Origin of the sequence: Microvirga arabica (genome assembly GCF_016811235.1) — a bacterium.
Lineage (GTDB): Bacteria > Pseudomonadota > Alphaproteobacteria > Rhizobiales > Beijerinckiaceae > Microvirga > Microvirga arabica.
The window spans coordinates 1-46,983 of sequence record NZ_JAFBID010000048.1 but is presented as its reverse complement, the minus strand read 5'-3'; the positions used below and the strand labels follow the sequence as shown (position 1 = coordinate 46,983).

Annotated in this window: 51 protein-coding genes, 1 tRNA gene, 1 pseudogene and 1 riboswitch; of the genes and pseudogenes, 24 read left to right on the top strand and 29 right to left on the bottom strand. The window is 64.2% G+C overall.

The window, feature by feature from the left end; genetic code table 11:
• Both JQC81_RS20830 and rnd read left to right on the top strand, forming a co-directional pair.
• The coding region (locus tag JQC81_RS20830) for an ATP-binding cassette domain-containing protein (RefSeq protein ID WP_203273677.1) at nt 1-405 on the top strand (405 nt) is incomplete at its 5' end.
• 345 nt (nt 406-750) lie between these two features.
• On the top strand, nt 751-1,911 hold the full coding sequence (gene rnd, locus JQC81_RS20825; protein ID WP_203273676.1) for a ribonuclease D: 1,161 nt from the start codon (nt 751-753) through the stop codon (nt 1,909-1,911).
• 83 nt (nt 1,912-1,994) lie between these two features.
• On the opposite strand, the gene JQC81_RS20820 is transcribed toward rnd, so the two are convergent.
• The 7 genes from JQC81_RS20820 to JQC81_RS20790 all read right to left on the bottom strand — a co-directional run bounded on the left by JQC81_RS20820 (nt 1,995) and on the right by JQC81_RS20790 (nt 10,829).
• Complete coding sequence (locus tag JQC81_RS20820) at nt 1,995-3,689, bottom strand: calcium-binding protein (protein WP_203273675.1); 1,695 nt, start codon at nt 3,687-3,689, stop codon at nt 1,995-1,997.
• Between the two features lie 406 nt (nt 3,690-4,095).
• A complete protein-coding gene (locus tag JQC81_RS20815; RefSeq protein ID WP_203273674.1) occupies nt 4,096-4,635 on the bottom strand; it encodes an NUDIX domain-containing protein in 540 nt (179 codons plus the stop codon).
• A gap of 4 nt (nt 4,636-4,639) precedes the next feature.
• Nucleotides 4,640-6,160 carry an exopolyphosphatase gene (gene ppx / locus JQC81_RS20810; RefSeq protein WP_203273673.1) on the bottom strand — a complete coding sequence of 507 codons (1,521 nt, stop codon included), beginning with the start codon at nt 6,158-6,160 and terminating at the stop codon, nt 4,640-4,642.
• A gap of 1 nt (nt 6,161) precedes the next feature.
• The gene (locus tag JQC81_RS20805; protein ID WP_376772427.1) at nt 6,162-8,354 is read right to left on the bottom strand and encodes an RNA degradosome polyphosphate kinase; all 2,193 of its coding nucleotides are present in this window, start codon (nt 8,352-8,354) and stop codon (nt 6,162-6,164) included.
• Nucleotides 8,355-8,476: 122 nt separating this feature from the next.
• On the bottom strand, nt 8,477-9,169 hold the full coding sequence (locus JQC81_RS20800) for a P-loop NTPase family protein (RefSeq protein WP_203273671.1): 693 nt from the start codon (nt 9,167-9,169) through the stop codon (nt 8,477-8,479).
• Nucleotides 9,162-10,277, bottom strand: a complete 1,116-nt coding sequence (locus JQC81_RS20795) for an AI-2E family transporter (protein WP_203273670.1) — start codon at nt 10,275-10,277, stop codon at nt 9,162-9,164. The genes JQC81_RS20800 and JQC81_RS20795 overlap by 8 nt, the downstream gene beginning before the upstream one ends.
• Before the next feature lie 15 nt (nt 10,278-10,292).
• Nucleotides 10,293-10,829, bottom strand: a complete 537-nt coding sequence (locus JQC81_RS20790) for a CDP-alcohol phosphatidyltransferase family protein (RefSeq protein ID WP_203273669.1) — start codon at nt 10,827-10,829, stop codon at nt 10,293-10,295.
• Between the two features lie 293 nt (nt 10,830-11,122).
• Between JQC81_RS20790 and purM the strand changes: the two genes are divergently transcribed.
• Entirely contained in the window at nt 11,123-12,193 is a 1,071-nt protein-coding gene (gene purM, locus JQC81_RS20785) for a phosphoribosylformylglycinamidine cyclo-ligase (protein ID WP_203273668.1), read from the top strand.
• A complete protein-coding gene (purN, locus tag JQC81_RS20780) occupies nt 12,193-12,837 on the top strand; it encodes a phosphoribosylglycinamide formyltransferase (RefSeq protein ID WP_203273667.1) in 645 nt (214 codons plus the stop codon). The genes purM and purN overlap by 1 nt, the downstream gene beginning before the upstream one ends.
• Before the next feature lie 109 nt (nt 12,838-12,946).
• On the opposite strand, the gene JQC81_RS20775 is transcribed toward purN, so the two are convergent.
• The 3 genes from JQC81_RS20775 to ndk all read right to left on the bottom strand — a co-directional run bounded on the left by JQC81_RS20775 (nt 12,947) and on the right by ndk (nt 16,208).
• Nucleotides 12,947-13,312, bottom strand: a complete 366-nt coding sequence (locus JQC81_RS20775; RefSeq protein WP_203273666.1) for a hypothetical protein — start codon at nt 13,310-13,312, stop codon at nt 12,947-12,949.
• Nucleotides 13,313-13,548: 236 nt separating this feature from the next.
• Nucleotides 13,549-15,702 carry a molybdopterin-containing oxidoreductase family protein gene (locus JQC81_RS20770; RefSeq protein ID WP_203273665.1) on the bottom strand — a complete coding sequence of 718 codons (2,154 nt, stop codon included), beginning with the start codon at nt 15,700-15,702 and terminating at the stop codon, nt 13,549-13,551.
• Between the two features lie 83 nt (nt 15,703-15,785).
• The gene (gene ndk / locus JQC81_RS20765; RefSeq protein WP_203273664.1) at nt 15,786-16,208 is read right to left on the bottom strand and encodes a nucleoside-diphosphate kinase; all 423 of its coding nucleotides are present in this window, start codon (nt 16,206-16,208) and stop codon (nt 15,786-15,788) included.
• Between the two features lie 167 nt (nt 16,209-16,375).
• Here ndk and JQC81_RS20760 point away from each other — a divergent pair, with 167 nt between their 5' ends.
• The gene (locus JQC81_RS20760; protein ID WP_203273663.1) at nt 16,376-16,780 is read left to right on the top strand and encodes a DUF2147 domain-containing protein; all 405 of its coding nucleotides are present in this window, start codon (nt 16,376-16,378) and stop codon (nt 16,778-16,780) included.
• 246 nt (nt 16,781-17,026) lie between these two features.
• Here JQC81_RS20760 and JQC81_RS20755 read toward each other — a convergent pair whose 3' ends face one another.
• Entirely contained in the window at nt 17,027-17,734 is a 708-nt protein-coding gene (locus JQC81_RS20755) for a glutathione S-transferase N-terminal domain-containing protein (protein WP_203273662.1), read from the bottom strand.
• Between the two features lie 189 nt (nt 17,735-17,923).
• On the opposite strand from JQC81_RS20755, the gene JQC81_RS20750 reads away from it, so the two are divergent.
• Entirely contained in the window at nt 17,924-18,175 is a 252-nt protein-coding gene (locus tag JQC81_RS20750; protein ID WP_203273661.1) for a hypothetical protein, read from the top strand.
• Nucleotides 18,176-18,272: 97 nt separating this feature from the next.
• A complete protein-coding gene (locus JQC81_RS20745) occupies nt 18,273-18,635 on the top strand; it encodes a hypothetical protein (RefSeq protein WP_203273660.1) in 363 nt (120 codons plus the stop codon).
• Nucleotides 18,636-18,641: 6 nt separating this feature from the next.
• Here the strand turns inward: JQC81_RS20745 and JQC81_RS20740 are convergent, their stop codons facing one another.
• On the bottom strand, nt 18,642-19,100 hold the full coding sequence (locus tag JQC81_RS20740) for a GNAT family N-acetyltransferase (protein ID WP_203273659.1): 459 nt from the start codon (nt 19,098-19,100) through the stop codon (nt 18,642-18,644).
• Nucleotides 19,097-19,738 carry a glutathione S-transferase family protein gene (locus JQC81_RS20735; protein WP_203273658.1) on the bottom strand — a complete coding sequence of 214 codons (642 nt, stop codon included), beginning with the start codon at nt 19,736-19,738 and terminating at the stop codon, nt 19,097-19,099. Before JQC81_RS20735 ends, JQC81_RS20740 begins: the two co-directional genes overlap by 4 nt.
• A 104-nt stretch (nt 19,739-19,842) precedes the next feature.
• Here JQC81_RS20735 and JQC81_RS20730 point away from each other — a divergent pair, with 104 nt between their 5' ends.
• Nucleotides 19,843-20,253: a DUF4345 domain-containing protein gene (locus JQC81_RS20730; RefSeq protein ID WP_203273680.1), complete on the top strand. Its 411-nt coding sequence runs from the start codon at nt 19,843-19,845 to the stop codon at nt 20,251-20,253.
• Nucleotides 20,254-20,358: 105 nt separating this feature from the next.
• Here JQC81_RS20730 and JQC81_RS20725 read toward each other — a convergent pair whose 3' ends face one another.
• The 5 genes from JQC81_RS20725 to gatB form a co-directional block, all read right to left on the bottom strand.
• Complete coding sequence (locus JQC81_RS20725) at nt 20,359-20,544, bottom strand: hypothetical protein (protein ID WP_203273657.1); 186 nt, start codon at nt 20,542-20,544, stop codon at nt 20,359-20,361.
• 157 nt (nt 20,545-20,701) lie between these two features.
• On the bottom strand, nt 20,702-21,334 hold the full coding sequence (locus tag JQC81_RS20720) for a LysE family translocator (protein WP_203273656.1): 633 nt from the start codon (nt 21,332-21,334) through the stop codon (nt 20,702-20,704).
• A 37-nt stretch (nt 21,335-21,371) separates the two neighbouring features.
• Nucleotides 21,372-21,896: a GNAT family N-acetyltransferase gene (locus JQC81_RS20715; protein ID WP_210347230.1), complete on the bottom strand. Its 525-nt coding sequence runs from the start codon at nt 21,894-21,896 to the stop codon at nt 21,372-21,374.
• Nucleotides 21,896-22,531, bottom strand: a complete 636-nt coding sequence (locus JQC81_RS20710) for an SGNH/GDSL hydrolase family protein (RefSeq protein WP_203273654.1) — start codon at nt 22,529-22,531, stop codon at nt 21,896-21,898. The genes JQC81_RS20715 and JQC81_RS20710 overlap by 1 nt, the downstream gene beginning before the upstream one ends.
• A 64-nt stretch (nt 22,532-22,595) precedes the next feature.
• On the bottom strand, nt 22,596-24,071 hold the full coding sequence (gatB, locus tag JQC81_RS20705; RefSeq protein WP_203273653.1) for an Asp-tRNA(Asn)/Glu-tRNA(Gln) amidotransferase subunit GatB: 1,476 nt from the start codon (nt 24,069-24,071) through the stop codon (nt 22,596-22,598).
• A gap of 221 nt (nt 24,072-24,292) precedes the next feature.
• Here gatB and JQC81_RS20700 point away from each other — a divergent pair, with 221 nt between their 5' ends.
• On the top strand, nt 24,293-24,613 hold the full coding sequence (locus tag JQC81_RS20700) for an LPXTG cell wall anchor domain-containing protein (protein ID WP_203273652.1): 321 nt from the start codon (nt 24,293-24,295) through the stop codon (nt 24,611-24,613).
• Between the two features lie 148 nt (nt 24,614-24,761).
• Nucleotides 24,762-25,289 carry a hypothetical protein gene (locus JQC81_RS20695; RefSeq protein WP_203273651.1) on the top strand — a complete coding sequence of 176 codons (528 nt, stop codon included), beginning with the start codon at nt 24,762-24,764 and terminating at the stop codon, nt 25,287-25,289.
• A 10-nt stretch (nt 25,290-25,299) separates the two neighbouring features.
• Here JQC81_RS20695 and JQC81_RS20690 read toward each other — a convergent pair whose 3' ends face one another.
• From JQC81_RS20690 to gatC, 3 genes are all read right to left on the bottom strand, one after another.
• Nucleotides 25,300-25,599, bottom strand: a complete 300-nt coding sequence (locus JQC81_RS20690; protein WP_376772426.1) for a hypothetical protein — start codon at nt 25,597-25,599, stop codon at nt 25,300-25,302.
• 5 nt (nt 25,600-25,604) lie between these two features.
• Entirely contained in the window at nt 25,605-27,119 is a 1,515-nt protein-coding gene (gene gatA, locus JQC81_RS20685; RefSeq protein ID WP_203273650.1) for an Asp-tRNA(Asn)/Glu-tRNA(Gln) amidotransferase subunit GatA, read from the bottom strand.
• A gap of 115 nt (nt 27,120-27,234) precedes the next feature.
• Nucleotides 27,235-27,522 (bottom strand): Asp-tRNA(Asn)/Glu-tRNA(Gln) amidotransferase subunit GatC, encoded by a 288-nt coding sequence (gene gatC, locus JQC81_RS20680; protein WP_036351845.1) that lies wholly within the window; start codon nt 27,520-27,522, stop codon nt 27,235-27,237.
• Between the two features lie 392 nt (nt 27,523-27,914).
• Here gatC and JQC81_RS20675 point away from each other — a divergent pair, with 392 nt between their 5' ends.
• Nucleotides 27,915-28,484: a hypothetical protein gene (locus tag JQC81_RS20675; RefSeq protein WP_203273649.1), complete on the top strand. Its 570-nt coding sequence runs from the start codon at nt 27,915-27,917 to the stop codon at nt 28,482-28,484.
• Nucleotides 28,485-28,508: 24 nt separating this feature from the next.
• Here JQC81_RS20675 and JQC81_RS20670 read toward each other — a convergent pair whose 3' ends face one another.
• Nucleotides 28,509-29,210 carry a metal-dependent hydrolase gene (locus JQC81_RS20670; protein ID WP_203273648.1) on the bottom strand — a complete coding sequence of 234 codons (702 nt, stop codon included), beginning with the start codon at nt 29,208-29,210 and terminating at the stop codon, nt 28,509-28,511.
• A 130-nt stretch (nt 29,211-29,340) separates the two neighbouring features.
• On the opposite strand from JQC81_RS20670, the gene JQC81_RS20665 reads away from it, so the two are divergent.
• The 5 genes from JQC81_RS20665 to ruvX all read left to right on the top strand — a co-directional run bounded on the left by JQC81_RS20665 (nt 29,341) and on the right by ruvX (nt 34,283).
• A complete protein-coding gene (locus tag JQC81_RS20665) occupies nt 29,341-30,606 on the top strand; it encodes an ABC transporter substrate-binding protein (RefSeq protein ID WP_203273647.1) in 1,266 nt (421 codons plus the stop codon).
• Between the two features lie 2 nt (nt 30,607-30,608).
• Complete coding sequence (locus JQC81_RS20660; protein WP_203273646.1) at nt 30,609-31,580, top strand: carbohydrate ABC transporter permease; 972 nt, start codon at nt 30,609-30,611, stop codon at nt 31,578-31,580.
• Nucleotides 31,577-32,401: a carbohydrate ABC transporter permease gene (locus tag JQC81_RS20655; protein WP_203273645.1), complete on the top strand. Its 825-nt coding sequence runs from the start codon at nt 31,577-31,579 to the stop codon at nt 32,399-32,401. The genes JQC81_RS20660 and JQC81_RS20655 overlap by 4 nt, the downstream gene beginning before the upstream one ends.
• A gap of 18 nt (nt 32,402-32,419) precedes the next feature.
• Nucleotides 32,420-33,547 (top strand): ABC transporter ATP-binding protein, encoded by a 1,128-nt coding sequence (locus JQC81_RS20650; RefSeq protein ID WP_203273644.1) that lies wholly within the window; start codon nt 32,420-32,422, stop codon nt 33,545-33,547.
• 178 nt (nt 33,548-33,725) lie between these two features.
• On the top strand, nt 33,726-34,283 hold the full coding sequence (gene ruvX / locus JQC81_RS20645; RefSeq protein WP_203273643.1) for a Holliday junction resolvase RuvX: 558 nt from the start codon (nt 33,726-33,728) through the stop codon (nt 34,281-34,283).
• Between the two features lie 48 nt (nt 34,284-34,331).
• On the opposite strand, the gene JQC81_RS20640 is transcribed toward ruvX, so the two are convergent.
• Complete coding sequence (locus JQC81_RS20640) at nt 34,332-34,886, bottom strand: calcium-binding protein (RefSeq protein ID WP_203273642.1); 555 nt, start codon at nt 34,884-34,886, stop codon at nt 34,332-34,334.
• 374 nt (nt 34,887-35,260) lie between these two features.
• On the opposite strand from JQC81_RS20640, the gene JQC81_RS20635 reads away from it, so the two are divergent.
• Nucleotides 35,261-35,334, top strand: a tRNA-Gln gene (locus JQC81_RS20635).
• Nucleotides 35,335-35,482: 148 nt separating this feature from the next.
• On the opposite strand, the gene JQC81_RS20630 is transcribed toward JQC81_RS20635, so the two are convergent.
• Entirely contained in the window at nt 35,483-35,857 is a 375-nt protein-coding gene (locus JQC81_RS20630) for a hypothetical protein (RefSeq protein ID WP_203273641.1), read from the bottom strand.
• A 280-nt stretch (nt 35,858-36,137) separates the two neighbouring features.
• Between JQC81_RS20630 and JQC81_RS20625 the strand changes: the two genes are divergently transcribed.
• Nucleotides 36,138-37,376: an adenylate/guanylate cyclase domain-containing protein gene (locus JQC81_RS20625; protein WP_203273640.1), complete on the top strand. Its 1,239-nt coding sequence runs from the start codon at nt 36,138-36,140 to the stop codon at nt 37,374-37,376.
• 796 nt (nt 37,377-38,172) lie between these two features.
• Here JQC81_RS20625 and JQC81_RS20620 read toward each other — a convergent pair.
• Nucleotides 38,173-38,415 carry a DUF6894 family protein gene (locus JQC81_RS20620; protein WP_203273639.1) on the bottom strand — a complete coding sequence of 81 codons (243 nt, stop codon included), beginning with the start codon at nt 38,413-38,415 and terminating at the stop codon, nt 38,173-38,175.
• A 223-nt stretch (nt 38,416-38,638) separates the two neighbouring features.
• On the opposite strand from JQC81_RS20620, the gene JQC81_RS20615 reads away from it, so the two are divergent.
• Complete coding sequence (locus tag JQC81_RS20615) at nt 38,639-38,893, top strand: hypothetical protein (RefSeq protein WP_203273638.1); 255 nt, start codon at nt 38,639-38,641, stop codon at nt 38,891-38,893.
• A gap of 36 nt (nt 38,894-38,929) precedes the next feature.
• Here the strand turns inward: JQC81_RS20615 and JQC81_RS20610 are convergent, their stop codons facing one another.
• Together JQC81_RS20610 and cobD are read right to left on the bottom strand one after the other, a co-directional pair.
• On the bottom strand, nt 38,930-39,100 hold the full coding sequence (locus tag JQC81_RS20610) for a hypothetical protein (RefSeq protein WP_203273637.1): 171 nt from the start codon (nt 39,098-39,100) through the stop codon (nt 38,930-38,932).
• A 598-nt stretch (nt 39,101-39,698) separates the two neighbouring features.
• Nucleotides 39,699-40,694 (bottom strand): threonine-phosphate decarboxylase CobD, encoded by a 996-nt coding sequence (gene cobD / locus JQC81_RS20605; RefSeq protein WP_312887561.1) that lies wholly within the window; start codon nt 40,692-40,694, stop codon nt 39,699-39,701.
• Nucleotides 40,695-40,714: 20 nt separating this feature from the next.
• Between cobD and cbiB the strand changes: the two genes are divergently transcribed.
• Entirely contained in the window at nt 40,715-41,701 is a 987-nt protein-coding gene (cbiB, locus tag JQC81_RS20600; RefSeq protein WP_203273635.1) for an adenosylcobinamide-phosphate synthase CbiB, read from the top strand.
• On the opposite strand, the gene JQC81_RS20595 is transcribed toward cbiB, so the two are convergent.
• Together JQC81_RS20595 and cobO are read right to left on the bottom strand one after the other, a co-directional pair.
• The gene (locus JQC81_RS20595; protein WP_203273678.1) at nt 41,688-43,133 is read right to left on the bottom strand and encodes a cobyric acid synthase; all 1,446 of its coding nucleotides are present in this window, start codon (nt 43,131-43,133) and stop codon (nt 41,688-41,690) included. The two genes, cbiB and JQC81_RS20595, sit on opposite strands and share 14 nt — an antisense overlap.
• 12 nt (nt 43,134-43,145) lie before the next feature.
• Nucleotides 43,146-43,751 (bottom strand): cob(I)yrinic acid a,c-diamide adenosyltransferase, encoded by a 606-nt coding sequence (gene cobO / locus JQC81_RS20590; RefSeq protein WP_203273634.1) that lies wholly within the window; start codon nt 43,749-43,751, stop codon nt 43,146-43,148.
• Between the two features lie 104 nt (nt 43,752-43,855).
• Nucleotides 43,856-44,044, top strand: a riboswitch (cobalamin riboswitch).
• A 121-nt stretch (nt 44,045-44,165) separates the two neighbouring features.
• Here cobO and JQC81_RS20585 point away from each other — a divergent pair.
• From JQC81_RS20585 to JQC81_RS20570, 4 genes and pseudogenes are all read left to right on the top strand, one after another.
• Nucleotides 44,166-44,789, top strand: a complete 624-nt coding sequence (locus tag JQC81_RS20585) for a HupE/UreJ family protein (RefSeq protein WP_203273633.1) — start codon at nt 44,166-44,168, stop codon at nt 44,787-44,789.
• 19 nt (nt 44,790-44,808) lie between these two features.
• Nucleotides 44,809-45,192, top strand: coding sequence for a DUF1636 family protein (locus JQC81_RS20580; protein WP_203273632.1), 384 nt, complete (start codon nt 44,809-44,811; stop codon nt 45,190-45,192).
• Nucleotides 45,193-45,231: 39 nt separating this feature from the next.
• Nucleotides 45,232-46,269 (top strand): cobalamin biosynthesis protein CobW, encoded by a 1,038-nt coding sequence (gene cobW / locus JQC81_RS20575; RefSeq protein ID WP_203273631.1) that lies wholly within the window; start codon nt 45,232-45,234, stop codon nt 46,267-46,269.
• Between the two features lies 1 nt (nt 46,270).
• Nucleotides 46,271-46,983, top strand: a pseudogene (locus tag JQC81_RS20570) (hypothetical protein); the annotation flags it as partial.

Sequence of the window (46,983 nt, the reverse complement as noted above, 5' to 3'; positions counted from 1 at the left end):
GACCGACCAAAGCTTCTCCGCAATGATCTATCTCGCCGCCGCCGTCATCAATTCACGATGAATCCCCACAAGCCTTACAACACGCTCATCGGCGACATGGGCACCACCCTGTCGGGCGGCCAGCGCCAGCGGGTGCTGCTCGCCCGCGCGCTCTACCGCCGTCCGCGCATGCTGTTCATGGACGAGGGCACGTCGAGCCTCGATCTCGACAGGGAGCGCGAGGTGAACCGGGCGCTAGCGGAGCTGAAGATCACCCGCATCGTCATCGCCCACCGGCCGGAGACGATCCGCGCCGCCGACCGCATCGTGGTGCTGCGCGAGGGCCGGGTCTCCCCGCCCATGGATGGTGACGCGCTGGCTTTCACGGAAGCGGCGCGGCTCTCCCCCGGGCTCGGGCGGGCATGAAAAAGGGCGCAGCCTTGAGAGCTGCGCCCCGCCCCTGAACCGGCCAAGCCGGAAGGGACTTAGTAGAGGATGATCCGGCGTCCGCCGCCAACCTCGGCGAGTTCCTTCTCGCTGAGCTCGACCGGAGCTTCATCCTTGTTCAGTTCAATGATGGTCTTCATGAAGACCTCCCCCCTGTTGCTTGAATGCCGTACCGGCACCCTCCTGGCCACAGAGCCAGTGATACATCATAACAATTATTTAAGAAGCCGAGTCAACCTGCCCGGTCATGGGGGGTTTGGAGCAAGCGGTGGATCGCTGGCGGACGGACTCGCGAGCCTTTCCAGGATGCGTTATGAACGCTTCATGGACCTGATCACCTCCACCGACGCGCTTTCCGCCGCCTGCAGCCGCCTCAGCCAGCATCCGTTCGTCACCGTCGACACGGAGTTCCTGCGCGAGACCACCTATTACCCCAAGCTCTGCCTGATCCAGATGGCGGGTCCCGATCCCGCAGACGCGGTCCTGATCGACCCGCTCGCCGAGGGCATGAGCCTCGAGCCGTTCATGGCGCTCATGGCGAACCGGGACGTGGTGAAGGTCTTCCACTCGGCCCGGCAGGACCTGGAGATCATCTGGAATCTCGGCGGCATCGTGCCCGAGCCGCTGTTCGACACGCAGGTGGCCGCCATGGTGTGCGGCTACGGGGACTCGGTCTCCTACGAGCAGCTGGCCAACGATCTGGCCAAGGCGAAGATCGACAAGTCCTCCCGCTTCACCGACTGGTCGCGCCGCCCGCTCTCGGACGCGCAGCTCACCTACGCTCTCTCCGACGTCACCCATCTGGTGAAGGTCTACGAGGCTCTCGTGAGCCAGCTGCAGGCGAACGGCCGGCTCGAATGGCTCGGCGAGGAGATGTCGATCCTCACCTCGCCCGAGACCTACCAGGCCAATCCCGACAATGCCTGGCGCCGCCTCGCCGGACGCCTGCGCAAGTCGAAGGAGGTTGCGATCCTCATGGAGGTCACGGCCTGGCGCGAGCGCGAGGCGCAGAGCCGCGACGTGCCCCGCGGGCGCATCCTCAAGGACGACGCGGTGATCGACATCGCGACTTCGGCGCCGCGCAGCGTCGAGGCCCTCGGGCGCCTGCGCACCATCCCCAACGGCTTCGAGCGCTCCCGCACCGGCGGCGAAATCCTCGAAGCCGTTGAGCGGGCCCTCGCCCGCGATCCGGCCACGATCCCCATGCCGGAGCGCAGCCGCGGCCGCAACAACACCGGCTCCGTGGTCGACCTGCTGAAGGTCCTGCTCAAGGCCGTGGCCGAGCAGGAAGGTGTTGCGCCCAAGATCATCGCCACCGTCGAGGAGCTGGAGGCCATCGCCGACAGCGACGACGCGGACGTGCCGTCGCTGCACGGCTGGCGCCGCAAGCTCTTCGGCGAGAAGGCGCTGGCGCTCAAGAACGGTCAGCTCGGGCTGGTGCTGGAGCGAGGGCGGGTGAAGCTCAGGGAGATTGGGGCGGCTTGACGCCATAGCGGGCTTATATCTCTCTGTATAAACAAAAACCCCGCGGCTTCCCGCGGGGTTCTTTGGTTTGATCGTGCTTGAGATCAGATGAAGAGGAGATCGGCGTACTTCAACGTGGTCTTGTTGCTGAGCTTGGCGATCTCGGTCATGCCGGCAGAACCCGAACCATCCTTGTCATAGGACAGCACGCCCGTCTTCTTGTTGTAGACGAAGAAGTCGTCGCGGTCTTTGGCTTTGTCGCCCACCGTGAAGAACGCCTTCTTCAGCTTGAGCGGCTTGTTTTCGGTGCCCTTCTTGATGCTGGCGTAGAGCGACTTGTTGGACTTGAACAGGGAGTTCTCCAGCCACAGATCGTCAGCCGAGCTCTTGAAGTCTTTGATCGTGTCCGCGTTCGACTTCGCGAACTTGGTGTCGAAGATGAACTTGTCGTTGCCCGATCCACCGATCACCAGATCCTTGCCGCCCTTGCCGTAGATCTTGTCGTGCCCTGCACCGCCGTTGAGCGTGTTCTTCGCACCCGTGCCGAGCAGGATGTTGTCATGGCTATTGCCGGTGAGAGAGGCGGCGCTTCCGGTCAAGTAGACGAACTCGATATCCGAATCCGGGCTCAGGGTGAAAGTGGTCGAAGCATAGACGACATCATAACCGCTGCTGTCGATCACTTGGTCGCCGACATTGTCCACATAGTAGACGTCGTTGCCGCCGCCGCCTTCCATGCGGGTGGCTCCGCCTTTGCCATGAAGGATGTTGCTGCCCTCGTTCCCAACGATAACGCGCGTGTACTCATTGCCGGTCAGGTTGATCGGGCTTGTACCAGCCGCAGCCTGCAGCACTTCGACCTCGGCATATTGTAGACTGTAAGAGGTGCTCGCGATGGCGGTGTCCCAACCGTTTCCGGACGCCTCGCGGATGTAGTCGGCTGCGTTGTCGATGATGTAGGTATCGTTGCCGCTCATCCCCTGCAGATCCTCGGCTCCTTCGCCGCCGTCGAGCGTGTCGTTTCCGCCGTAGCCGACCAGAAGATCATCACCTTTCCCGCCTTGGATGTAGTTGTCGCTGGCATTGCCGGAGAGGGAGTCCTTGTAGTCCGTACCGATGACGTTCTCGAAGTTGATCCAGGTATCGTTCAGGGAATCGTTGCTGCCGCCACCTCCGGCATTGAGGCTGACGGAAACGCCTTTGTCGGAGAACTGATACGACACTGTGTCGACGCCCTCGCCGCCGTCCATTGCCTCGTAGCCCGATCCACCGATCACGGTGTCGTTGCCAGCTCCAGTCGAGAAGAAATGCCTTCTGCCATCGGGGTTTCCGGCATTGCCGATGATCAGATCGTTGAAGTTCGTGCCGATGTATCCTTCGATATCGAGATACTGATCTCCAAAGGCATCGCCGGTATTTGCAGCGATGTTCTTGAGGTTGATCACGACACCGCTCGTGGCCGTTTCATACGAGACATAGTCTCTGTAGCTGACGCCCGTGCCGCCTTCCAGCCTGTCGGCACCCGCGCCGCCGATGAGAGTGTCGTCGTTGTTGTCGCCGCCCAAAAGGGTGTCGTTACCCATGCCGCCATGCAGAACGTCATTGCCCTCGCCTCCGGTGAGAGAATCGTTCCCGTCGTGTCCATAAATCGTGTCGTGTCCGGCAAGACCATCAATCACATCGGCATCATCCGATCCATTGATCACATCGTTGCCTGTTGTGGGTGTCGGCGTTGCTGCGAGAGCGCCTGCTGCATTCAGGCGTGAAAGTTCATCGAAGTTGGTTTGGCCGGATGTCATGCTGATCCTCACTCAATGCGAAATGACAATTGGTGTTTGCATTTCTGAAAATGCGGATCGGCGTTAATGCATACGGAAATCGCAGCGACAAGTATTCCTAGCTCATCAACACCGTGATGAAATTGTTAGTGTCGCAACTTAACCTAGAGTTATCATAAGCTTAGCTGCATGAAACGACATGGAGCGTTGTTTGTGACTTGTGCGTCAGCACACATTGTGTTGCATGTGACTATGTATAGTTACATATCTTCAGCCTGACTTTACGTCAGAATCACTGGCGCAACCTCAGCGGTACGACTCGATTGTTCGAGGCAATCGTGAACGCATTGTCCGCTCTTCGTTGAACTCAGCCGCCCTGTATAACGCAGCCCGCGAAATCGTTTGGTCCAAAGCCTTCGAAATGGCTCTAGATCAGCTCCTTCAGCCGCAGCATTCCCAAGGCAGCAACGGTGGCTGAATCCTTGATCACTCCTTCGGTGATCATCGCCAGCACCTCTGCAACCGGGAACGCGCGGCTCACCATGTCCTGCTCGGATGCCTCGCGCTGCGCTTCGCCCGCCTGAAGTCCTTGCGCCAGATAGATGTGGTAGCCCTGGGTCGAGTGGCCGTAGCATTCGAACAGATGGCCCACATGGGTCATGCTAGCGGCCGTCAGCCCCGTCTCCTCGCGCAGTTCGGCCCGGGCGAGGTCCAGCGGATCGGTGCCGGGTGCGTTCTCCCATGACCCCTGCGGCAGCTCCCAGTAGCGGCCCTGCACGGCATAACGATACTGCTCCACTAGGTGGATCAGGCCGTTGTCGAGGGGCACGATGACGGCGAAATCCGCCTTCTCGACGACGCCGTAGATTCCCGCCGAGCCGTCCTGTCGCTCGATGGCGTCTTCGCGCACGCGCATCCAGCGGTTCTCGTAGACGATGCGCGAGGCCGTGGTCTTGATCTCGGCCATCGGCTCACACGATCTCGATCACGGTATCCATGTTCAGAAGCTTGCCCAAGCCGCGCATGCGGCCCATGAGGCGTTCGTTGGCGAGCGGCTCCAGGTGGGCCGGCAGCTGCAGCACGATCTGGTTGCCCCGGGCGAGCAGGGGCACCTGCGGCAGCACGCCCTCCATGGCGACCGAGACCGGATAGGCCACGCGCATGAGCGCCGCGAGCAGGCGGGCGCGCTCCAGGAGGCGCGGGCCCGCGAGCGTCTTGATGCGGGAGCCCACCTTGTCCGGCGATAGCCCCTCGTGCCGGAAGAAGATCGACAGGGCGAGATAGGCGCGGCCCGGATGGTCGAGCCCGGCGAAGGCCCCGTAGGCGATGAGGTTGAGGCTCTGCTCGCCCCGGTAGTCGGGATGGGCGCGCCAACCGATATCGGCGAGCAGGCAGGCCGCACGGCGCAGGCGGATGTCGTATTCCACCTCGGGCAGGCCGAGGCTCCGGATGAAGGCCTCGGTCCACTGGCACAGCTCCTCGCCGTGGCGCGGCGAGCGGGAGCGCAGGAGGTTGAGGTCGCTGGCGGCAGCGATCAACGGATCGCGCTCGCGCGTCGCGGCATCGAGCTTGTCGAACAGCACGCCCTCGCGCACGCCGAAGGCCGAGATTGCGACTTCGATCGGCTGTCCAAGGCGGATGATCTCCTCCAGCACCATGGCCCCGTAGGCGAGCAGCGGGCGGCGGGCCTCTGAAACGCTCTCGATATCCTTCAGCGTCTTGGCATCGGCCTCCTCGACGAGGCGCAGGAAGTCGAGACCGTCGTCAGGTTCGATGAGATAGCCGTGCATCACGTGGAGCGGGTAGTCCCGCGCCGCCTGGTGCAGCTTGGCGAGCGCACGCCAGGTGCCGCCCACCGCATAGAAGGTGCGGCCATGCAGGTTTTCGAGATATTCCGGTGCGCGCTCAAGCGCTTCACGCACGATCCTTTGGGCTTTTTTCAACGAGCCGCCGCTGACATCCTGCAGGGCGAGACCGCCGAGCGGCATGGTGATGCCCTGCCCCACCTGCGAGCCGCGCACGTCCACCAGTTCCAGGCTGCCGCCGCCCATGTCGCCGACGATGCCGTCCGGATCGTGAAAGCCCGCGATGACGCCGAGCGCCGAAGCGCGCGCCTCCTCGGCGCCGGACAACAGGCTGATCGGCTGGCCGCAGGCCTTCGCGGCGGCCTCCAGGAAGGCCGGACCGTTGGAGGCATCGCGCGCGGCCGCGGTGGCGAGCACGAAGATGTCGGACACGTTCATCGTGTCGCAGAGAACGCGGAACCGCGCGAGCGCCCGCAGGGCTCGGTCGACCGCCTCCTCGTCGAGGCGGCCGGTGGTCGCCACATGGCGGCCGAGACCGCACAGAACCTTTTCGTTGTAGATCGGCGTGACGGCGCGGGAGAGGCCCTCATAGGCCACGAGACGCACGGAGTTGGAGCCGATGTCGATGATCGCCACCGGACGGCCGAGCTTGAGCCGCCCCGGAGCCTCGAAGCTGAGCGCCGGCATGCTAGCGCTGCCCGCGCTTGGCGAGCGCTTTGGGGCTGGATGTCTTGAGGGATTTGCCACGGCCTGAGAGACTCGGGTTCGTCATGAAATACTTGTGTGCGTTGAATGGTTCCTCGCCTTTGGAGGGCACCACCCGCTGACTCGTTCCGTCGGGGAGTACCGTCCAGCTCTGCTCGTTGTCGAGCAGGTTGGCGAGCATGATCTGGTCGAGCACCTGCTGGTGCACCGTGGTGTTGACGATCGGCATCAGCGCCTCGACGCGGCGATCGAGGTTGCGCGACATGAGATCGGCCGACGAGATGTACACGTGGGCCTTGGGGTTGGGCATGCCGTGCCCGTTGCCGAAGGCATAGATGCGGGTGTGCTCCAGGAAGCGCCCGACGATGGACTTGACCCGGATGTTCTCCGACAAGCCCTTGATGCCGGGACGCAGGCAGCAGATGCCGCGCACGATGAGGTCGATCTGCACGCCGGCGGCGGATGCGTCGTAGAGCGCGTCGATGATGACGGGATCGACGAGCGAGTTGCACTTGCCCCAGATCGCGCCGGGCCGCCCTGCCTTGGCGTGGGCGATCTCCTCCTCGATGTGCTGGAGCAGGCGCTTCTTGAGGGTGAGCGGCGAGACCGCCATGCGCTCCAACTCCGCCGGTTCCGCATAGCCGGTGACGTAGTTGAAGATGCGCGACACGTCGCGGCCGATGGCCGGATCGGCAGTGAAATAGGACAGGTCCGTGTAGATGCGGGCCGTGATTGGGTGGTAGTTGCCGGTGCCCACGTGGCAATAGGTGATGAGCTGGCTGCCTTCGCGGCGCACCACCATGGACAGCTTGGCGTGGGTCTTCAGCTCGATGAAGCCGAACACCACCTGGGCACCGGCGCGCTCCAGGTCGCGCGCCCAGCGGATATTGGCCTCCTCGTCGAACCGCGCCTTCAGCTCCACGAGGGCGGTCACGGATTTTCCGGCCTCGGCCGCTTCGGCCAGCGCCGCCACGATGGGCGAGTTGGACGACGTGCGATAGAGCGTCTGCTTGATCGCGACCACGTTCGGGTCGCGGGCCGCCTGATGCAGGAACTGCACCACCGCGTCGAAGGATTCGTAAGGGTGGTGGACGATGATGTCCTTCTCGCGGATGGCCGCAAAGCAATCGCCGCTGTGCTCGCGGATGCGCTCCGGGAAGCGCGGATTGTACGGCTTGAACTTGAGGTCGGGCCGCTCCAGCGCCACGAGCTGCGACAGGTCGCGCAAGCCCATCATGCCTTCGACCATGAAGACCTCGTCGGGGGAGACCTCCGATTCCTCGGCCACGAAGAGGCGCAGGTCCTCGGGCATGGCCGCTTCGACCTCCAGGCGGATCACGCTGCCGCGGCGGCGCTGCTTGAGCGCCGTCTCGAACAGGCGCACCAGATCCTCGGCCTCTTCCTCGACCTCGATATCGGAATCGCGGATCACCCGGAACGCGCCCTGCCCCTGCACGTCGTAACCGGGGAACAGGCGGCTCGTGAAGAGCACGATCATCTGCTCCAGGGCGATGAACCGGGTGGCGCCGGTCTCGGCGAAATCCGGCAGGCGGATGAAGCGTTCGCCGCGCGACGGCAGGCGGATCAGGGCGTTCAGCACCTTGCCGTCGCTCTGGCGCACCAGCTTCAGGGCGATGGAGGAGCCGAGATTGGGGATGAACGGGAACGGATGCGCCGGATCGATGGCGAGCGGCGTCAGCACCGGGAAGACGTGGTTGAGGAAATAATCCTCGAGCCAGGACGCCTCGGCCTTCGTCAGGCCGGCCCCTTCGACGAGAACGATCCCCTCTTCCAGCACCGTGTCCCGGAGCTCGCGCCAGCGCCTCTGCTGGTCGGAGGCGAGGTTCGACACCGCCACGGAGATCTTCGCCAGCTGCTCCTGCGGCGAGAGCCCGTCCTGCGACATGGTCGCGACGCCGGACCGGACCTGGCCGCGCAGGCCCGCCACGCGGACCATGAAGAACTCGTCCAGGTTCTCGGCCGAGATCGAGAGAAAGCGCAGCTGCTCGAGGAGCGGGTGGTGGCCGTTCGAGGCCTCCTCCAGCACCCGGCGGTTGAACTGCAGCCAGGACAGCTCCCGGTTGATGAAGCGCTGCGGGAACTTGCGCAGGGCCGCGCCGTCCAGCTCGATATCCGGCGGAGCCTTGGGCAGCGGGGCCTCGCTGACGGTCTCCACCTCTTTCAGGGCAATCGCGCTGCGCACCTCGTTCTCCGCCGCTTCCTTCCTCGGCGCTCGTTTTGCTCTGGGCTTCGTGACGGTTTCACGACGGTTCGACAACAAGGCGTCAGTATCTGGCTTCACTCGTTCTCATCCGTTTCCTGCGCGGCGCCTAGGATCTCGGCCGCGATGGCCCGCGAGACGCGCCGGCCCCGGCTCAGGGCCTCCCGGTCCAGGAGAGCCACGATCTCGGAGGCCTTGGCGAGCGAGCGTTCGATCCGCAAAGCAATATAGTCGACAACGGAGGTGTCGACCACGAGTTGCCTGTCCACGAACAGCTTCACCAGCACAGCCTTGAGGAGGGCATCGTCCGGCGCGTCCAGGGTGGTGCTCGGCGCCAGCCGCAAACGGGACAGGAGGTCGGGGGTTTTCAAACCCCAGCGGTCGGGCGGGGTCTCGCAGGTGATCAGCAGGGAAGCCTTCTTCTCCCTGGCCAGGTTCAGCAGGTGAAACAGGGCCGGCTCATCGCGCTCAGCCTCATCCATGTCCTCGATGGCGAGGGCACCGTTCGACACGAGGTGCGGGACCTTGTCGTGTGTGATCGCCGCCGCATCGACGGTCCAGGCGTGGGCGTTCGTGGCCCAGATGGACGCCAGGTGGCTCTTGCCGCTGCCCCTGGGGCCGACGAGCAGGAGGATGGTATCGGGCCAGTCGGGCCAGCTCTCGATGAGGCCGTAGGCCTGCTCGTTGGAGGGGCTGACGAGGAAGTCCTCGGCTCCGAAGCGGGGATCCAGGGGAAGGTCGAAGGCCAGCTGCTTGGGGGCCTCAGGCATCGCGATTGGCCTTGTCGATCTCGATGCGGGGCTTGAGGATCACCGGATCCGCCCCCCGGTAGAGCGGGCTGGCGAGATACTGGCGCAGGGCAAAGCGCGCGATGACGCCCACGGCGGCCGCGAGCGGCACCGCGAGCAGCAGGCCGACGAAGCCGAAGAGCGCGCCGAAGGCGACGAGCGCGAACATCAGCCAGACCGGGTGCAGGCCGACCGAGTCGCCCACCAGCTTGGGCGACAGGATGTTGCCCTCCACAAACTGGCCGAAGATGAAGATGCCGAGCGTCGCGGCGATCATGGTCCAATCCGGCCAGAACTGCACGATGGCGACACCCACGGACAGAATGAGGCCGGTGAGCGAGCCCACATAGGGGATGAAGCTCAGGACGCCCGCCGTCATGCCGATGAGCGCCCCGAAATTGAGCCCGATGAGGGCGAGGCTCACCGCATAGAAGGTGCCGAGGATGAGGCACACCAGGGCCTGCCCGCGCACGAAGCCGGCGATTGCCCGGTCGATGTCGCGGGCGATGGCGCGGATTGTGTCCCGGTGGCTCATGGGCATCCAGGAATCGACGGTTCTGACCATGCGGTCCCAGTCGACCAGCATGTAGAAGGCCACCACCGGGGTCACCACCAGCAGGGAGAAGATGCCGATCAGCGCCTGCCCGCCGGACCACAGCCCCTGGAGGAAGGTGGTCATCCAGGCGACGCCCTGGCTGATCAGGTTGCCGACGGAGGGAGGAGCGGCGGGCAGCACCTCCTCGATGCCGAGGCGGCGGATGAGCGGGCCGAGCTGCTCGGCCCCGAGCTCCTGAAGCCGGGCCACATAGCCGGGCAGCCTCTCCACGAAGGCCCCCACCTGCTGGGCCGCGAAGGGCACCAGGATCATCAGGGCGATGATGAAGATGAGCACGAACAGGACGAGGATCAGCAGGCTGGCGCCCAGGCGCCCGACGCCGATCTTCTGCATCCGGTCGGCCAGGGGATCGAGCAGATAGGCCAATGCGAAGCCCGCCACGAAGGGCAGCAGGATACCGCGCAGCACGAACAGCAGCAGCACCGCGACGACCAGCGCCGCAATCCAGAACCCGATCTGCCGTTGAACCGTCATCGGCCCCTCACACCGTTAGCTCTCGACACCCATGTGCCGCAGCCAGCCGCCGAGATAGGCACCGGCCGAGGCTATGGTCAAGGTGGCCACCAGCAACATGGCAACATCCTCGAGCCCGGCGAGTTCGGCCCCGAAGGCATTGGCCGCGAGCGCGAAGGCCGCAAACGCAATCTGCGCGCCCGTGTTCAGCTTGCTGACAAGGAGCGGCTTAATTTCGACCGGGCGGCTCATGACCCAGGACAGGAGCACGGCAGCGACGATCATCACGTCCCGGGACACCACGATGATGGCCAGCCAGCTCGGGATGGCTCCCACGATGGCGAGCGTCACGTAGATGGAGACCAGGAGCGCCTTGTCGGCGATGGGGTCGATATAGGCTCCGAACTCGCTCCGCATATCGAACCGGCGGGCAATGAACCCGTCCACCGCATCCGAGACGCCTGCCACCACGAACAGGACGAAGGCCGCAACCCACCGCTGCTGCATGATCATGACGATCACGATGGGCACGATGATGAGGCGGCCGATGGTGATGATGTTCGGAATGGTCATCGGGCCGATGATGGACGCTCGGGGGGCGGAGTTCAATCGGCAGGCGGAGGGGTGGGGATAACGGGCATTCTTTATGGTCATCCCGGACGGCGAAGCCGATCCGAGATCGGGTGCAGAATATGGCGCATTTCTCCCTTTCCCGCTGGGAGAGCGGAAGGGAGCCACACTCCTCGCACGATCCCGGGTTCTGCTCCGCAGCCCCGGGATGACGGTGGACCTGCAATTCGCAACACGCGAAACCCCTTGCCTCCCGCTCCCTACCGTCTTACTGCCCCCTCAACACGGGGTGAGCCATGACGACCGAGAAGCAGACGAACGGCCTGACCTATGCCCAAGCGGGCGTCGATATCGATGCAGGCAATGCCATGGTCGACCAGATCAAGCCCCTGGTGCGGTCCACCCGCCGGCCCGGCGCGGATGCGGAGATCGGCGGCTTCGGCGGGCTGTTCGATCTGAAGGCCGCAGGCTTCAAGGACCCGATCCTGGTGGCGGCCAACGACGGGGTCGGCACAAAGGTGAAGATCGCCATCGACACGGGCATTCACGACACCATCGGCATCGACCTCGTGGCCATGTGCGTGAACGACATCATCGTGCAGGGCGCCGAGCCCCTGTTCTTCCTTGACTATTTCGCCACCGGAAAGCTCTCGCCGGAGGTCGGCGTCCATATCGTCAAGGGCATCGCCGAGGGCTGCCTCCAGGCGGGCTGCGCGCTGATCGGCGGCGAGACCGCCGAGATGCCGGGGCTTTACGCCAAGGGCGACTACGACCTCGCAGGCTTCGCGGTGGGCGCTGCCGAGCGCGGCATGCTGCTGCCGAAGGACGTGAAGGTGGGCGACGTGCTCATCGGCCTGCCCTCCTCCGGCGTCCATTCCAATGGCTTCTCCCTCGTGCGCCGGATCGTCGAGCACTCCGGCCTCGCCTGGGATGCGCCCGCTCCCTTCGCGCCCGGCAAGTCGTTGGCCCAGGCCCTGTTGGAGCCGACCCGGATCTACGTGAAGGCCCTGCTGGAGGTCTTGAGAGGCGGCGACGGCATCAACGCGCTCTGCCACATCACCGGCGGCGGTTTTCCCGACAACATCCCCCGCGTCCTGCCCGACGGCGTCGGCGTGCGCCTCGACCTCGATGCCATCGCGGTTCCACCCGTGTTCGGCTGGCTCGCCAAAGCAGGCGGCGTCGCCGAAGCCGAGATGCTGCGCACCTTCAACTGCGGCATCGGCATGATCGTGGTGGCGAGCGCCGATCAGGTGGATGCGGTCATGGAGCGTCTGCGTCAAGCTGGGGAAAACCCAGTGCGCATCGGCGAGACCATCGCACATACGGGCGGCGATCGCGTCCAGACCTCGGGCTCCCTGAAGCTCTGATGACCCGCCGCGTGGCCATCCTGATCTCGGGCCGCGGCTCGAACATGGCCTCGCTGATCGAGGCTGCTCAGGCTGCCGACTTTCCGGCCGAGATCGCCCTCGTGCTCTCAAACCGTCCTGATGCGGAAGGACTGGACCGGGCGAAGGCGGCCGGGATCGCGACGCTTGCCATCGACCACAAAGCCTTTCCCGACCGGGAGAGTTTCGACCGTGCGCTCGATGCCGCACTGGTGGAGCACGACATCGCTTTCATCTGCCTCGCCGGTTTCATGCGAGTGCTCTCCGACTGGTTCGTGGAGCGCTGGGCCGGGCGGATGATCAACATCCACCCCTCCCTCCTGCCCCTTTATCGCGGCACCCAGACTCACCGTCGCGCGCTGGCCGACGGCGTGCTGGTACATGGCTGCACGGTGCATTTCGTGGTGCCGGAGCTCGATGCCGGCCCGATCATCGCTCAAGCCGCAGTGCCGGTGGTGCCGGGCGACAGCGAGGAGAGCCTTGCCGCGCGGGTGATCGTGCAGGAGCACCGGCTCTACCCGCAGGCGCTGCGGCTGATCTGTGACGGCAGCGCACGGCTGGAGAACGGACGCGTGGTGTTTTCGCGTGGGTGGGAAGCGAGCGCTGTGCTGCATTCGCCTAACTAGGACCAATGCACTCCCGTCATCCCGGACATGTTCCGGGGATCCACGTCTTAGGCTCCAAAACGTGGATCCCCGGAACAAGTCCGGCCATGACGTAGAGATTGTAAGTGTTTCAAATCTGCGGACGCGGCAGCTTGCAGGCGTCCAGTGCCGTCAGTGCCTTCGCGCGGGCGGTGTCGTTGAACACGCCGGTGTCGCGATAGGATTGGACCTCCTCGGCGCTGAGCGAGCGCATGGTGCGGCCGGCATAACAGTCGCAGGCCCGGTTGAGGGACGCCTCGCTGGCCTCGCTCTGGAGCTTCGCCTGGGTAATCGCGCACGCCTGGCTCACGCGGGCGCGCAGCTGGCTAATGCTTTCGGTCTTTAGGGCCGGATCGGGCTGATATTGGGTCGGCATATTGGAGGCGGCGGCATAAGCCCCGGTCGCGCTCAAGGAAACGGCGGCTGCGACGAGCAGCGCACAGGCGGTCAGGATCATGGATAGCTCCCCAGAGATGAAATCACGTTCGGCGTTTAAGAATAGGCTTGGCCGTTCAGGATCAAGGGGGAGATGGGGATAGGCTTAAGAAGGTCTGACTATGCGCCTGCCTCTAGACTCTCCGTCATAGCCGGTCGTGTCCCGGCCATCCACGTCTCTGCAGCGTTGCGGCTCCAAAAACGTGGATCCCCGGAACAAGTCCGGGGATGACGTGAAGAGGGTGCAAGCCTTCATTTTCAACGAACGAGCGCCTCAGGCCGATGCTGCTTGCGCGCAACCGGCGGCTCAAGCGCCGGGTCGAGATTGGCCTTCTCCAGCGCCACCCGGTTGTCGTGGAAGGCAGCACCGCCATAGGGCGCCACCTGATCGCCCCCGGTGAGCGTGTTGATGCCGCGACCGTACGGATGAGCGGCGTTGGGCCAGATGCCCTCGGCGATGAGCACGCCGCGCCGCACGCCCTCGAACAGCTTGGCGCGAAGATACACCTCACCGCGGTGATTTTTCAGCTTCACCCAATCGCCCTCGGCAATCCCTTGCGTCTGCGCATCGACCGGATGGATCATCACCTCGGGCCGCCGCTCCTTGTCGAGCGACGTCGGTGTCTCGGTGAAGCTGGAGTTGAGGAAGTTGCGGGCTGGGCTCGTGGCGAGGCGGAACGGGTGCTCCTCGGTCGCCGCTTCGATCACGCCCCAATGGTCGGGCAAAGCCGGCATGCGGGCCCAGGGGCCCATGGCGCCGTTGTTGTAGGACGGCACCTTGGTCCAGTCGGGCTTGAAGCGGAACTTGCCGTCCGGATAGCCGAAGCCTTTTAGGAAATGCGCCTCCTCGAAAGGCGGCTGCGCATCGAAGTGAACTTGCGCCTCCAGGTTCTCGAGCGTGCCCCAGCCGGAATTCTGCAGCGTCCAGTCGATGATCTCGCGCGGCTCCATGGCAAAGCCGCGATGCTCGGCGCCGAGGCGCTCGGCCAACCCGCGGAAGACCTCGTGGTTCGAGCGGCATTCGCCCGGTGGGTCGATGAGCTTGGGACCGACCTGGAAATGTTGGTGCCCGCCGCCGGAATAAAGATCGTCGTGCTCCATGAACATGGTCGCGGGCAGCACGATATCGGCCATGAGCGCCGTCTCGGTCATGAACTGCTCGTGTACGCAGACGAACAGATCCTCGCGGGCAAAGCCCTGCTTCACCAGCTCCTGCTCCGGCGCAACGGAGACCGGGTTGGTGTTCTGGATCAGCATCGCCTTCACCGGCGGGCCATTGTAGAGCGCTTGCGGATCGCCCGTGAGCACGCGGCCGATCTGCGACTGGTCGAGCACGCGGATGCTCTTGTCGATGGCATCGTGCCCTTCGATCAGCGCCTTGTTCCAGTGGAAGATGCCGCTGTTCGAATGAAGCGCGCCGCCGCCCTCGTATTGCCACGCGCCGGTCACGGCCGGAATCGACAGGGCCGCATGCATGTTGACCACGCCGTTGCGCTGGCGCGCGAAGCCGAAGCCGAGGCGGAAATACGTGCGCTTGGTGGTGCCCACGAGCCTGGCGAAGGCCTCGATCTCCTCCACCGACAGGCCGGTGATGGCGGACGCCCAGGCAGGATCGCGGGTCTTGAGATGCTCTTCAAGCTCGCGCGGATGGTCAGTGTAGCGCTCCAGGTAATCCCAGTCGGCATAGCCGTCGCGGAACAGCACGTGCATGACCGCGCAGGCGAGCGCGCCATCGGTGCCGGGGCGCAGGACCAGCGCCATGTCGGCCTGCTTCAGGGTGGCGTTGTTGTAGATGTCGATGGCGACAATCTTGGCCCCGCGTTCCTTGCGGGCCTTCATCGCATGGGTCATCACGTTGACCTGGGTGTGAACCGCGTTTGTGCCCCAGATCACGATGCAGTCGGAGACCGCCATTTCGCGCGGGTCGGCGCCGCGCAGATGGCCGGTGCCGGCCACGTAGCCTGTCCAGCTCATGGCCGTGCAGATGGTGGAATACTGGCCGGAATACTTCTTCACATGGCGCAGGCGGTTGATGCCGTCGCGCATCACGTAGCCCATGGTGCCGGCATAGTAATAGGGCCAGACGGATTCCGAGCCGAACTCCTGCTCGGCTTCCAGGAATTTTCGGGCGACGATGTCCAGCGCCTCGTCCCAGGAGATGCGCTCGAACTGGCCGGATCCCTTCGGGCCGGTGCGCCGCATGGGATAGAGCAGCCGGTCCGGGTTATGGATGCGCTCGGCATAGCGGGCCACCTTCGCGCAGATCACGCCCGCCGTGTAGCTGTTCGACTTCGCCCCGTGCACGCGGCCGATGGTTCGCCCGTCGATCACCTCCACCTCGAGGGAGCAAACGGAGGGGCAGTCATGCGGGCAGACCGAGGCGCGGCGTTCGATGCGGGGAGCTTGGTTCATGGCGGGCGCATGATGAGGGAAAGGCCAGAAAATGAAAAGGCCGCCCGGAGGCGGCCTGATCATGAAGGCTATGCCTCAGGGGCTTAGCCGACGATCTCGTTGCCCGAGAAGAACTGGGCGATCTCGATCTTGGCGTTGTCGAGGCTGTCGGAGCCGTGGACCGAGTTCTCGCCGATGGACTTGGCGTAGAGCTTGCGGATGGTGCCCTCAGCGGCGCTCTCCGGGTTGGTGGCGCCCATAATCTCGCGGTAGCGGAGAACGGCGTTCTCGCCTTCGAGCACCTGCACGACGACCGGAGCGGAGATCATGAAGTCCACGAGTTCGCCGAAGAAGGGACGCTCCTTGTGGACCGCGTAGAAGGTCTCGGCCTCGCGGCGGCTCATGAGGATGCGCTTCTGGGCGACGATCCGCAGGCCGGCCTGCTCGATGACGGCGTTGACGGCGCCGGTGAGGTTCCGCTGGGTCGCGTCGGGCTTGATGATGGAGAAGGTACGCTCGATGGCCATGACAGCTCGCTTGTCTTTATGAGGGGAAATGTGAAGTGGGGCGCTTATAGCGGCGAGCCCCCCAGGCCTCAAGCGCCTTTTGCCCTACCCCGCTTGGAAAGCTTAACCGCCTCCCCTAGTCTCTTCCCGGAATGGTCCGCTGAAGACCAACCCAAAGGGAGTCAACAATGAGAAAAGTTATCCTCGCCCTCAGTCTCGTCATGCTGGCCCTTCCGGCCTCCGCCCAACCGGCGGACCCGAGCGGCACTTACCTGAGCGAAACGGGCGAGACCCGGGTGCGCATCGCCCGGTGCGGCGGCGCCTATTGCGGCACCATCATCTCCGTCCAGGGCGAGGCCAAGGACGTGAACAACCCGGACCCCAAGCTGAAGAGCCGGAACCTCGTCGGAATCCAGATGATCTCCAACATCCAGCCCGCAGCCGACGGCTTCACCGGCCAGCTCTACAACTACAAGGACGGCAAGACCTATAACGGCAAGATGAGCTTTGCCGGCGGCAAGGCCATGCAGCTCTCCGGCTGCGTGCTGGGCGGCCTCATCTGCCGCTCGCAGACCTGGGCGAAGGTGAACTAGAAACTTTCCGCCGACACCGTCATCCAGGGGCTGCGGAGCAGAACCCGGGATCGTGAGACGAGTGTGGCTCAACCAGCCCTCCTCCCCCTTCTGGGGAGGAGTTGGAGGTGGGGGTGTATGCGCTGAACTGGACCAGCGTGACGCTCACACCCCCACCCTGCCCCTCCCCACAAGGGGAGGGAATCCCCCGTTCTATTCTGTACCCGACCCCGGATCGGCTTCGCCGTCCGGGAGGACTTCCAATGACTACCGCGCCTTCTGGCCGAACAGCACCGCCTGAACAGCCGGGTCCGTCAGGTCGGTCTTGTTGCGGTCCTCGGAGCTGACCGCGATGCCGCGCTGGACGGCCGGGCGGGCGAGCACCGCCGCAAGCCAGCGCTTCACGTGCGGGAAGTCCTCTATGTTCTGGCCTTGGCGCTCCCAGAGCTTCGCCCAGGGAGCGATGGCCATGTCGGCGATGGAATATTCGCCCGCCACGAATTCCCGGTTCGCGAGGCGCTTGTTCAGCACGCCGTAGAGGCGGTTGGTCTCGTTGGTGTAGCGGTCGATGGCATAAGGCACCTTCTCCGGCGCATAGATGCGGAAATGGTGCGCCTGGCCGAGCATGGGGCCGAAACCGCCCATCTGCCAGAACAGCCATTGATCGACCTCGACACGTTCTCTCTCATCCTGCGGATAGAACTGTCCGGTCTTGCGCCCGAGATATTGCAGGATGGCGCCGGACTCGAACACGGAGATCGGTTCGCCCCCCGGCCCCTCGTGATCGACGATGGCCGGCATCTTGTTATTGGGTGAGATATCTAAGAACTCCGGCTTGAACTGATCGCCCTTGCCGATATTCACCGGATGGATCGCATAGGGCAGCCCGCATTCCTCGAGCATGATGGTGATCTTCCAGCCGTTCGGGGTGGGCCAGTAATACAGATCGATCGGGTGCTGCGCGGAAGCCGCCATGAAACGCCTCTCTTCAGGTTGCGACACGAATTCTCGCCGGAACGTTAAGCCATAAGATCGGAACTGGCACCCTCGCCCGCAACAAGAATCCAGGAAAACGGCGCATAGCAGCTCATCGGGGCTTGCATGTTGCCGCGCATCGATTCAGAAAGTTTATAACATAAAGCAATCGCTGTGGGGGGTGATTCGATGATGAACGGACCTGTGAGCGCAGCCCTTGCGGCTGCCATGACCTTCGCACTCGCCGGTGCGGCGCAGGCTGTCGAGACGAAGCCGAAGAAAGAGCCGACGGCAGCCCAGATGGCCGCCCGCGAGCGCATGAGCAAGTGCAGCCTCGAGTGGAAGGACGCCAAGGCCGGCGGCAAGCTCGCCAAGGACATGAAGTGGCCGGCCTTCTGGAGCGCCTGCAACAAGCGCCTCAAGGAAGGCACGAAAGCCTGAAGAGGCTTGAAGCATCGGGCCTGAAGGTGACGGCCACCTTCGGGCTTCTTCCGATGTTCATCCTTTGACGAACGCCTCGATTGGACAGGAGCTCTCCATGAACTGGCTATCCCGCATCATCGGCAAGCAAACCGCTTCCGGCGGCCACTACATTCCGCCTCATCAGGCGCTTTTCATCCGCCTCGACGGGAAGTCGCTTCCCCGCGCCATCTACGAGGAATACGATCTCTCCGGCTTCGAAAGCCAGCTGGAGATCGCCCTCGGGGAACTCGGCGAGGTCGACGGCCATGCGGTCGGCGCGACCGATACGATCATCTATCTCTACGGCCCGGACGCGGAGGCGATGTACCGCGCCGTCGAACGCATCCTGAAGACCCACCCGCTGGCCCAGGACGCGAGCGTGACGATCCGCAAGGGTCCACCCGGCGCGGCCCGGCACGAGATCTACACCCTGAACTGATCGGCTTCACAGCTTCTTCTTGAAGCCCTCGTGGCTGCGGGAGAAACCCAAGCGCTCGTAGAAGCGGTGGGCGTCCCCTCGGGTCTTGTTGGAGGTCAGCTCCATGGCGCGGGCGTCGTGCGTGCGGGCATGGTCTTCCGCGAAAGCCATCATCCTGGCGCCGATGCCCGATGATCGCCGCGCCGCTTTGACCTTCACGCTCTCCACCTTCACGCGCAGGGCGCCGCGGCCGGTAAGATTGGGGATGAAGGTGAGCTGGAACGTGCCGACGATCTCGCGGCCGTCGACAGCCACGAACAGCCGGTTCTCGGAGCTGGCTTGAATCGCCGCGAAGGCCGCCTCGTAGGCCGGGCGGGTTTCGGGCGACCACGCGTCGCCGTGGGAGCCCAACTCGTCCTCTTCATGCAGACGAATGATCGCTTCGAGATCGCCGGCCTCGGCTTCGCGGATCAGGAGATCGCTCATGCGGCTGCCCGGGATTCCGGCGGCAGCAGGTCCGTCGGACGCTTGAACCCGGGCAGCGCCTCGAAGCGTCCGATCCAGGCGCTGACATTGGCATACGGCGTGAGATCGACCGCCGCCTCGGCCGCATAGACGAGAACGCCATAGACATCGATGTCGGCGATGGTCGGGCTCTCGCCCACGATCCAGTTTCGGCCGGCGAGGTGCCCGTCGAGGGTCTTGATCGCGGACGCTGCATTGGCCGCGCAGAGTTCGAGGCTCTCCTCGCCGCCCTTCATGAAGCCGAGGCGGATGCCGCGCGAGCGGTAAATCGACGGCGCCAGGCGGTCGAAATCCCAGTAGAGCCACTCGCGCGTCTGGAGGCGCTCGTCGAGGGTCGCGCCGCCGAACTTTCCGAGGGTATCGGCAAGATATTCCAGGATCGCCGCCGACTGGCACAGATGCCGGCCGTTGTTGCGGTCAACGAGGAGCGGCACCTGCCCGTAGCGCTGCTTGGCCAGATAAGGCGGCTGCTTGTGCTCGCCGGCCATGAGGTTCACGTGCACGTAATCGAAGGCCTCCCCGGCGAGCGCCAGCATGAGGCCGACCTTGTAGGTCGGGCCTGAGAGAAAGACGCCGTTGAGTTCAAACCGTGCCGGCATGGCGAGAGCCCCCTGATGAAAATTCTGTTGCGCAGAGCCTAGTGGATTGTGTCTCAATCGGAAAGGAGCCGAATCCTGAAACTTGAGGAGATCCCATGCCCGGCATGGCGCGTGAGCGAAAGCTGCTTCAGCAGGCCGTTGCCATCGTGGCGGTCATCCCGGTCGCAACGGGGCTCTACGGCGTACTGTTCGGGCAGGCGCTCACGGGCGATGCGGTGAGCATCTCGGCGGAGAGCCACTTCCGCTATCTGTCAGGCCTGCTCTTAGGGATCGGCCTGTGCTTCTGGAGCACCCTGCCCTCCATCGAGATCCACACCGGGCGCATTCGGCTGCTGACATTGCTCGTGGTCATCGGAGGCTTGAGCCGCCTCATCGGCCTTGCCCTCACCGGCCTGCCCTCGCTCGTCATGCTGGGTGGCCTGATCGTCGAGCTGATCGTCGCGCCGGTGCTGTGCCTGTGGCAGACGCGGGTCGCCAACCGCTATGCGGAGGAATACGGGGTGGCCGAGGCTTGAACCGCGCCCGTTGCGGCGGGCGCCGTGATCGTTGACGCACTTCGTTGCGCGATGAAGAGCAGGAGGATGCGCGTGACGCATCCTCCATTCGGTTGTCACTCATGGTCAGTCGCGCCCGCTGCTGTCTTCTCCGATGTCCCTGAGCAAGTGTGCGCTGAGCCTCGCGCGCAGCGAAGCCGGCAGCTCGGAGGGTGGAAGTGACTTCAGGGGCTTGTGGCCGCGCTCCCGCACGGCGGGAATGAGATCAATGCGGACGGTGAGCCACACAAGGGAAAGCGTAATCTGCTTCATAGGAACCTGCAGCGAATTGAGAGGGAAGGATTGCCGCGATTGCGCATGGAGCAAAGTTCATGACCATGTGACGCCTCCTTCGGCTGCAGGTGAAAAAAGCGGCTGAGTCGTTCAGCCGCGGGAAGACACTACTCCATCAAGGGCGGCTTTACCAGCCTCAAGCCTTCAGTTCGCGCACGCCGTCGATGAAGAGCTTTGCTCCGATCGCGCCGAAGATGGCCCCGAAGCCTCCTTCGATCACGCGCAAGAAGCGCGCATAGACGCGCATGACGAGGCCGGTCGAGAAGATCAGCGCGTAGGCGCCGTAGATCAGCAGGGCCGACAGGGCCGCACCGACGTCGATGAACAGGAAGTGCAGCGAGGAAAGGCCGGAGGATGCGAGATACATGGAGATCGCAGCCCACACGAGCGCAGCCTTCGGGTTCGTGATCGCGACGAAGAATCCACGGCGATAGGCCGCTGCAGCTCCTGCTTCTGCGTGCCCTGCCGCCGCTCCCTGTCCCGAGGACACGAAGGCGCCCCGCAAGGCTCTCACGCCCAGGTACAGCAGGTAGCCGCCGCCGATGAGGCGCATCGCCGTGATCGTCTGCGGAAAAGCCTTGAGAATCGCACCGATGCCTAATGTCGCGAGAAGCGCCCAGAGGAATACGCCCGTTGCAACGCCGGCAGCGGTGATGATGCCGAGCCGGCGCCCGCTGCCGAGCGAGACGGAGGAAACAGCCATCATGTTGGGACCGGGCGACGCCTGGGCCAAAAAGATGCCGACGAGGACGCTTCCAACCTCAAACATGCTGTTTCCTATTCGGATGCTATTGGCGTGAGCATTATCACGGAGGAGGCTGAATTCCCAAAGCGTCCTTTTCGAATCCATACTCCACCGACCTGGAAATATCGGTGAGCTGCCTTGGCTCCGGCAGCTGCCTATATCCCAACCTCGTGTAGAGCCGATGCGCCGTGACGAAGCGCGTGTCGGACCACAGAACCATGCGCGATGCGCCTCTGCTGCGCGCGTGCGCCTCGGCCTGATGCACGAGGCGCAAGCCCAATCCCATTCCGCGCTGGTCCGGACGCACGTAGAGCCGGTGCAGTTCCGCGGTTCCGCTTTCCGGAAAATCCACCGCCACGCAGGCGCAGACGCGTCCGCGCTCGTCCTCGACGGCCCAGAAGGCGCCGCCGGTGCGGTCATAGGACGTGCTCGGCGCGCGCAGATCCGGCAGGTCGTCGTGAGGATCGACGAAGCAGCCGGGATAATCCGCATAGCAGATTGCGATCAGCCCGAAGAGATCCTGCCGGTCGCTGTCGCGGACTGGCCGGATCGCCGACAGGCTTTCGACCTTGAGTGCCAGGTTCATCATTGCCCCTTCTTGGTCGCCAGTGAGGCGACCGTCTTTTCAAGCACGTCGTGCAGCCCGCGATAGGCGCCCACCGACAGATGAATGCCGTCTGTGGTGAGCCCTGCCTTCGCGGCACCATTCCTGTCGGAGAACGCCTTCTGCAAGTCCACGATGGCCGCTGCACGGCCGTCGGCAATCTGCACGATCCGGCGGCTCAAGGAAGCCATCGCGTCGGCCGAATAGAAATTCGTGAGGCGCTTGGCACGCTCAATCGGCGGCGGTGTCATGACGATCACCGGCACAAAGGCGGCTTCGAAGTGGCGGATGATGGTTTCGAAATGCCTCGCAACCTCGTCGAGGGCACTCTCGGTGCAGTCCTTCTTCGCATCGTTCGTGCCGACGAGCAGCACCGCGATGCCGGGTTTTGCGGATTGCAGGAGAAGCGGCACCCGCGGCTCCAGTGCCTCGGTCCAGATGCCGGAATAGCCGGCATTCAGCACGGGCAGGAAGGCGATCCGGTTCCAGTAGAAGCCCTCGACGATGGAATCGCCCACGAACAGCACACCGCCCGGCCCGACGGCAGCGCGATGCGACCCGATCACGATGTCGCGGATCAGCCAGTGCGAAGCAAAGGGACTGGGCTGCGAGGTCACGGGAGCGGTGCCTTGCAAGATCCGGCGGAGCCCGAACTGCGCTCCGCCGGCATGGTCAATAGCCTTACTCGATCCCGAGCTTGCGCTTGAGGATCTCGTTGAGTGCCTGTGGATTGGCCTTACCGCCCGTGGCCTTCATGGTCTGGCCGACGAACCAGCCGAGCAGGGTGGGCTTCGCCTTCGCCTGCTCCACCTTGTCGGGATTGGCCGCGATGATCTCGTCCACGGCCCTCTCGATGGCGCCGGTGTCGGTGACCTGCTTCATGCCGCGTGTTTCCACGAGTTCGCGCGGGTCGCCGCCTTCCGTGAAGACGATCTCGAACAGGTCCTTGGCGATTTTGCCGGAGATCACGTTCTCGCCGATGAGCTCGATGATGGCGCCGAGCTGCGCGGCCGAGACCGGGGTCTGCGAGATGTCCTTGCCTTCCTTGTTCAGGCGGCCGAACAGCTCGTTGATGATCCAGTTCGCCGCGGCCTTGCCGTCGCGGCCCTTGGCCACCTCCTCGAAGTAGTCGGCGGAAGCGCGCTCGGCCACCAGCACGCTGGCGTCGTAGGGCGAGAGGCCGTAATCGGCCATGAACCGCGCCTTCTTCTCATCCGGCAGTTCCGGCAAGCCTTTCGCCAGATCGTCCACATAGGCCCGGTCGAACTCCAGCGGCAGCAGGTCCGGATCAGGGAAGTAGCGGTAATCGTGCGCCTCTTCCTTGGAGCGCATGGAGCGGGTCTCGCCCTTGCCCGGATCGTAGAGGCGGGTTTCCTGGTCGATGGTGCCGCCATCCTCGATGATCGCGATCTGGCGCCGCGCCTCGTACTCGATGGCCTGCCCGATGAAGCGGATGGAGTTGACGTTCTTGATTTCGCAGCGGGTGCCGAGCTCGTCGCCCGGACGGCGCACGGAGACGTTCACGTCGGCGCGAAGGTTGCCCTTGTCCATGTCGCCGTCGCAGGTGCCGAGATAGCGCAGGATCGTGCGCAGCTTGGTCACGTAGGCGCGGGCCTCGTCGGCCGAGCGCAGGTCCGGCTTCGACACGATCTCCATGAGCGCCACGCCGGAGCGATTGAGGTCGACGAAGCTCATGGTCGGGTGCAGGTCATGGATCGACTTGCCGGCATCCTGCTCGAGATGCAGGCGCTCGATGCGCACGGTGATGGTCTCGCCCGTTTCCGGCACGTCCACGATCACCTCGCCCTCGCCCACGATGGGGCTCTTGTACTGGCTGATCTGGTAGCCCTGCGGCAGGTCCGGATAGAAGTAGTTCTTGCGGTCGAAGGTGCTGCGCAGGTTGATCTCGGCCTTGAGGCCGAGGCCCGTGCGGATGGCCTGGCGCACGCATTCCTCGTTGATCACCGGCAGCATGCCCGGCATGGCCGCGTCCACGAGGGAAACGTTGCTGTTGGGGTCGTTGCCGAAGGCCGTGGAGGCGCCGGAGAACAGCTTGGCCTGGCTCGTCACCTGGGCATGGATCTCCATGCCGATGACGATTTCCCAATCGCCTGTCGCGCCTTTGATGAGCTTCTTAGGGTTGACCGGAGCGTTCATGAGCCTTGCGCCTTTGATCTCTTATATTTCTTGATCGGAGTACGAGCGGCGCTTGAACCGGTCAACCCCCTTCAAAATGAACGGGCGTTCAGGGTGATGACCCAATCGTTAAGATCAGAAACAATTTATGCACAGTTTTCGAAAATAATTGCCACGCTGCGATGAAACCCCATCCCACATACGGCGTTGTTCGGGAGGTAAAACGGTCAAGGAGTTTCAAAATGGCTATGGATCCCATGGATCGCGAACCCAACGTCTACAATCGCGAGACGAACGTCTACGATAACACCGGGCGCGGTTCGAACACACTTGCTTACGTGATCGGCGGTCTTGTTATCGCTCTGGGCCTGCTCGCCTTCCTCTTCTATGATGGCGGCAGCAACGAGCCCAGCACGACCGGCTCTACCGGCACCCAGACGGAAAGCACTTCGCCGAGCACGGGTTCCGGCGCCACCGGCGGTTCCTCGACCGCTCCGGCGACCCCGACCACCCCGGCTCCGGCAGCTCCGGCTGCTCCGGCCACCCCGGCTCCGCAGCAGTAATTTAGCGTCTCGCGTTTCACTGCGCAGGATGGGCCTGACCTCACGGTCGGGCCCATTCCTTTTGGGCTTGTCCTGCCAAGGAACCAGGGGCAAGCTTGAGCGGTTCCGCTTGGGAGTTTCCCACCGGCTGCATGTCAGGAGGCCAACCATGGCGAACAAGTCGAGCTTCACCCCGGAAGAATGGTCCCGTCTCGTCGCAAGTCCCGTGGTGGCCAGCATGGCGATCACGGCGGCCGATCCGGGCGGACTCTGGAGCCTGCTGCAGGAATCCATGTCCAGCGGCTGGGCACTGCTCGAAGCCAAGCAGGACGCTCAGGCGACGCCGCTGGTGAAAGCCGTGGCGGACGACATCGCCAACACCGAGACGCGCAATGCCGTGCGCGAGTCCTTTCAGAGCCAATTCAAGGGCAGCCAGTTCGCCGATGTGAAGCGCAAGGCCATCGAGGAGCTTCACGGCGTGTCGACGCTTCTCGACGCCAAGGCACCGGACGAGGCCGCGTCCTTCAAATCCTGGCTCTGGAGCGTCGCCCGGAAGTCGGCGGAAGCCGGCAAAGAAGGCGGGTTCCTAGGCTTCGGCGGCGTGGCCGTCAGCGATGCCGAGAAGGCGACGCTTGCGGAGATCGCAACAGCGCTGGGCAACCCGGCAGGTTCCGGCGCAGGGCTTGCGGAAACTTAGCCCTTCAACCCTAACCCTTGGCCAGCCGGCGGGCGGCATAGGCGCCGCTCGCCCAGAGCATGGCGGCCACGAAGCGCACGGGAAACAGGGTCAGCCCGTCGGACCGCACGGGTGCGATCCAGGGGATCCCTAAGCTGCTGATCCCCCAGGAGACGAGCACGGATACGGCCAGCGCCACCATGCCGACGATCAGCACCTTGCCGAACTGGTCGGCCTTCCAGCCGAGCCAGACCGCGATCAGTATCAGCACCGGATCGAAGGCGGCCGGCAGCCAGTCCCAGAGGGTGACGACGGGAACGGTCGGTCCCACGTCGCTCAGGCCCACCAAGCCTGGGGCAGCTTGATGCGGCCGGCGGAATCCTCGATCACCTGGCCTGCAGCGAAGAGGGTCTCCTCGTCGAAGGCGCGGCCGATGAGCTGGAGGCCGAGCGGCAGCCCCTGGGCATCGAGCCCGGCCGGCACGGCGATGCCCGGCAGGCCCGCCATGTTCACGGTGACGGTGAAGATGTCGTTGAGGTACATCTCGACCGGATCGCCCGAGCCCTTCTCGCCGATGCCGAAGGCGGCGGACGGCGTTGCCGGGGTCAGGATGGCGTGCACCCCTTGAGCATAGACCTCCTCGAAGTCGCGCTTGATGAGCGTGCGCAGCTTCTGGGCCCGGACGTAATAGGCATCGTAATAGCCCGCCGAGAGCACATAGGTGCCGATCATGATGCGGCGCTTGACCTCGCGGCCGAAGCCGGCGGCGCGGGACTTCTCATAGAGATCGACGATGTCCCGGCCGTTCTCGCGCAGGCCGTAGCGCACGCCGTCATAGCGGGCGAGATTCGAGGACGCCTCGGCCGGTGCCACGATGTAATAGGCGGGCAGCGCGTATTTGGTGTGCGGCAGCGAGACCTCGACGATCTCGGCGCCGGCCGCGCGCAGCCATTCGGCGCCCTGGTGCCAGAGTTGCTCGATCTCGGGCGACATGCCGTCGATCCGGTATTCCTTCGGAATGCCGATCTTGAGGCCCTTCACGCCGCGGGAGATGGCCGCCTCGAAATCCGGCACCGGCAGATCCACGCAGGTGGTGTCCTTCGGGTCGGGGCTCGCCATGGAGCCCAGCATGATGGCCGAGTCGCGCACCGTGCGGGTGATGGGGCCGGCCTGGTCGAGGGACGAGGCGAAAGCCACCGTGCCCCAGCGGGAGACACGTCCGTAGGTCGGCTTGATGCCGACCGTGCCGGTGAAGGCGGCAGGCTGGCGGATCGAGCCGCCCGTATCCGTGGCGGTCGCACCGAGGCAGAGATGGGCCGCGACGGCTGCGGCCGAACCGCCCGAGGAGCCGCCGGGCACCAGATGCGTGCCCTCGATTTGCCCGGAGGCGTCCGCGCTCACGTTCGAGCCCTCGCGCCGCCAGGGCGACACGACCGGCCCGAAGGCGCTGGTCTCGTTCGACGAGCCCATGGCGAACTCGTCCATGTTGAGCTTGCCGAGCATCACGGCGCCGTCGTTCCAGAGGTTCCGGGTGACGGTGGACTCGTAGGGCGGGTTGAAGTTGCCGAGGATCTTCGAGCTGGCCGTGGAGACCACGCCCTCGGTGCAGAACAGGTCCTTGATGCCGAGCGGGATGCCCTCGAGCGCCCCGGCCTCGCCCTTGGCGATCCGCTCGTCGGAGGCCTTGGCCATGGCGAGCGCCTTGTCCGGCGTCTCGAGCACATAGGCGTTGAGCGCTCTCGCCTTCTCAATGGCATCCACATGGGCCTGCGTCAGCTCGGTGGCGGAGAAGGTCTTGGCCTTCAGGCCGTCGCGGGCCTCGGCAATGGTGAGATGGGTCAGTTCGGTCACGGGAGCATCCTGGTCATCCCGGACGCGGCCCTGCCGCGATCCGGGATCGTCTGGAAATTGAAACTGGTCTAGCGATCCCGGCTCTCCACTCGCGCTCCGGCCGGGATGACGGCCTCTACTCGACGACTTTAGGCACCAGGAAGAAGTTGTCTTCCGTAGCAGGAGCGTTCTGGACGATCTTCTCCGGATAGCCTCCGTCGGTCACGCCGTCCTGGCGCTTCTTCATCACCATGGGAGTCACGGAGGTCATGGGCTCGACGCCCTCCACGTTCACCTCGTTGAGCTGCTCGACGAAGGACAGGATGGCATTGAGCTCGCCCTGGAGATGGGGCACCTCCTCATCCGTCACGGCAATGCGCGCCAGATGGGCGATGCGGCGGACCGTTTTCTCATCGACCGACATAGATGGTCATACCCCTTGGAAATCTGCTGGCCGGGCTATAGCACCCGCCCGCGCCGGGGGGCAACGGCGGATGTGGGGCAAGCCATGCCTCCCCCTCAGTCATTACGCGGAAAGAACGCCTCGTCTGAGTTCTCTCCCGCCCATTGCCACCACAGCTCAGGAAATCACCCCCAAGCAAAAATCTAGCTGTGAAAGACGAAAGAAACTATGTTACATTAATCCCAAGAAAGTTTTGCCTAGCTCATAAGAAGAGTTTGAATATGTCATTTCGGTCGGTTTTGCGTTGGGTTCTCTGTGTTATCGCCGCGGGTTTTTACAGCTTACCGGTAGCAACGACTGCCAGAGAAAATCCCCGACAGGCTAATCAACGGGTTCAGAGCAACGAACCGGCCATGATTATCGTTCGTGTTTGGAAAGATGGGCAGCCATGCCTTGGCATGGCCCGACTGCGCCCCCTGAAAGGCGGGCAGATAGATATGAGCCGCTTCGTCAATATCGGCTATGTGACGTCGTTCGATACCAAGCCTCAGTTGGAAGCGATGGCCAATTTCTTTGGGCAGGCGCTCACCCAAGACTTCAAAGGTATCAACAGCGAGCTCATGAAGGAGTTCAAAGATCAGTTCGTGCCGATCGAACCTGGCTCCTACGTGATGACCAACATCACCTGTACCTCTGGCCGAAACAAAAGCTGGATAGGCGATGACCGAGCCAATCCATTCGCTTCCGAGTCGGGTTCTGCAACACCTATTCTTGGAGCTAACGTCATCGATGTTCGCCCAGGCGGAATCCTTGATGCCGGCATCATTGAGATCCGGAGCGACGATGTCGGTTTATTCGAAAGAAAAACCGGCGCTGTCGCAGCTTCGCCCGCGCCTGCTCAGGAACAGGCGAAGCTCCGAGAGATGTTTCCTGACGCTGGGAAAAAGCTGCGCTTCTCATCTTTTCGGGCTGGGAAGCGCTGATCAGACCCTTACTCCCATCATACCCTAAACCGTCACCCCCATCGTCTTGTGCGGCACCACCACCTGAATGCCCTTGCCGTCGAGAGCGGCCACGAAACGGTCCGCATTGGGCACCAGCGGCGGGAATGAGCCGTAGTGGCAGGGGATAGCCGCCTTGGCGTTGCCGAAATAGCGTTCGACGGCGAGGGCCGCCACCTCCGGGCCCATGGTGAAGCGGTCGCCGATGGGCACGATCACCACGTCGGGCTTATGGATCTCGGCGATGAGGGCCATGTCGCCGAAGATGTCCGTATCGCCCATGTGGTAGATCGTGGGCTCGCCCGGCGCCTTCACGATGATCCCATTGGCGCTGCCGAGGGGGAAGTTCACGTCCATCTCCACGAGGCCGGATGAATGGTCCGCCCGCACCATGGTGACGGTGAAGCCGCCCTGGTCCGTGGTGCCGCCGGTGTTCATGGGATCGAAGCTCTCGAGCCCCTGCTTTGCCAGGTACATGCACAGCTCGAAATTCGTCACCACCTTGGCGCCGGTCGCCTTCGCGATGTCCACCGTATCGCCCACGTGATCCCCATGGCCGTGGGTGAGGAGGATATGGGAGATGCCGTCCGTGATCTTTTCCCTGTCGCCCTCGAAGGCTGGGTTGCCCGTGAAGAAGGGGTCGATGAGCAGAGCCTTGCCGGCGAAGTCGAGCCGGAAGGCGGAATGACCAAACCACGTGATTTTCATGGAAATCCTCTCATTTTTGGCCAGATGAAATGGAGCGGCTTCAGCCCCTGACCATGTTCCAGAGGAACAAAACGGAGGGTCAAGGCTTAAGAAGCTAAGCAATAAACATCAAGCCTGCAGGAGGATAGCCATGCCACGTCTGATCGCCAGCCTCGGCTTCGCTGCCGGAATCCTCGCCTCGACGAGTGTCTGGGCGGTTGAAATCTCCATCTCGTGCAGCGCCCTGGGTAAGGAATACGAGATCTGCAAGCAGGGCGTCGATGCCTGGGCGAAGAAGACCGGCAACACGGTCAAGATCGTCTCGACGCCGAACTCCGCCACGGAGCGCCTCGCCCTCTACCAGCAGCTTCTGGCGGCGGGCGCATCCGACATCGACGTGTTCCAGATCGATGTGGTCTGGACCGGAATTTTGGCCGATCACCTGATGGACCTGACCGCCAAGGGCCAGGCCGATATCGACGATCACCTGCCCGCCATGGTCGAGACGAGCCGGGTCAACGGCAAGCTCATGGCCATGCCGTGGTTCGCCGATGCGGGCCTGCTCTATTACCGGCAGGATCTCCTCGACAAGTACAAGCGCCCGGTGCCGCAGACCTGGGCCGACCTCACGGAGACCGCCCGCATGATCCAGGACGGCGAGCGCAAAGAGGGGCGCGGCGACTTCTGGGGCTATGTGTGGCAGGGCCGCGCCTATGAGGGCCTGACCACCAACGCGCTCGAATGGGTCGCCTCCTTCGGCGGCGGCGCGATCGTCGACGACAAGGGCGACGTCACCATCGAGAACCCGAAAGCCGCGGAAGCCCTGAAGGCCGCCGCCGGATGGGTCGGCACCATCACGCCCGAAGGCGTGCTCAACTACACGGAAGAGGAATCGCGCGGCGTCTTCCAGTCCGGCAACGCCGCCTTCATGCGCAACTGGCCCTATGCCTGGGCGCTGGCGCAAGGCGCCGACAGCACCATCAAGGGCAAGGTCGGCATTGCGCCTCTGCCGAAGGGCGGCGCAGACGGACGCCATGCCGGCACCCTCGGCGGCCAGTTGCTGGCCGTGTCCAAGTACTCCAAGAACGCGGATGCCGCGACGGATCTCGTGCTGTACCTCACCGGCCAGGACGAGCAGAAGCGCCGCGCGGTCGAGGGCTCCTTCAATCCGACCATCGTGTCCCTCTACAGCGATGCGGACATCGCCAAGGCCAATCCGTTCATCGGCGATCTCGTGGACGTGTTCACCAACGCAGTCGCCCGCCCTGCCACCGCAACGGGGCAGAACTACAACAAGGTCTCGACTGAGTTCTTCAACACGGTGCACCAGGTGCTGTCGAAGCGCACGGAGCCCGCGCAGGCGCTGAACCGCCTCGACCGTGACCTGAAGCGGATCAAGCGCGACGGCTGGAAATAGGCATGACCAGCGCGGTCGCTCAAGGAAACGTCCCTGTGCCGCAACAGGCGCGGGGACGCCGCTCGTCCCTGACGCGCTCGCGCCTTCGCTCCGCATGGCTCTTCATCGCGCCGAGCCTTATCATCCTCGCGCTCATCGCCGGATGGCCCCTGGCGCGAACGATCTGGTTCAGCTTCACCGACGCGGACCTGAATAACCTCAGCGACTACGAGTTCATCGGGTTCGAGAATTATCTCGCCAATTACGACGGCGAATGGCTGGGACTTTTGACCGATCCCGACTGGTGGCAATCCGTCTGGAACACGGTGTGGTTCACCCTGGTCTCCGTATCCATCGAGACCGTGCTGGGGATCATCGTCGCGCTGATCCTCAACGCCGCCTTCCCGGGCCGCGGAATCATGCGCGCCATCATCCTCATTCCCTGGGCAATCCCCACCATCGTGTCCGCCAAGATGTGGAATTGGATGCTGCACGACCAGTTCGGCGTCATCAACGACATGCTCCTGCGCGTCGGCCTGATCGCCGCGCCCATGACCTGGACGGCCAATGCAGACACCGCGCTCTGGGCCGCCGTCGCCGTGGACGTCTGGAAGCACACCTCCTTCATGGCCCTGCTCATCCTGGCCGCCCTGCAGATGCTGCCGCAGGACATCTACGAGGCCGCGAAGGTGGACGGCGTGTCCCCCATCCGGGTGTTCTTCCGCATCACCCTGCCGCTGATCAAGCCGGCGCTGCTGGTCGCGGTGATCTTCCGCAGCCTCGATGCGCTGCGCGTGTTCGACCTCATCTATGTGCTGACCTCGAATTCGCGGGACACGGCATCCATGTCCATCTATGCGCGCCAGCAGCTCGTGGACTTCCAGGAGGTCGGCCTGGGCTCCGCCGCCTCCACGCTGATCTTCCTGATCATCGCGCTCATCGTCGTCATCACCCTGGCGGCAGGACGCATGCGCCTCGGGGAGGATCCGCGATGAAAATCCTCAGCCGCATCGGTTTCTGGCTTCTCGTCGTTGCCATCGGGGTCTTCGCACTCTTCCCGCTCTATTACGCTATCATCTCGTCCTTCCGCTCAGGCTCCTCGCTGTTCACGATCGCCTATCTGCCGGAGAGCTTCGATGTCTCGAACTACATCGCCGTCTTCGACCGCCAGCCCTTCGGCCAGAATATCCTCAACTCGATCATCGTCGCAGGCGCTGTGGTCGCCATCTCGCTGGGCTTAGGCATGACGGCAGCCTACGCCTTCGGGCGCATCGCGTTTCGCGGCCGCGCGCTCCTGCTCATGACGATCCTTGCGGTTTCCATGTTCCCGCAGGTGGCGGTGCTGTCGGGCATGTTCGAGCTGATCCGCAGCCTCGGACTTTACAACACCCTGCCGGGCCTGATCCTTGCCAATCTCATGCTCACCCTGCCCTTCACCATCTGGGTGCTGACCACCTTCATGCGCGAGCTGCCGAAGGAGATCGAGGAGGCGGCCTTCGTCGACGGCGCGACGCCCTGGATCGTCGTGCGGCGTGTTTTCCTGCCGCTCATGGCGCCGGCCGCGGTGACGACGGGACTGCTTGCCTTCATCGTATCGTGGAACGAGTTCCTCTTCGCCCTCACCTTCACCCTCACCAACGAACGGCGCACGGTGCCGCCCGCCATCGCCCTCATGACCGGCTCCACGGCCTATGAGCTGCCCTGGGGCACGATCATGGCGGCCTCCGTCATCGTGACCCTGCCGATCATCGCCCTAGTGCTCGTGTTCCAGCGCAAGATCGTGGCGGGCCTCACGGCAGGCGCGGTGAAGGGATAGTTCAAGGAATGGTCTGCAATGGCTGATGTGGTTCTCAAGAACGTCCAGAAATCTTTCGGACGCGCGAAGGTCATCCACGGAGTCGATCTCGACATCCGTGACGGCGAGTTCGTCGTTTTCGTGGGCCCCTCCGGCTGCGGGAAGTCGACGCTGCTCCGCCTCATCGCGGGCCTGGAGGACATCACCGGGGGCGATCTCTTCATCGGCGGCGAGCGGGTGAACGACCTCGCGCCCGCCAAGCGCGGCATCGCCATGGTGTTCCAGTCCTACGCGCTCTACCCGCACATGAATGTCTACGACAACATGGCCTTTGGGCTTGAGCTGGCGAAGTCCTCGAAGACCGAAATCGATGCCAAGGTGCGGGAAGCCGCGCGCCTGCTGCAGATCGAGGCCCTGCTCGACCGCAAGCCGCGCCAGCTCTCCGGCGGCCAGCGCCAGCGCGTCGCCATCGGCCGCGCCATCGTGCGCGATCCGAAGGTTTTTCTCTTCGACGAGCCGCTCTCCAACCTCGACGCAGCGCTTCGCGTGCAAACGCGCATCGAGATCGCCAAGCTCCACAACGACACACGCGCCACCATGATCTACGTGACCCACGACCAGGTGGAGGCGATGACGCTCGCCGACCGGATCGTGGTGCTTAACGCTGGCCGCATCGAGCAGGTGGGCACGCCGCTGGAGCTCTATCACCACCCGGCGAACCTGTTCGTGGCAGGCTTCATCGGCTCGCCGCAGATGAACTTCATCGAGTGCCAGGTCGCAGGCGTCGGTCCGGGCGAGGTGCTGGTGAGCCTACCCGGCGGCGGCACCCTGTCGGTCCCGGTTCAGCCGGACGGCGTGGAGGCCGGAGAGCCGGTCACGCTGGGCATCAGGCCGGATCATGTGAGGATCAGCCCCGAGGGCACTCTCTCCGGCCGCGTGGAGCTGGTGGAGGAGCTGGGCGAGAATCACCTCCTCTACGTGGATGCGGGCCAGGGCCGCCGTCTCACCGTCCGCGAGCCCGGCGACGCGCGGCACGAGGCGGGCTCGACCGTTTCCGTCGATCTCGCCCGCGCGTTCTGCCACCTGTTCCGAGGCACCGGCGAGGCCCTGCGCCCCCGGACAGATGTCACGAGTCCCACCTCCCCGGTGACCAGCAGCGCGGCATAAGCCCTGCTGTCATTCGCGGAAGGACGCGCAGCGGAGGGGAAGGGAATCCACGGCACCGAGGGTGTGACTGGATCCCCTTCCCGCACTTCATGCGCCGGGGATGACACGGAGTGCGCTCGACGCAACGCCACTTCCTCTATACTGCCTGTAATCCACGAGGCTGATGAGGAGGCTGCGCATGATTTCCAAGGACGACGAGCTGGTCGCCTTCATCGACGGCCTGCCCCCGCGCGCGCGCCTCATGGGTCTCGACCTCGGCACCAAGACCATCGGCCTTGCCCTCTCCGACGTGGAGCGGCGGATCGCAACGCCGCTGGAGACGATCAAGCGGGTGAAGTTCACCCCTGACGTGGGGCGCATCAAGGATCTCGCCGACCGCTACGAGGTGGGTGGGCTCGTCTTCGGCCTTCCGCTCAACATGGACGGCACGGAAGGCCCGCGCTCGCAGGCCACCCGCGCCTTCATCCGGAACATGAAGCCCCTGCTGCCCCTGCCGGTCCTGTTCTGGGACGAGCGCATGTCCACCATGGTGGTGACTCGCACCCTGCTCGATGCGGACGCCTCCCGGGCCAAGCGCGCCGACGCGGTGGACAAGATGGCTGCGGCCTACATCCTGCAGGGAGCGCTCGACCGCTACGAGCGGATTGCCGCCGATGCGGCCGACGCGGAGGACGAGGCCGCCGCAAGGGCCGGTCTCGACATGGAAACGCCGCCCGGAGGCGGCGCTATGGATTGAGTCGATTGGGCGTATCCGGCACAGGAATGAGGCCGGCTAGGCTCAAGCCTACAACACACCGAAGTCCTTGTAGGTCAGTCTCAGATTCGCATCGAGCTGGGCAAATTGCACAGCGGTCTTCGAACCTGTGCCGTCAGCATCGTAGTATAGGGCGCCCGTACCCTTGTCGTAGATGATACGATCACTGGAGTCGTGCGCTTCAGAACCCGTCCAGAAAGCGGATGACCGGATGTAGCCTTTCGAGTCGGCGGACACCTTGAAGATCTTCTTATCAAGGAGGATCGAGTCGTACTTGACACTGAAATCGTCAATGACATCGATGTTGCTGCTCGACGGCTTGGTATCGAAGCCGAAGAAATCGTACCCAGAGCCTCCAACCAGCGTATCCTGGCCCAAGCCACCTGCGAGAATGTCATTCCCGCCTTCACCGTAGAGCTTGTCGTTGCCGGACCCGCCATCGATGACATCGCCACCGCCTCGGCCCCAAAGAGTGTCATTCCCTCCGGCGCCCCCAAGAACATTGCCGCGGCTGTCACCGTAGACTTTGTCGCTTCCGGATGTGCCCATCGCCACACCCTTGCTGTTAACTCTCTTGGTCGCCATAAAACCGTTCCTCTGAATAAACTAACGTAAAGTCAGACCCCACCGAACCTGACTAAAATCCGCAAGCCCGAAAGGCAACACTATAATGATGAGATGATCTCGATCATTAGAAGCGGAGCCTTGTTCCTGAACCATTTCGGTGAAGACGAGCGGTGCGTGAGCACACGGGCCGAGAGCCCAATGGCGAGCAGAAATCAAGTCTGTGGCGTCGCACAGCCCAGCTCTGTTCGAACAGACCAACTCAGCCGGTGAATTCGAGGCTTGACGAGGCGTCAAAAGCCCCCTATCTCACCGCCACCACAGCGCCGGCTGACACATCTTCCCCCTCGCGGGACAGCTCCTGGAAAAAGAGCGAAAGATATCAGTCCGTTCGGTGGGGGATAGTTTAATGGTAGAACAGCGGACTCTGACTCCGTTAGTCTTGGTTCGAATCCAGGTCCCCCAGCCACTCTGCTCTTGAGGCTCAGTGCCGCACCCTCCTCCGCAGGTTCGAACCCACTTTTGAGGCAGCGTCACGCCGCCTCCGACTTAACCATCTGCACTTGACTGGGAAGGCCCGCTGCCACGCTTAGCGGGAACGTTCGTCCGCGGCTTGGCTAATTGGCGTGAACAGGCTCGAAGGTGCTCTTGAGCGGGTGCGGGTTCCAATCTCCGGTCGAGGCCGATGTCGCTTCTGACGGGCCGGACCACCGCCGCTCGAAACTTTTGGCCGCCTCCTGGTCCTTGAACCCCATCAGGCCAAAGCCGGTGCGGATATGGAAAAAGTCGTAAGGCGCGCCCTCATTCTCGAGCCAGCGAACGACCTGAAGCTTGAGCGCTCTCTTGCTGCCGTTCCACACGTCCCAGTCGTTGACCAGGAAAACGAAGGGCCAGAGCCTGGCATAGGCCTCGACCTCGTAGCAGGTCGCCGAGGCCAGTTCCTCATCGCGCGTGGAAGCCACAATGGCCTCTTTGATCTTCTCCAGTTCCATCGCTGCCCTGCCTCATAGTAGCGCTAGATCATGGCTGCCCCGAATCGGATGTCGGCGCCGCATGGCCACCGATATACCTCACATTAGGTAAACGATAGGTCATTTGGGCAGTTCCAAACGGATGCTGCTTGAAAGGCAAGGGGCTCGCGCTACCGGCGAGATGCGCCGGCCTTCGTGGCCCTCGGGACCCGCCTGTCGTCAGCGGGCTCGCTGAGTTGCACCCCAGGCTGTACACTTGGTCCGTTCGGGGCGCCCGAGAAGGCGTCCCAAGCGTAGGGTCATGAGAGCTCCTCGCAGGAACCCGGCCGGTGATCGGGCCAACACGGATCGCATTGAAGTGGTCGGATCGATGGATCGGACGGAAGCTCTCGCGCGCTGGCTGGCCGATGAGGCCCGGCACGATACCGTGCAGGAGCTGTTTGCCGGCTTCTGCAAGGAAGTCGTGCGATCCGGTACCCCCGTCTGGCGCGCCTCCCTGGGCCTGGAGGTGCTGCATCCGGAGGTGAGCGGCTGGCAGCACGTCTGGACGAGCGAGAGCCTGTCGATGCGCGAAGCCGACCGGGCCACGGCTGCCACATCGCCGTCCTACCTCAACAGCCCGACCCGGATCGTCGACGACACCGAGCAGCCGTTCCGCCGCCGGCTCGGGGCGCCCTGCCCCGACCTGCCGCTCCTGGAGGAGCTGCGCCTCGCCGGAGGGGCGGACTACATCATGTATCCCCTGCCTTTCCTGGACCGGACCCGCACCGCCGTGATTTCCTTCGCCACCCGGGACCCGGAGGGTTTCGACCCTGCATCGCTCGACCGGCTGGAGCGCGCCACAAGGCTTCTGAGCCCGTACCTGGAGCGGCATGTCCTGCGCCGCATCGCCGTCGACCTGCTCGAGACCTATGTCGGCCCCCGCACGGGACAGCGCATCATCGAGGGCCGGGTGGATCGGGGCGCCGTGGAGATGATCGAGGCAGCGATCTGGTTTGCCGACTTGCGGGGCTTCACGCTCCTGTCCGAGCAATCCCCCATCCCGGCGGTGCTGGCCCATCTGAATGCCTGGTTCGGCATCATCGGTGATGTGGTGGGGGCGCATGGCGGCGAGGTGCTCAAGTTCATCGGCGATGCCGTGCTGGCGATCTTCCCGACCTCGGCCGAGCGCGACCGCGCGGCAGCCTGCCGTCAGGCGCTGGCGGCCGCCCAGGAGTTCTGCCGGCGAAGCGAGGCCGAGAACGTTCAGCGCGCGTTCTCCGGCAGCCCTCCTCTGGAGCACGGCCTGGCGCTGCATGTGGGCGAAGTGGCCTATGGCAATGTGGGAGCCTCGCACCGGCTCGATTTCACGGTGATCGGCCCGGCCGTGAACCGGGCCAGCAGACTCCTGGATCTGGCCAAGCGCCTGGACCGGCCGGTGATCGTCTCCCACGCCCTTGCGCGCGAGGTGAATCGACCCCTGGTCGATCTCGGACGCTACCGGCTGCGCGACGTCGAGAAGCCGCAGCGGGTCTTCACCCTGCCCGAGAGCGATTCATGAAGCCGATCGCTCCCGGAGCTCTCGGTGAAGTCCCATTGTCTCTGGTGCACAAATCGAGACGCGGGATTTCAGCCCTTAGTTGTAGATGGGGGCGACGTTGACACCGGCTCATCCTGCCACACCTAAGCAACCTATGTTAATTTCACAGAGAGCTGGGTTCCGATGAGGCGAGTTCTGGGCCGCAAAGCGGTGCCCAATGATCCCATCGACAGAGGCCTTGTGGCTACGGCACTCGTGGCTGCGCTGACGGCGTTCCTCATCTGCTGCCAGCTCCCCTGAAGCCGGACTGTGCACCGGAAGCGGCATGCGCCGCCGCTTACTCCCGCCTGCCCCTTGGCGCAAAAGTGGATCCACTTTTGCTCTAGCCCCTCGGATGAGACGAACGAAGCCTGAGGCTGTTATTGTTCATGAAGTGAGCCGATCCTCACAACGTGAGCAACGATATGCGTTTTTCGACTTTGTTCGTCTTTGCCGCAGCGAGCCTTATCTCCGCGAGTGCTTTCGCTCAGGAGGGAGGATGGGCCTCTACCCCGGAAGGGAAAGCGCGCTGGGATGCGTGCTACAAGGAGACCCGGTTGATCCACAGAACCCGCAACAGATCCAGCGAGGACTACAGGGAGATCGTCAAGGCGGCTCGCCGGGATCATATGCGTGACTGCATGACGAGAGCACAACCTCCCGCGCCCGTGCGGGTCGCGGTGCCGACAGACCGATTCCCCGAGACCGCTCTGTCAGGCTGGGTCAGCAACAACTGATCGACGCTGCGCCCGTTTCACAACGACGCATCCTGTAGCGTTCAACGCTTCGTCGTTTCAATGTCGGAGCAGGGAATGATCAGCACCGGGCGAAGATCCTCACCGACGATCTCGATGAAGATCTCGTCGCTGTAACCCGACGGCATCGCGGCCCAGTTGTGCAGGAGCGTCTGAACTACCTTCAGGGCTTCGGACTTGGCGGCCGCGATATCCGGCAACTCGACGCCGCTCGGATCCTCGTTGATTCCGAAATGGCTTCTGATATCGATGTAATAACGGGGCACAGGCGATCCCCCCGACAACTCTGGACCTGAGGGGATGCCCCTCACTATATACACCAATGTTAATCGACAGCATGCATCGCTGAAATTCACTCTGAATCGCCCCTCCACTCTTTCGAGCAGATCCTGCTCTCCTCAAAGGGATGTGGCCCAGCCTCTCAGGTTCGAGAGGATCAGATGCCGGCGCTTGATGTTATCAGTAGATGGAAGCGCCTCAGGAGTTCCGATGCTCTTACCCTGGATGAAACTCGCAACAGACACCACGATGCTGGCCTTCGAGGCGCAGGCGGTGATCTGGACCCGTATGTCACATGCTGCGATGGGCCGGGGCTCCCCGGCCGAGAACATGCTCATGGTGACGGAGAAGATCACGGCTTTCACCGAGGCGGCCGCCGTGCTTGCCGCCGGCGGCTCCGCTCACGCGATCGTCAAGGGATATCGCAAGAAAGTCCGTGCCAACGTGAAACGCCTGAGGCGGTAGGCACAGCGAAACCAACCTGAGCAGCTCCGTGCCCGATCAGCGCGGAGCGACCGTATCCGGGTTGGACGGGATCGGCTTGATCGTCTCCTGGCTGGCGGCCCGGCCCGGTGCGCCCTCCGGATCGGAGTGCGTTTCGCGAAGCGCGAAGAAGACGACGACAACGGCAAGGGCGACGAGCGCGAGCGCCGTCCAGCTTCGGGTGTTCATGAGATGCTCTCCTTCAGGGCCATGTCCTCAGGCCATGTCAGAGGGCTGAACTCAGGCGCTATCGGCTGGTTCCTCGCTCAACATCCCCGATCATCACAATAGCGATCGTATCGTTCGGGCTCGGCGACGGACGGGGACAGGTGTCCGGCGAACCGGTGGACACCCCCCCAAAAGGCCTCCTGGATCAGAGAGGTGCGACACTTTGCGCTGCAAAGATCGCAAGATGCTTTCCCAAGACGCGGTTTCCGTTCCGAAAGCAAACGGCCTCGAAGCCTATGGGACGGTAATCCTTTTGTTTGAACGAATTTAAGGACTGTCTTCGAGCCGCCATCGAGCGAATAGCCAAGTTTATTCCACGCAGTTTTCATGCCTAGGCATAAGCTTGGCCGCAGGGGCCTACGTAATTTCCACTACTCCATTTAGCGGACAAATCAGCTTATGGTTTTTTCATTGAAGCGGAACGATTATACACACGTTGACCAAACATATACTTTAAGAAACTACCGTGTCGGTGGGGGCAGATACGGCTAGAGCCGCGAACCGGTTTTATAAACTGGGCGCGGCTTTCCTTTTTTCTGATCGATGAAGAAACGGACGCTTAGCTTAAAGAAAAGCGGGTCAATACCGCTTCAAGACGCCGCCACTCTGCTTCATCGCGGGGCAGCCCGAATCTGAGCAGATGCGGGCTGTACTGAAACCGCCTCACCCAGATGCCATGCTCTCCCAGCGCCCGGAAAAGTCGGCCTGCCGAGGAGCTTTCGAGCAGACGATAGAGGATCGTGCCTCGCAGGGTCGCGTCTGAAACCGAGCTCAGGAGAGCGTCCAGGCGGCGGGCGTCGACGGTGCGGTCCGCTCGGGTCGCCTCAAGCCATTCCCGGTCGCGCAGAGCCTTCCGACCCGCCTCCAGGGCAGGCCCCGACACGGCCCAGGGCCCGAGCGCCGATCTCAACCTCGCGGCGATCGGCTCCGGCGCCACCGCGAAGCCGATCCTAAGCCCCGCCAGGCCATAGGTCTTGCCGAAGGAGCGCAGGACAACTGCATTGGCTGGCAACACAGGCGCGAGGCTCTCGCCGGCGTCGAAATCGGCAAAGGCCTCATCCACCACAAGCCACCCACCCTGGGGGCGCAGATGCTCGGCCAGGCGAAGCAGGGTCTCGCGGTCCAGCAGTCGGCCATCGGGATTGTTGGGATTGACCACGACCGCCACATTCGCACTGTCGAGACGGTCCGGAGACGGGACTTCGTCCACGTCGTGCCCGGCGTTGCGCCAGGCATAGGCATGCTCCGCATAGGTTGGTCCCAGGATGGCGACACGCGAACGTGAGCGCAGATGCGGTATCAGGCTGATCAGAACCTGCGTGCCGGGCGCCGCAACCACCATCGCGGCATCGTTGGCGCCATAGGCTTCCCGGGCTGCTGCCTCGAGATCCCGGTGATCGGCCGGCGACGGCAACCGCTCGAACAGGGAGGCTGGCAAGAGGGGCACCGGATAGGCTATGGGGTTGATCCCCGTCGACAGGTCGATCCATGGCTCGGGTGCCTGCGGAAACAGCCGCCGGGCCTCGTCCAGATCGCCCCCGTGCCAGATCCGCATCTCACCCATCCCGTTCACCCATGGCCCTCTCCGACAGCCTCCCGATCTTGTGCCTCGCCCTCGCGGCGGAGGCGGCTGTGGGCTATCCCGACCGCCTTTACACGGCGATCGGCCATCCCGTCACCTGGATCGGGCGGCTGATCAAGGGGCTCGACCAGGGTTTGAACCGGGACGCTTGGTCCTTCCGGGAGCGGCGCATGGCCGGCATCGTGGCGCTCCTGGTTCTGCTTACCGCAACAGGACTGACGGCCTGGGCGCTGAGCGCGCTCCTCCAGCCACTCGGCCTCATCGGAATTCTTCTCCTGGCCATTCTCGCCAGCAGCCTCATCGCCCAGCGCAGCCTGCACGAGCATGTGGCGGCCGTGTCGAAGGGGCTGCGCGAGGATGGAATTGAAGGCGGGCGCAGGGCCGTCTCCATGATCGTCGGGCGCAATCCGCAGAGGCTCGACGAGGCGGGAGTCTCCCGCGCCGCAATCGAGAGCCTGGCGGAAAACTTCTCCGACGGAATCGTGGCGCCCGCCTTCTGGCTCGGCTTCGGCGGCCTGCCGGGCGCGGCGCTCTACAAGGCGGCCAACACCGCCGACAGCATGATCGGCCACCGCACGCCCCGGCACGAGGCCTTCGGCTGGGCGGCGGCGCGGTTCGACGATCTGGTGAACCTGCCCGCCTCGCGCCTGTCGGCGCTTCTCATCGTTGCTGCAGCTGCCCTGCATCGGGGAGCCTCTCCCCTGAATGCATGGCGCGCTGTCCGCCGCGATGCCTCTCATCACCGCTCGCCCAATGCCGGCTGGCCCGAGGCCGCAATGGCAGGAGCGCTGGGCCTGCGGCTTGCGGGACCGCGCGTCTATGGCGACGTCCGGGTCGAAGATCACTGGATGGGAAATGGACGCGCGGAGGCAACGGCCGACGACATCGACCGGGCGCTTGCCCTCTACCGCACGGCCTGCGCGCTGCTCTTCGGTCTCGCTGCGGGATCGGCGTTGCTGGCCTGGATCATCGGGCGCTGATCGCCAGCAGCCGCTCGCAATCGAGATGCGCCTCGAGGTGATCGGCGAAGCGGTCGAGGATATCGTCGACCAGAGCCTCGTAGGCCAGATCGCTCGTCTCGGCGCCTAACAGCTTGAGCCATCGCGCTCGCTGGCGATCGTCGGCGAAGAGGCCGTGCACGTAGGTGCCCGCCACGCGGCCATCGGCCGAGACGGCTCCATCAGCGTGTCCATTCGCCAGTCGCGCGAAGGGCTGCCGCGATGCGTCTGGTCCCGATGTCTCGCCGATATGCATCTCGTAGCCGGAAAGCGGCGTTCCGTCGGGGATCGTGGCGCCTGTCACGGCCTCCAGCCGTTTCTCTGCTGTCAGCGTGGTCGACACGTCGAGAAGCCCGAGGCCCTCAATGGTGCGGCCCGCCTCTCCTTCGATGCCGAAAGGATCGTCGATCCGCTGCCCCAGCATCTGGTAGCCGCCGCAGAGGCCGAGCACCCGTCCGCCTCGACGCACATGCGCCTTGAGGTCGATGTCCCAGCCCTGCCGGCGGATGAAGAGCAGGTCGTCGATGGTGGTTTTGGAGCCCGGCAGCAGCACGAGCGCCGCTTCCACCGGCAGAGGCTGACCGGCTTCGACCAGAACCACCTCCACGCCCGGTTCCTCGCGCAGGGGATCAAGGTCGTCGAAGTTGGAGATCCACGGCGTCACCGGCACGGCGATCACGACCGAGCCCTTGCGCCCCTCACGCCGCAACCCCAACCCATCCTCCGCCGGAAGGCGGGCGGCGTCAGGAAAATGCGGCACGAGGCCGAGCGCCGGCCAGCCGGTGCGCTCGCTTACAATGCGCATGCCGCTTTCGAACAGGGCCGGATCGCCCCGGAAGCGGTTGACGATAAAGCCGCGGATCATCGCGGCATCCGCTTCGTCGACTACCGCCTTGGTGCCGACAAGACTGGCGATGACCCCGCCCCGGTCGATATCGCCCACCAGCACCACGGGCACATTCGCCGCGCGGGCAAAGCCCATATTGGCGATGTCTCCGGCGCGGAGGTTCACCTCGGACGCCGAGCCCGCCCCTTCGACGAGCACGAGGTCGGCTTCGCCGGAGAGCTGCGAAAAGCTGTCGAGGACCGCCTCCATGAGGCGCGGCTTCCAGGACTGGTACTCGCGCGCCTTCGCCGTGCCGACCACGCGCCCCTGCACCACCACCTGCGAGCCGATCTCGCTCTGGGGCTTCAGCAGCACCGGGTTCATATGGACGCTGGGTGCCACGCCCGCCGCCCGCGCCTGCAGCGCCTGGGCTCGGCCGATCTCGCCGCCATCGGCCGTGACGGCGGCATTGTTGGACATGTTCTGCGGCTTGAACGGCCGGACCCTCAAGCCCTTGCGCGCGAACACCCGGCACAGGCCCGCCACCAGGAGCGACTTGCCCACATTGGAGCCGGTGCCCTGCACCATGAGCGCGCGCATCTAGAACTCCACGCCTTCCTGGGCCTTCACGCCGGCAGCGAAATGGTGCTTCACCAGGGTCATCTCGGTGACGAGATCGGCCGCCTCGATCAGTTCCGGCTTCGCATTGCGGCCCGTAACCACGATGTGCAGATCGGGCCGGCGCTGCCTCAGGGTTTCGACCACCTCGGTCAGGTCTAGGTACTCGTAGCGCAGCGCTATGTTGAGCTCGTCCAGCACCAGGAGGCGAATATCATCCCGAGCCATCAGCTCCTTCACCGTCTCCCAGGCCCGCTCGGCCGCCGCCACGTCGCGGGAGCGGTCCTGGGTTTCCCAGGTAAAGCCCTCGCCCATGGTGTGCCACTCCACCTGATCGGCGAAGCGGTCCAGCGCCATGCGCTCGCCGGTCTCCCAGGCACCCTTGATGAACTGCACCACGCCAACGCGAAAACCGCGCCCGAGCGCCCGCAGCATCAGGCCGAAGGCGGCCGTCGACTTGCCCTTGCCTGGGCCGGTATGGACGATGAGGAGCCCCTTCTCGACGGTTTTGGAGGCGACCTCCCGGTCCTGCACCTCCTTACGCTTGATCATCTTGGCGCGGTGGCGCGCCTCTTCGTCCTGGGTCATCCCGGCCTGCTTTCCTGTGGAAGGGCCGCACCATGAACAGGCTGAGACCCGATTTCAAGGCCGGCCATGCCCGATGCCCAGGCTTGAAACATCCCCCCTGGCCAGCTAAGCATGGGGGTGACGGTGCCCCGGCAACGGGGTGAAAAGGGAATGCGGTGAGACACCGCGGCTGCCCCCGCAACTGTAAGCGGCGAGCCTTCGCTCCAAATGCCACTGGGATCTAATCCCGGGAAGGCGGCAGCGAAAAGCATCGACCCGCGAGCCAGGAGACCTGCCGTCAGCCTTTGCTTCTATCGGGTCTGCTGGACGGGGTGTGCCGGCGGTGACCGTAGTCGAATGACCCACCGTCGTTCGGTTCCGTCCGTGGAAGCTCAACAGACTCGAAAAACCACGAGTCTCCCGACGGAGAGAACGATGACGATTCTGCCCAAGACCCGCCTTCTTGCCCTGACGCTCGCCGGCCTTGCCGCAGCGACGCCGGCCTTCGCCCACCACCCCATGGGCGGCATGATTCCGGCCACCTTCACCCAGGGCCTGCTTTCGGGTCTCGGCCACCCGGTCATCGGTCTCGATCACCTCGCCGCCCTCGTGGGTGTCGGCCTCGTCGCCTCGCGCTTTGCCCGTGGGCTCATGCTTCCGGCCTTCTGGCTCGTGGCCATGGCGGCTGGTGTCGGCCTGCACCTGATGAGCGCCGACCTGCCCTACGCGGAACTTCTCGTGGCGCTCAGCGTCGTAGCCCTCGGCCTTGCGGCGACGATGCGCACCAACCTGCCCTATGGTTTGATTGCCGCTCTGTTCGCGGCCGGCGGCGCCGTGCATGGCTACGCCCTGGGCGAGTCGATCATCGGCGCCGAAGCCACCCCGCTTGCCGCCTATCTCATCGGTCTCGTGACGATACAGACCGCGCTGACCACGGGGGTGGCTTTTGCCGCCCGCTCGGTTGCGAAGGGCACACTCGCCGCTCCCGCCCTGCGTCTCGCAGGTCTAACCATCGCGGTCACAGGCGCGGCCTTCCTCGCCCTGCCAGCTTTTGCCTGAGCGGATCGGCTCACAAGCGATGACCTCACCCCCTGAGGAGATCTGCCTGCATGTCTGCGTCGCCTGCCGTCAGGCGGGTGGCCCGGACGACAAGGCGCTCCGGCCCGGCGCGATCCTTCACCGGGCGCTGACCGAAGCGCTTGAGCACCCCGACGCGCCCAAAGTGCGTGTGGAGCCGGTCGAGTGCCTCTCCGTGTGCAAGCGCCCCTGCACCATCGCGGTCTCCGGCCCCGGGCGATGGACCTACATCTATGGGGATCTGAGCGCCGACACTTCGGTGGAGACCATTCTCGACGGGCTGCGCCGCTATGCAGCAACCGCCGACGGCCTCGTGCCGTGGCGCGAGCGGCCGGAGGCGTTCCGCAAAGGCGTGGTCGCCCGCATTCCTCCGTTCAAGACTTAACAGCGCGGCCTGAGACACGCCGCCGAAAGGCAAGCTTTCATGAGCGATCTCTCGAAGATCCCCTGCACGATCATCACCGGATTCCTCGGGGCCGGCAAAACCACCCTGGTGCGCCACTTGCTTGAGAATGCCAATGGGCGCCGCCTTGCGGTTCTCGTCAACGAGTTCGGCGACCTCGGCTTCGACGGCTCCTTCATCGAGGGCTGCGGCATCGAGGGCTGCACGCAGGACGATATCGTGGAACTGCCCAACGGCTGCATCTGCTGCACGGTGGCGGACGATTTCGTGCCCGCCCTGAACATCCTGCTCAACCGACCCAACCCGCCGGAGCACATTCTCATCGAGACTTCCGGCCTCGCCCTGCCGAAGCCCCTGGTCCGCGCCTTCAACTGGCCCGAAATTCGCTCCCGCGTGACGGTGGATGGCGTGGTCGCCGTAGTGGACGGTCCGGCCGTTGCGTCCGGCGCCTTCGCCGACGATCCGGATGCGCTCGAAGCCCAGCGCGCGGCAGATACCTCCGTCGATCACGAGAACCCGCTGGAGGAGGTGTTCGAGGACCAGTTGCTCTGTGCTGACCTCGTCATCCTCAACAAGACCGACCAGATGCAGGCCGCCGACAAGAGCAAGGTCCTGGCCGAGATCAACGAGCACCTGCCCCGCGCCGTGAAGGTGATCGAGGCCGCTCACGGCAAGGTGGACCCGACCGTGCTGCTCGGAATGGGCGCCGCGGCAGAGGCCGATCTCGACGCCCGCCCCTCTCATCACGAGACGGAGGACGATCACGACCACGACGATTTCGAGAGCATCGCGATCCCCGTCGATGCCGTTGCGACCCCGGAAGTTCTCGTCGCCCGCGTGGAGCGCGCGGCCGAGGCTGCCGGCGTGCTGCGCATCAAGGGCTTCGCGCCGGTGAACGGCAAGCCCATGCGCCTCGTGGTGCAGGGCGTCGGCCAGCGCGTTGCGCATCACTTCGACCGGCCGTGGAAGGTCAATGAGGCGCGCGACGGACGCATGGTGGTGATCGGCCTCAAAGGCTTCGACGTGAAGGCCGTCGAAGCCGCCTTGCGCGCGGGATGACATGCATCTCCTTCCGGTCACGACGGTTTCCCTTGAGGAAGGCCAGGAGGCGATCGACCTCCAGCAGCCTCCCGGGGATATCGTCGTCCTCTCGTTTGCGGACAGTGACCTCGGCGCGCTGGCGGCTGCCCACAGATTAAGGGCGGGCGGACCCTCGCTGCGCCTCGCATCCTTGCGCCGCCTGCGCCATCCTCTCTCGGTCGATCTCTACATCGACAACACGGCGTCAAAAGCGCGCTTCGTGCTCGTGCGCTGCCTCGGCGGCCTCGATTACTGGCGCTACGGACTGGAGCGCCTGTCGGCCGCGTGCCGCCTGCAGGGCGTGAAGCTTGCTGTGCTTCCGGGCGATGATCGCCCCGACCCCCGGCTCGCAGCCTACGCCACCGTTTCGCGGGAACTCTGCGACGGGATGGAAGCCTATTTCCAGGCCGGCGGCATCGACAACATGAGCCGCCTGCTCGCGTGCATTGGGGCGGAGATCGGTGAGGCAGAAGCTATTGTTGAGTCGCCACGCGCCGCTCCACGGGCCTTTGCTTGGGCTCCTGCTCCTGCAACACGATTCTCCGACCTCATCCTGAGGAGCCGCGGCAGCGGCGTCTCGAAGGAGGTTCCAGAGAGCACTGGATCCTTCGAGACGCAGACTTCGTCTGCTCCTCAGGATGAGGTCTGTGGGATCGGAGGCGGCGGCATCGTCGACCCTGAGGCCGCTCTCGC

Coding starts and splice junctions, on each gene's coding strand:
- JQC81_RS20760 (WP_203273663.1), top strand. CDS start 16,376: ATGAGAAAAGTTATCCTCGCCCTCAGTCTCGTCATGCTGGCCCTTCCG.
- gatB (WP_203273653.1), bottom strand. CDS start 24,071: ATGAACGCTCCGGTCAACCCTAAGAAGCTCATCAAAGGCGCGACAGGC.
- ndk (WP_203273664.1), bottom strand. CDS start 16,208: ATGGCCATCGAGCGTACCTTCTCCATCATCAAGCCCGACGCGACCCAG.
- JQC81_RS20665 (WP_203273647.1), top strand. CDS start 29,341: ATGCCACGTCTGATCGCCAGCCTCGGCTTCGCTGCCGGAATCCTCGCC.
- JQC81_RS20670 (WP_203273648.1), bottom strand. CDS start 29,210: ATGAAAATCACGTGGTTTGGTCATTCCGCCTTCCGGCTCGACTTCGCC.
- JQC81_RS20610 (WP_203273637.1), bottom strand. CDS start 39,100: ATGAACACCCGAAGCTGGACGGCGCTCGCGCTCGTCGCCCTTGCCGTT.
- JQC81_RS20745 (WP_203273660.1), top strand. CDS start 18,273: ATGAACTGGCTATCCCGCATCATCGGCAAGCAAACCGCTTCCGGCGGC.
- JQC81_RS20580 (WP_203273632.1), top strand. CDS start 44,809: ATGACCTCACCCCCTGAGGAGATCTGCCTGCATGTCTGCGTCGCCTGC.
- JQC81_RS20615 (WP_203273638.1), top strand. CDS start 38,639: ATGCTCTTACCCTGGATGAAACTCGCAACAGACACCACGATGCTGGCC.
- JQC81_RS20625 (WP_203273640.1), top strand. CDS start 36,138: ATGAGAGCTCCTCGCAGGAACCCGGCCGGTGATCGGGCCAACACGGAT.
- JQC81_RS20815 (WP_203273674.1), bottom strand. CDS start 4,635: ATGGCCGAGATCAAGACCACGGCCTCGCGCATCGTCTACGAGAACCGC.
- rnd (WP_203273676.1), top strand. CDS start 751: ATGGACCTGATCACCTCCACCGACGCGCTTTCCGCCGCCTGCAGCCGC.
- JQC81_RS20740 (WP_203273659.1), bottom strand. CDS start 19,100: ATGAGCGATCTCCTGATCCGCGAAGCCGAGGCCGGCGATCTCGAAGCG.
- purM (WP_203273668.1), top strand. CDS start 11,123: ATGACGACCGAGAAGCAGACGAACGGCCTGACCTATGCCCAAGCGGGC.
- JQC81_RS20795 (WP_203273670.1), bottom strand. CDS start 10,277: ATGACGGTTCAACGGCAGATCGGGTTCTGGATTGCGGCGCTGGTCGTC.
- JQC81_RS20775 (WP_203273666.1), bottom strand. CDS start 13,312: ATGATCCTGACCGCCTGTGCGCTGCTCGTCGCAGCCGCCGTTTCCTTG.
- JQC81_RS20800 (WP_203273671.1), bottom strand. CDS start 9,169: ATGCCTGAGGCCCCCAAGCAGCTGGCCTTCGACCTTCCCCTGGATCCC.
- JQC81_RS20720 (WP_203273656.1), bottom strand. CDS start 21,334: ATGTTTGAGGTTGGAAGCGTCCTCGTCGGCATCTTTTTGGCCCAGGCG.
- cobO (WP_203273634.1), bottom strand. CDS start 43,751: ATGACCCAGGACGAAGAGGCGCGCCACCGCGCCAAGATGATCAAGCGT.
- JQC81_RS20675 (WP_203273649.1), top strand. CDS start 27,915: ATGATTATCGTTCGTGTTTGGAAAGATGGGCAGCCATGCCTTGGCATG.
- JQC81_RS20820 (WP_203273675.1), bottom strand. CDS start 3,689: ATGACATCCGGCCAAACCAACTTCGATGAACTTTCACGCCTGAATGCA.
- purN (WP_203273667.1), top strand. CDS start 12,193: ATGACCCGCCGCGTGGCCATCCTGATCTCGGGCCGCGGCTCGAACATG.
- JQC81_RS20655 (WP_203273645.1), top strand. CDS start 31,577: ATGAAAATCCTCAGCCGCATCGGTTTCTGGCTTCTCGTCGTTGCCATC.
- JQC81_RS20750 (WP_203273661.1), top strand. CDS start 17,924: ATGATGAACGGACCTGTGAGCGCAGCCCTTGCGGCTGCCATGACCTTC.
- JQC81_RS20595 (WP_203273678.1), bottom strand. CDS start 43,133: ATGGTGCAGGGCACCGGCTCCAATGTGGGCAAGTCGCTCCTGGTGGCG.
- JQC81_RS20725 (WP_203273657.1), bottom strand. CDS start 20,544: ATGAAGCAGATTACGCTTTCCCTTGTGTGGCTCACCGTCCGCATTGAT.
- JQC81_RS20585 (WP_203273633.1), top strand. CDS start 44,166: ATGACGATTCTGCCCAAGACCCGCCTTCTTGCCCTGACGCTCGCCGGC.
- JQC81_RS20735 (WP_203273658.1), bottom strand. CDS start 19,738: ATGCCGGCACGGTTTGAACTCAACGGCGTCTTTCTCTCAGGCCCGACC.
- JQC81_RS20660 (WP_203273646.1), top strand. CDS start 30,609: ATGACCAGCGCGGTCGCTCAAGGAAACGTCCCTGTGCCGCAACAGGCG.
- JQC81_RS20790 (WP_203273669.1), bottom strand. CDS start 10,829: ATGACCATTCCGAACATCATCACCATCGGCCGCCTCATCATCGTGCCC.
- JQC81_RS20640 (WP_203273642.1), bottom strand. CDS start 34,886: ATGGCGACCAAGAGAGTTAACAGCAAGGGTGTGGCGATGGGCACATCC.
- JQC81_RS20730 (WP_203273680.1), top strand. CDS start 19,843: ATGGCGCGTGAGCGAAAGCTGCTTCAGCAGGCCGTTGCCATCGTGGCG.
- JQC81_RS20770 (WP_203273665.1), bottom strand. CDS start 15,702: ATGAACCAAGCTCCCCGCATCGAACGCCGCGCCTCGGTCTGCCCGCAT.
- gatC (WP_036351845.1), bottom strand. CDS start 27,522: ATGTCGGTCGATGAGAAAACGGTCCGCCGCATCGCCCATCTGGCGCGC.
- JQC81_RS20630 (WP_203273641.1), bottom strand. CDS start 35,857: ATGGAACTGGAGAAGATCAAAGAGGCCATTGTGGCTTCCACGCGCGAT.
- ruvX (WP_203273643.1), top strand. CDS start 33,726: ATGATTTCCAAGGACGACGAGCTGGTCGCCTTCATCGACGGCCTGCCC.
- JQC81_RS20755 (WP_203273662.1), bottom strand. CDS start 17,734: ATGGCGGCTTCCGCGCAGCACCCGATCGATCTGTATTACTGGCCCACC.
- cbiB (WP_203273635.1), top strand. CDS start 40,715: ATGGCCCTCTCCGACAGCCTCCCGATCTTGTGCCTCGCCCTCGCGGCG.
- cobW (WP_203273631.1), top strand. CDS start 45,232: ATGAGCGATCTCTCGAAGATCCCCTGCACGATCATCACCGGATTCCTC.
- JQC81_RS20715 (WP_210347230.1), bottom strand. CDS start 21,896: ATGAACCTGGCACTCAAGGTCGAAAGCCTGTCGGCGATCCGGCCAGTC.
- JQC81_RS20700 (WP_203273652.1), top strand. CDS start 24,293: ATGGCTATGGATCCCATGGATCGCGAACCCAACGTCTACAATCGCGAG.
- JQC81_RS20695 (WP_203273651.1), top strand. CDS start 24,762: ATGGCGAACAAGTCGAGCTTCACCCCGGAAGAATGGTCCCGTCTCGTC.
- cobD (WP_312887561.1), bottom strand. CDS start 40,694: ATGCGGATCTGGCACGGGGGCGATCTGGACGAGGCCCGGCGGCTGTTT.
- JQC81_RS20650 (WP_203273644.1), top strand. CDS start 32,420: ATGGCTGATGTGGTTCTCAAGAACGTCCAGAAATCTTTCGGACGCGCG.
- ppx (WP_203273673.1), bottom strand. CDS start 6,160: ATGCCGGCGCTCAGCTTCGAGGCTCCGGGGCGGCTCAAGCTCGGCCGT.